General features: G+C 61.5%; 51 protein-coding genes (1 of these 51 running past the window's edge). 30 read left to right on the top strand and 21 right to left on the bottom strand.

Annotation, left to right across the window (positions count from 1 at the left end):
- The 7 genes from CHB96_RS22160 to CHB96_RS30310 form a co-directional block, all read left to right on the top strand.
- Positions 1-115, top strand: partial view of an aldehyde dehydrogenase family protein gene (locus CHB96_RS22160; protein WP_245866020.1) — the final stretch only. It extends 1,364 nt beyond the left edge of the window; 115 of the gene's 1,479 nt are visible here — the last part of the coding sequence; its start codon lies beyond the left edge, outside the window; the stop codon is at positions 113-115.
- A gap of 76 nt (positions 116-191) precedes the next feature.
- Positions 192-1,004, top strand: a complete 813-nt coding sequence (locus CHB96_RS22155) for a mycofactocin-coupled SDR family oxidoreductase (RefSeq protein WP_089250338.1) — start codon at positions 192-194, stop codon at positions 1,002-1,004.
- Between the two features lie 444 nt (positions 1,005-1,448).
- Complete coding sequence (locus CHB96_RS22150; RefSeq protein WP_089250336.1) at positions 1,449-2,597, top strand: ABC transporter substrate-binding protein; 1,149 nt, start codon at positions 1,449-1,451, stop codon at positions 2,595-2,597.
- Between the two features lie 94 nt (positions 2,598-2,691).
- A complete protein-coding gene (locus CHB96_RS22145; RefSeq protein WP_089250506.1) occupies positions 2,692-3,495 on the top strand; it encodes an ABC transporter permease in 804 nt (267 codons plus the stop codon).
- Positions 3,496-3,677: 182 nt separating this feature from the next.
- Entirely contained in the window at positions 3,678-4,460 is a 783-nt protein-coding gene (locus CHB96_RS29790; RefSeq protein WP_176444433.1) for an ABC transporter permease, read from the top strand.
- Positions 4,461-4,519: 59 nt separating this feature from the next.
- Positions 4,520-5,656 (top strand): ABC transporter ATP-binding protein, encoded by a 1,137-nt coding sequence (locus CHB96_RS22135; protein WP_089250332.1) that lies wholly within the window; start codon positions 4,520-4,522, stop codon positions 5,654-5,656.
- Positions 5,657-5,898: 242 nt separating this feature from the next.
- Positions 5,899-6,024: a hypothetical protein gene (locus CHB96_RS30310; RefSeq protein ID WP_281254445.1), complete on the top strand. Its 126-nt coding sequence runs from the start codon at positions 5,899-5,901 to the stop codon at positions 6,022-6,024.
- A 523-nt stretch (positions 6,025-6,547) separates the two neighbouring features.
- Here the strand turns inward: CHB96_RS30310 and CHB96_RS22125 are convergent.
- From CHB96_RS22125 to CHB96_RS22085, 9 genes are read right to left on the bottom strand one after another with little or no spacing between them, the layout of a single operon-like run.
- A complete protein-coding gene (locus CHB96_RS22125; RefSeq protein ID WP_089250328.1) occupies positions 6,548-7,588 on the bottom strand; it encodes a substrate-binding domain-containing protein in 1,041 nt (346 codons plus the stop codon).
- Positions 7,589-7,631: 43 nt separating this feature from the next.
- Positions 7,632-8,651 (bottom strand): ABC transporter permease, encoded by a 1,020-nt coding sequence (locus CHB96_RS22120; protein WP_089250326.1) that lies wholly within the window; start codon positions 8,649-8,651, stop codon positions 7,632-7,634.
- The gene (locus tag CHB96_RS22115) at positions 8,648-10,201 is read right to left on the bottom strand and encodes a sugar ABC transporter ATP-binding protein (protein WP_089250324.1); all 1,554 of its coding nucleotides are present in this window, start codon (positions 10,199-10,201) and stop codon (positions 8,648-8,650) included. Before CHB96_RS22115 ends, CHB96_RS22120 begins: the two co-directional genes overlap by 4 nt.
- Positions 10,198-11,253, bottom strand: a complete 1,056-nt coding sequence (locus CHB96_RS22110) for a zinc-dependent alcohol dehydrogenase (RefSeq protein WP_089250322.1) — start codon at positions 11,251-11,253, stop codon at positions 10,198-10,200. Before CHB96_RS22110 ends, CHB96_RS22115 begins: the two co-directional genes overlap by 4 nt.
- Positions 11,247-12,011, bottom strand: coding sequence for an SDR family NAD(P)-dependent oxidoreductase (locus CHB96_RS22105; protein ID WP_089250320.1), 765 nt, complete (start codon positions 12,009-12,011; stop codon positions 11,247-11,249). Before CHB96_RS22105 ends, CHB96_RS22110 begins: the two co-directional genes overlap by 7 nt.
- Positions 12,008-13,051: an NAD(P)-dependent alcohol dehydrogenase gene (locus CHB96_RS22100; RefSeq protein WP_089250318.1), complete on the bottom strand. Its 1,044-nt coding sequence runs from the start codon at positions 13,049-13,051 to the stop codon at positions 12,008-12,010. The genes CHB96_RS22105 and CHB96_RS22100 overlap by 4 nt, the downstream gene beginning before the upstream one ends.
- Complete coding sequence (locus CHB96_RS22095; RefSeq protein WP_089250316.1) at positions 13,048-13,683, bottom strand: beta/alpha barrel domain-containing protein; 636 nt, start codon at positions 13,681-13,683, stop codon at positions 13,048-13,050. The genes CHB96_RS22100 and CHB96_RS22095 overlap by 4 nt, the downstream gene beginning before the upstream one ends.
- Entirely contained in the window at positions 13,680-15,164 is a 1,485-nt protein-coding gene (locus CHB96_RS22090; RefSeq protein WP_089250314.1) for a xylulokinase, read from the bottom strand. The genes CHB96_RS22095 and CHB96_RS22090 overlap by 4 nt, the downstream gene beginning before the upstream one ends.
- Complete coding sequence (locus tag CHB96_RS22085; RefSeq protein WP_245866018.1) at positions 15,161-15,802, bottom strand: SIS domain-containing protein; 642 nt, start codon at positions 15,800-15,802, stop codon at positions 15,161-15,163. Before CHB96_RS22085 ends, CHB96_RS22090 begins: the two co-directional genes overlap by 4 nt.
- Positions 15,803-15,931: 129 nt before the next feature.
- On the opposite strand from CHB96_RS22085, the gene CHB96_RS22080 reads away from it, so the two are divergent.
- Positions 15,932-16,882: a sugar-binding transcriptional regulator gene (locus tag CHB96_RS22080; RefSeq protein WP_089250312.1), complete on the top strand. Its 951-nt coding sequence runs from the start codon at positions 15,932-15,934 to the stop codon at positions 16,880-16,882.
- Positions 16,883-18,409: 1,527 nt separating this feature from the next.
- Here the strand turns inward: CHB96_RS22080 and CHB96_RS22075 are convergent.
- Positions 18,410-19,147 (bottom strand): haloacid dehalogenase type II, encoded by a 738-nt coding sequence (locus tag CHB96_RS22075; protein WP_089250310.1) that lies wholly within the window; start codon positions 19,145-19,147, stop codon positions 18,410-18,412.
- Between the two features lie 301 nt (positions 19,148-19,448).
- Between CHB96_RS22075 and CHB96_RS22070 the strand changes: the two genes are divergently transcribed.
- The 3 genes from CHB96_RS22070 to CHB96_RS22060 all read left to right on the top strand — a co-directional run bounded on the left by CHB96_RS22070 (position 19,449) and on the right by CHB96_RS22060 (position 24,630).
- Positions 19,449-22,361, top strand: a complete 2,913-nt coding sequence (locus tag CHB96_RS22070; protein ID WP_089250308.1) for an FAD-binding and (Fe-S)-binding domain-containing protein — start codon at positions 19,449-19,451, stop codon at positions 22,359-22,361.
- Positions 22,358-23,845, top strand: coding sequence for an NAD-dependent succinate-semialdehyde dehydrogenase (locus CHB96_RS22065; protein ID WP_089250306.1), 1,488 nt, complete (start codon positions 22,358-22,360; stop codon positions 23,843-23,845). Before CHB96_RS22070 ends, CHB96_RS22065 begins: the two co-directional genes overlap by 4 nt.
- A gap of 143 nt (positions 23,846-23,988) precedes the next feature.
- Positions 23,989-24,630 carry a GntR family transcriptional regulator gene (locus tag CHB96_RS22060; protein WP_089250304.1) on the top strand — a complete coding sequence of 214 codons (642 nt, stop codon included), beginning with the start codon at positions 23,989-23,991 and terminating at the stop codon, positions 24,628-24,630.
- A gap of 89 nt (positions 24,631-24,719) precedes the next feature.
- On the opposite strand, the gene CHB96_RS22055 is transcribed toward CHB96_RS22060, so the two are convergent.
- The 3 genes from CHB96_RS22055 to CHB96_RS22045 all read right to left on the bottom strand — a co-directional run bounded on the left by CHB96_RS22055 (position 24,720) and on the right by CHB96_RS22045 (position 29,578).
- The gene (locus CHB96_RS22055) at positions 24,720-25,997 is read right to left on the bottom strand and encodes an aspartate aminotransferase family protein (protein WP_089250302.1); all 1,278 of its coding nucleotides are present in this window, start codon (positions 25,995-25,997) and stop codon (positions 24,720-24,722) included.
- Positions 25,998-26,048: 51 nt separating this feature from the next.
- Positions 26,049-27,326, bottom strand: coding sequence for a Glu/Leu/Phe/Val family dehydrogenase (locus tag CHB96_RS22050; protein WP_089250300.1), 1,278 nt, complete (start codon positions 27,324-27,326; stop codon positions 26,049-26,051).
- Positions 27,327-27,547: 221 nt separating this feature from the next.
- Positions 27,548-29,578 (bottom strand): oxidoreductase, encoded by a 2,031-nt coding sequence (locus CHB96_RS22045; protein ID WP_089250298.1) that lies wholly within the window; start codon positions 29,576-29,578, stop codon positions 27,548-27,550.
- 367 nt (positions 29,579-29,945) lie between these two features.
- Here CHB96_RS22045 and CHB96_RS22040 point away from each other — a divergent pair, with 367 nt between their 5' ends.
- The 5 genes from CHB96_RS22040 to CHB96_RS30355 all read left to right on the top strand — a co-directional run bounded on the left by CHB96_RS22040 (position 29,946) and on the right by CHB96_RS30355 (position 33,473).
- Complete coding sequence (locus tag CHB96_RS22040; protein ID WP_089250296.1) at positions 29,946-30,872, top strand: transporter substrate-binding domain-containing protein; 927 nt, start codon at positions 29,946-29,948, stop codon at positions 30,870-30,872.
- A 17-nt stretch (positions 30,873-30,889) separates the two neighbouring features.
- The gene (locus CHB96_RS22035; protein WP_245866016.1) at positions 30,890-31,879 is read left to right on the top strand and encodes an amino acid ABC transporter permease; all 990 of its coding nucleotides are present in this window, start codon (positions 30,890-30,892) and stop codon (positions 31,877-31,879) included.
- 14 nt (positions 31,880-31,893) lie between these two features.
- Complete coding sequence (locus CHB96_RS22030; RefSeq protein WP_371829043.1) at positions 31,894-32,676, top strand: amino acid ABC transporter ATP-binding protein; 783 nt, start codon at positions 31,894-31,896, stop codon at positions 32,674-32,676.
- Positions 32,677-32,893: 217 nt separating this feature from the next.
- The gene (locus tag CHB96_RS22025; RefSeq protein ID WP_245866014.1) at positions 32,894-33,070 is read left to right on the top strand and encodes a WhiB family transcriptional regulator; all 177 of its coding nucleotides are present in this window, start codon (positions 32,894-32,896) and stop codon (positions 33,068-33,070) included.
- 265 nt (positions 33,071-33,335) lie between these two features.
- A complete protein-coding gene (locus tag CHB96_RS30355) occupies positions 33,336-33,473 on the top strand; it encodes a hypothetical protein (protein WP_342746277.1) in 138 nt (45 codons plus the stop codon).
- Positions 33,474-34,084: 611 nt separating this feature from the next.
- Here the strand turns inward: CHB96_RS30355 and CHB96_RS22015 are convergent.
- Positions 34,085-35,497, bottom strand: a complete 1,413-nt coding sequence (locus CHB96_RS22015; RefSeq protein WP_089250290.1) for an SLC13 family permease — start codon at positions 35,495-35,497, stop codon at positions 34,085-34,087.
- A 312-nt stretch (positions 35,498-35,809) separates the two neighbouring features.
- Positions 35,810-36,283: an Lrp/AsnC family transcriptional regulator gene (locus CHB96_RS22010; RefSeq protein ID WP_089250288.1), complete on the bottom strand. Its 474-nt coding sequence runs from the start codon at positions 36,281-36,283 to the stop codon at positions 35,810-35,812.
- 229 nt (positions 36,284-36,512) lie between these two features.
- Between CHB96_RS22010 and leuC the strand changes: the two genes are divergently transcribed.
- From leuC to CHB96_RS21985, 5 genes are read left to right on the top strand one after another with little or no spacing between them, the layout of a single operon-like run.
- Positions 36,513-37,922: a 3-isopropylmalate dehydratase large subunit gene (leuC, locus tag CHB96_RS22005; RefSeq protein WP_089250502.1), complete on the top strand. Its 1,410-nt coding sequence runs from the start codon at positions 36,513-36,515 to the stop codon at positions 37,920-37,922.
- On the top strand, positions 37,922-38,539 hold the full coding sequence (gene leuD, locus CHB96_RS22000; protein WP_089250286.1) for a 3-isopropylmalate dehydratase small subunit: 618 nt from the start codon (positions 37,922-37,924) through the stop codon (positions 38,537-38,539). Before leuC ends, leuD begins: the two co-directional genes overlap by 1 nt.
- Positions 38,532-39,302, top strand: coding sequence for an RraA family protein (locus CHB96_RS21995; RefSeq protein WP_089250284.1), 771 nt, complete (start codon positions 38,532-38,534; stop codon positions 39,300-39,302). The genes leuD and CHB96_RS21995 overlap by 8 nt, the downstream gene beginning before the upstream one ends.
- A 31-nt stretch (positions 39,303-39,333) precedes the next feature.
- Positions 39,334-42,840: an indolepyruvate ferredoxin oxidoreductase family protein gene (locus CHB96_RS21990; RefSeq protein ID WP_245866013.1), complete on the top strand. Its 3,507-nt coding sequence runs from the start codon at positions 39,334-39,336 to the stop codon at positions 42,838-42,840.
- Positions 42,841-42,873: 33 nt separating this feature from the next.
- The gene (locus CHB96_RS21985; protein ID WP_089250282.1) at positions 42,874-44,019 is read left to right on the top strand and encodes an acyl-CoA dehydrogenase family protein; all 1,146 of its coding nucleotides are present in this window, start codon (positions 42,874-42,876) and stop codon (positions 44,017-44,019) included.
- Positions 44,020-44,785: 766 nt separating this feature from the next.
- Here the strand turns inward: CHB96_RS21985 and CHB96_RS21980 are convergent.
- On the bottom strand, positions 44,786-45,370 hold the full coding sequence (locus tag CHB96_RS21980) for a hypothetical protein (protein WP_141136532.1): 585 nt from the start codon (positions 45,368-45,370) through the stop codon (positions 44,786-44,788).
- 23 nt (positions 45,371-45,393) lie between these two features.
- Entirely contained in the window at positions 45,394-47,895 is a 2,502-nt protein-coding gene (locus CHB96_RS21975; RefSeq protein ID WP_141136531.1) for an immunoglobulin domain-containing protein, read from the bottom strand.
- 249 nt (positions 47,896-48,144) lie between these two features.
- Between CHB96_RS21975 and CHB96_RS29785 the strand changes: the two genes are divergently transcribed.
- The 3 genes from CHB96_RS29785 to CHB96_RS21960 are packed head-to-tail and all read left to right on the top strand — an operon-like array spanning position 48,145 to position 50,358.
- The gene (locus CHB96_RS29785) at positions 48,145-48,660 is read left to right on the top strand and encodes a hypothetical protein (protein WP_176444432.1); all 516 of its coding nucleotides are present in this window, start codon (positions 48,145-48,147) and stop codon (positions 48,658-48,660) included.
- Positions 48,653-50,110 (top strand): multicopper oxidase family protein, encoded by a 1,458-nt coding sequence (locus tag CHB96_RS21965; protein ID WP_176444431.1) that lies wholly within the window; start codon positions 48,653-48,655, stop codon positions 50,108-50,110. Before CHB96_RS29785 ends, CHB96_RS21965 begins: the two co-directional genes overlap by 8 nt.
- The gene (locus tag CHB96_RS21960; RefSeq protein ID WP_089250273.1) at positions 50,107-50,358 is read left to right on the top strand and encodes a hypothetical protein; all 252 of its coding nucleotides are present in this window, start codon (positions 50,107-50,109) and stop codon (positions 50,356-50,358) included. Before CHB96_RS21965 ends, CHB96_RS21960 begins: the two co-directional genes overlap by 4 nt.
- Positions 50,359-50,450: 92 nt before the next feature.
- Here CHB96_RS21960 and CHB96_RS21955 read toward each other — a convergent pair whose 3' ends face one another.
- The 3 genes from CHB96_RS21955 to CHB96_RS21945 form a co-directional block, all read right to left on the bottom strand.
- Complete coding sequence (locus CHB96_RS21955; protein ID WP_089250498.1) at positions 50,451-51,035, bottom strand: GNAT family N-acetyltransferase; 585 nt, start codon at positions 51,033-51,035, stop codon at positions 50,451-50,453.
- Positions 51,036-51,172: 137 nt separating this feature from the next.
- On the bottom strand, positions 51,173-51,451 hold the full coding sequence (locus CHB96_RS21950; RefSeq protein WP_089250271.1) for a winged helix-turn-helix transcriptional regulator: 279 nt from the start codon (positions 51,449-51,451) through the stop codon (positions 51,173-51,175).
- Complete coding sequence (locus CHB96_RS21945; RefSeq protein ID WP_089250269.1) at positions 51,448-51,852, bottom strand: VOC family protein; 405 nt, start codon at positions 51,850-51,852, stop codon at positions 51,448-51,450. Before CHB96_RS21945 ends, CHB96_RS21950 begins: the two co-directional genes overlap by 4 nt.
- Before the next feature lie 150 nt (positions 51,853-52,002).
- On the opposite strand from CHB96_RS21945, the gene CHB96_RS21940 reads away from it, so the two are divergent.
- Positions 52,003-52,890: a DUF5996 family protein gene (locus CHB96_RS21940; protein WP_089250496.1), complete on the top strand. Its 888-nt coding sequence runs from the start codon at positions 52,003-52,005 to the stop codon at positions 52,888-52,890.
- A gap of 277 nt (positions 52,891-53,167) precedes the next feature.
- Here the strand turns inward: CHB96_RS21940 and CHB96_RS21935 are convergent, their stop codons facing one another.
- On the bottom strand, positions 53,168-53,974 hold the full coding sequence (locus CHB96_RS21935) for an endo alpha-1,4 polygalactosaminidase (protein ID WP_089250267.1): 807 nt from the start codon (positions 53,972-53,974) through the stop codon (positions 53,168-53,170).
- 118 nt (positions 53,975-54,092) lie between these two features.
- Between CHB96_RS21935 and CHB96_RS21930 the strand changes: the two genes are divergently transcribed.
- From CHB96_RS21930 to CHB96_RS21910, 5 genes are all read left to right on the top strand, one after another.
- On the top strand, positions 54,093-54,524 hold the full coding sequence (locus CHB96_RS21930; protein ID WP_089250494.1) for a DUF6069 family protein: 432 nt from the start codon (positions 54,093-54,095) through the stop codon (positions 54,522-54,524).
- 202 nt (positions 54,525-54,726) lie between these two features.
- Positions 54,727-55,584: a glycoside hydrolase family protein gene (locus CHB96_RS21925; RefSeq protein WP_342746276.1), complete on the top strand. Its 858-nt coding sequence runs from the start codon at positions 54,727-54,729 to the stop codon at positions 55,582-55,584.
- Positions 55,585-55,814: 230 nt separating this feature from the next.
- Positions 55,815-56,801: a substrate-binding domain-containing protein gene (locus CHB96_RS21920; RefSeq protein ID WP_089250263.1), complete on the top strand. Its 987-nt coding sequence runs from the start codon at positions 55,815-55,817 to the stop codon at positions 56,799-56,801.
- Between the two features lie 41 nt (positions 56,802-56,842).
- Positions 56,843-57,148 (top strand): helix-turn-helix domain-containing protein, encoded by a 306-nt coding sequence (locus CHB96_RS21915; RefSeq protein WP_141136530.1) that lies wholly within the window; start codon positions 56,843-56,845, stop codon positions 57,146-57,148.
- Positions 57,145-57,671 (top strand): ABC transporter permease (locus CHB96_RS21910; RefSeq protein WP_141136529.1); only part of this gene is annotated, 527 nt, incomplete at its 3' end. The genes CHB96_RS21915 and CHB96_RS21910, both read left to right, overlap by 4 nt.

The raw sequence follows: 57,671 nt of genomic DNA, 5'->3' as shown, positions 1-57,671 counted from the left end.
CGGCGGCGTCAAGCAATCCGGATGGGGACGTGAATGCGGCCCCGAAGGGATCCTCGAGTTCACCGACCTCAAACAGATGCTCGTCGCCGGCGGCTCCAGCTTCCTCAGCCAATAACGAAATCCTTACTAATTGCACAGTGCGCCACGAGACCGCGCAGTATCCCCGTCATCGACAAGAAACGAGATCGAACATGGCAGATCGACTTGCAGGCAAGGTAGCGTTTATCACCGGCGCAGGACGCGGCCAGGGCCGCGCTCACGCAATCCGGTTGGCTGAAGAAGGCGCCGACATCATCGCCATCGATGCGTGCACCGACTTCGACACAGTCCGATACGCGATGGCATCGGAGGACGACCTCGCCCAGACAGTGAAGCTGGTCGAGGCTCTGGATCGAAGGATCATCGCGTCCAAAGTCGACGTTCGGGACGCGGCAGGTGTGAAGAAGGCTGTCGACGACGGTGTTGCCACACTCGGGCGCTTGGACGTGATCGTCGCCAACGCGGCGATCTGTTCGTGGCAGAAGTGGGACGACACCTCGCCGCAGGTGTGGCAGGACACGCTCGACGTCAACCTCACAGGAGTGTGGAACACGGTCACCGCCGGTGTCGATCATTTGATCGCTGCGGGCGGTGGGTCGATCATCTGCACCAGCTCCACGTCCGGACTCAAAGGCACTCCGTGGCTCGGACCGTATGTCGCCGCCAAGCACGGCGTCGTCGGCATCGTCAAGATGTTCGCCAACGAGCTTGCGCGACATAACATTCGTGCCAACACCGTGCACCCGACAGGCGTCGACACGCCCCTGGCCACGAACGGTTTCGAGATCCTCAACAAGTTCATCGAAGATGATCAGAAGATGGGACCCATCTTCGTCAACCCCATGCCGATCGAACTTCTCGAGCCGCGCGAAATCAGCAACGCTGTGTTGTTTCTAGCGTCGGACGAATCTCGGTACGTGACCGGAACGCAATTGAAGGTCGACGCAGGTAACTGCAACATTTGATTACTCGTGTCTCTGATGGATACGAGGACCAGTCCAGCCTCTCGCACGTCCGCGTCGACCTTCTCTCAGACGTGGTCGGCGAGAGGCCGGATGGAAGCCAGAGCCACGCGAATGCATTGCACGAGTTGATAAGTCACCCGTAGCGACGCATCCGCGCGTTCGATTTACCTCGTTCCTTCGGTCGGGCGACGGATCGCTTTTCCATCCCCTGCGCTATCGAAGCGGACTCTTCTTCAGCACATTTCCGCGCCGGAGATGCGCGCAGATCGTACGCTATGCTCCGCCGTCCCTGACGTTCCAGAGTAGCAATCATGGCAATCGGCTGAACCGAAAGAGTGCCCTTCTAAATGCCATGTCCAGTCTGCCAGGCCGGGCCTAGGCCTCCCAATTTCATCCACCCTCGTCAGTCGGGGTACCTCGACATGACACGAGCTAGGGAAAACGATGCTTCAATCGCTCCGCACTTCTTCGAGCTGCGTTGGTCGAAAAACCGTTGTCGGCCGGGTGCTGCGCTATGCCGTCGTCGCTTCTGTCACCACCACCCTGATCCTGACTGTCGGCTGTAGCTCGCCAGCGCAGCAACCCGCTCAGTCCGACGGTGTGTCGAACTCGGATGCGGGCGGAGACGCGGCCTGGCAGGAGACTGTCCAGGCCGCGAAGAGCGAGGGCCGCGTTGTTGTGTACCTGAGCATCACGGGAGTCGAAGACACGTTGAAACAAGCGTGGAGCGCGGCATACCCCGACATCACCTTGGAAGTGTTCAGAGCAGGCAGCGCCGAACTGCTTTCACGTCTCGACCAGGAGAAGGGAACTGCTACCAGTGGCGCCGACGCCGTCGTCATGGCCGACGCCGGCTGGTATCGAGACAATGCGGCTCGCCTGCTTCCGCCTACCGGGCCCGGTTACTACGAGCGTTGGGATGGAACTGAGTACTCCTATGAGGACGGCAAATACGTCCTTGTTGACGCCGCGCCACTCGGATTGGTCTCCAACACTGACGCCGTGGAAGAACTGGGGGCAGATCCCATCGAAGAATACGAGGATCTGCTGCAGCCCGAACTTGCAGGCAACCTTGCCTTCACACCGGCGCAGAACGCGTCGGCCGCCTTGCAGTGGTGGTACACCGTTTCCGATGCCGTGGGGGGCACCGATGCTCTTGAAAAAATTGCAGATCTTGCTCCGCACCCTTACCCCAGCCTGATGCCTCTGGTACAGGCCGTGGCGGCCGGTGAACAAGCAGTTGGCGCGTACTCGTCCCTGGCCGCTGCCTACGAGTTGCAGGATCAGGGCGCCCCGATCGAAGTGACGGTTCCCAGCCCGGCCGTGGGTGGGGGCCACTTCGTATCGGTCGTCGACTGGTCCGCCAACAAAAATGCCGCACAGGTGTTTCGCAATTGGATTCTTTCACCTGCGGGTCAAATAGCACTCAACGGTGCCGGTGACATGTACACCCCGCTTTCTATCGCCGATATCCCCGAGGCTCCGGCCGAAATGGTCTCGATTCCCGATGACATGGTCGTCACCGATGGAATCGTGACTGCCGAGCAGCAGAAGTGGTTCGACGACGCTTGGACTCCGATCTTCGAGGGCTGAACGGGCCAAGCGACGCCGCGAATGGTGCGATCACGGACGGCCACAAGCCTGGTTGTCCGTGCAGTGCCAGGCAACCAGAGAATGGAAGTTGACAATGTCGCAGACGAAATATGGCCGATCGGCCATCAGCGAAGGACTCCGACGAAATCGACCGTCGGACCAGGAAGCGCTTGAAGACGGTCAAGCTCATCGCCGGCGGAATTGGTTGCGATCGACGTCCCCGCAACTTCGCTGGGGTCTATTGGCGATATTGTTCGTCATCCTGATCGCATGGCCACTGGTACGGCTTCAGCTAGCAGGACTCTCGGATGGGGGGTCCGCTTTCCACCGTGTCTTCGCAACCCCGGGCATAGGTCAGGTCTTTGCAAATACCTTCATCATCGCCCTTGGATCGGTGGCAGTCGCCACTGTATGTGGTGTCGGGTTGGCTTGGTCGGTGTACAGATCACCGAGCCGCATCCGCGGCTGGATTTCCATGCTGCCGATCATCCCGCTGATGATTCCTGCGGTTGCCAGCATCAGTGGCTACGTGTATCTGTTCTCGCCCAAGGTCGGTTTGATCAATCAATGGCTCAGGGAGTTCGGAGTAGGGTCGGGTACCTCCGGCCCCCTCGACGTCTACTCGATGACCGGAATTGTGTTCGTCACTGGGTTCAGTCTCACGTCATTCGTCTATTTGTTCGTCAATGCAAGCCTGCAACAACGTGGTTCGGAATTCGAGATGGCCGCAGCGACCTGCGGCGCGAATCCGCTCAGGGTCTTCTTCACCGTTACCTTGCCACTGCTTCGGCCTGCGATCGTGTATTCGGCGGGCATCACGTTTCTGCTCGAATCGGGCAGTTCGCGGCACCTCTGCTGTTGGGGGCATCGAACAACATCGATGTTGTCACGACGCTGATTTACGAGACGACGCAGCGGTACCCGATCGACTATGGATTCGGCGCTGTACTCGGTGCACCACTCATTCTTGCCGGCATCACTGTGGTTATTTTTCAGAGGTGGAGTCTCCGGGACGAACGCAGGTACGTCGGTGTATCGGGTAAGGGTAAATACGCTTCTCAACAAACGTCGGGGTGGGCCGTGGTTCCGGTCGCTGTCTACATTGTCGTTGCTGTTCTGCTCCCGGTCGGATCGTTGATCGTCACCTCGCTGTCCCCGTTCTGGTCGGGTAAAGTCGACCCGTCGAACTTCACTCTGCGAGCATTCGAGAGGGCCTTTTCGGATCCGACCACGGTCAAGGCGGTGACGACGAGCTTCACGGCGGCCTTCATCACCCTGTTGATCGTACTTCCGCTCGGTTTTCTTGCTGCGGTGGCATTACTCCAGCGCACCAAGGTGCCGGGCCCGATTCGGTGGGTCATCGACATGCTGTCGAGTGTCTCTCTGGGGATCCCGGCAGCCTTGTTCGGCTTCGCGCTTCTGTTCACCTACAGCGGGCAGCCCTTCCAGCTGTACGGTACGACCGCGATCATCGTCGTGGCGTATGTGACTCTCATGATTCCTCAGGCTGTGAGACCTCAACTTTCTTCGCTGCTTTCCACGAGTAACGAGTATGTAGAGGCATCGACCGTCAGCGGTGCAGGTGCGGTCCGTACGGCAACGCTAATCACCGTTCCGATGGCTCGCACAGGAATTGCCGTCGCCAGCGCAATGGTGGTCGTACTCGTCTTTCACGAGTTCGCGGCGTCAGTCATGGTCCGCTCTCCTCAAACTCAAGTCATGGGTACGTTGCTGTTCGATGAGTGGACTTCGGGAACCGCGCCCGGTGTTGCTGTGGTTGCTCTCATCATGATTGCAGTAACCGCGGTCGGCGTTGGACTCGCGTTGGCAATCGGTGGCAGAAGAGCGTTGGAAAATATCTGAATCGAAACCGAAAAGCGCACATCACAACTAAAGCCGTATCCAGTGAAGGTTGAATAGACATGAGCCAAGTGCAGATAAAAGAACTCACGCGACGTTACATTCGCGGCGCAGCCGCAGCAGTCGATGACGTAAGTGTCGACGTCGAAGACGGCGAATTTCTAGTGCTGCTCGGGCCTAGTGGATGCGGAAAAACGACTTTGTTGCGGTGTTTGGCGGGACTGGAAAAGCCGAACGGCGGTGAGATCGTGATCGGCGGACAAGTAGCGTTCGACGCCGAACGTAGCGTTGCTACTCCGCCCTACAAGCGCGACATCGGCATGGTTTTCCAGAATTACTCGTTGTGGCCACATATGAGCATTGCACGTAATGTTGCCTATCCGCTGTCCGCTCGGAAGGTAAAAAGTAGCGAGCGAAAAAGTAGGGTGATGAAGGCGCTCGGAATGGTGGAATGCGAGGGACTTGCTGACAGGTTGCCTTCCTCTCTCAGCGGCGGACAACAACAACGAATCGCCCTGGCGCGAGCGGTCGTGGCGGAACCGCGTTTGATGCTGTTCGATGAGCCGCTCAGCAATCTCGACTACCGACTGCGTGCACAACTTCGGGAAGAGATTCGCGAGATCCATAGGCGCCTCAATTTCACGGCCCTCTACGTCACTCACGACCAAACAGAGGCGCTGCAACTAGGAACGCGAGTGGCAGTGATGAAGCTCGGGAGAATCGAGCAAATTGACACCCCAGAGGCTGTCTTTTCCTGGCCCAGTAGCGTTTATGTGGCTGACTTTTTGGGAATCACGAACAGGCTGAGTGCGCAGCTGCGTTCCGGCCGGTGGACCGCTGGCGCAACGGCCGTCGCGTTCAACCACGAACCTGGATTGATGCCGGACGACAAATACACTTTGTTCATGCGTAATTCTGATGTTTCTTTGCGGCATCCGAATAAGGGCTCCGCGAACCCTTCTGAACTGCGTCTACAGAGCGCAACGATCGTGGACATTCTGTACGGCGGCGAGCGAAGCGATTGGGTCGTCGACCTCGACGGAGTTCGATTGCAAGCGTCGGCGGCCGTCAACACGTGGTCACACCAGATCGGAGACACCGTGGACGTCGTCCTTCCATCCGCTGCGGTGTTGCACTACGGATCCGACGATCAACTCGTGCGTCCATCGTGTGAATCGGTAACGAATACCTCATGCTAGCCCTGGGACTTCTATCCAGTTTCGGACTACAGCTCGACAGAGTCGAGAAAGTGTCCAGCCTCGTCGCTGGCTCGAATAGTGTGGGGGTTGTCGCTCCGGCTCTTGATCCATGGTTCAGTGTCTTTATTGAGCTGCCACCGCCGATTGACGCAAGAAAGGCTTCGCGCGAAATTCTGAACAGACCCTAGCTGAATCACTCCAGGTTTGATGCCGCTTCCTTCTGGGTCAGGAAGGATGAGCACATGCCTAAGAAGATCGATCTGGAGGTCTGCGCGCGGGCTTTGCAGTTGTTGGAGACCCACGGCCCGGAGTATCGGTCGACGACTGGTGCGGAGACAATCGCCGAGCAGGTCGGTGTCGGTCAGTAGACGGTGCGGCGTTGGGCGGTGCAGGCGCAGATCGATGCCGGCGACCGGACCGGAATCACCTCGACCGAGGCCGACGAGATCGAGAGTCTGAAAGCCGAGAACAAGCAGCTTCGCGAGGACGTCGCGATCTTGAAAGCGGCAACGACTTTTCGCGAGGGAATGATGCTACACGTCTCCACTCGAGTATCGGGCACGTGCCCCCATCGCGTACGAAACTCGCTACGACACTGCCTTCGGAACCGAGGTTCAGCCCTAACTGGAGGCGGCACACAACCTTGGGTGATTCAAGCCGCCTTCATGCGGCAGCTACCGAACGGCGAAGTCGAGTTTCTTCCTGTCTTGAATCACGACGGTGGTCTTGTGAGATATCCAAGACTGGATTCGATATGTGTGGAAATGGTCGTGAGAATAGATGCGTCGCGGGTGGACGAGCGGGTGAAGGCGTCTCCGGTGGGTTGAGCTGTGGAATTCGAGGCGGGACGGGCCGTGAGCTCCGTCCCGCCTCGAAGCGGTGGTGGGACCCCTACTGGCCGGGTATTCCCTCGTTGGCGATATCTCCTGTTTCGAGGTTCTGGTTGGTCAGGTCCACGAGTTGGTCGAGGAAGGCTTGCCGTTCGGTGACAACATGTTCGATAGCGACGTCGACGTTGTCGGCTGTGATGGCCGGCATCGTGTAGACGGGTTCGGTGTCGGTGTCTTCGCCGTTGGCGATTTTGTTCGCCACCGCGAGTCCGGCGGAGAGTTCGACAGTTCCGTTCTGTAGGGAGGTACCGATGAACTCGCCGCTCTTGACGGCGTTCAGACCGTCTTCGATGCCGTCGATTCCGACGATGGGTACGTCGGTTCGGCCAGCTTCCTTGAGGGCCTGCAGGGCACCGAGACCCATGTCGTCATTCTGGGAGACGACTCCGTCGATCTGGTCACCGAAGCTGGAGAGCCAGTTCTTGGTCTTGTTGACCGCTTCGTCACGTTTCCAGTTCGCTGTGTCCTTGGCGAGGACCTTTATGTCAGGGTATTTGGCGAGGACCTGATCAATACCGGCACCGCGGTTGATCTCGCCGGAACCGCCGAGAGGACCTTGAAGAATCACGATGTTGCCGCGGCCTCCAAGCTTGTCGGCCATCATCTGCATCTCCTGCGCGCCCGCTGCCACGTCATCGGGCTGTACGTTGCCGGAGATCTGATCAGTTTCGAGTTCGGCGTTGACCGCAATGACAGGAATGTCCTTGTCCTTTGCGGCCTGAACCTGCGGGGCCAGGGAATCAGCCTGGACGGGAACGACGATGATCGCGTCGACACCCTGGTTGATGAGTGAATCGACCTGGCTGGCCTGGACCGAAACATCGTTTCCTGCTGAGTTCCACAACAGTTCGATGTTGTTGGCTGCAGCGTACGTTTCCATTCCCTCCTTGCCTGCCGTGATGAACGAGCTCATGTCGTACACAGTGACGCCTATACGCGTCATGCCGTCCTGTGCGCTGGTATCGCCTGCGCCGCAGGCGGTGACGCCGACGGCGAGCAGGCCTGTGGCCGCTACGGTCAGCACCTTGGAAGCAAACTTCATTGTCTTCTCCGGATCGATGGAAGGGGGATGAAAAGCGGGTGGATCAGATTCTTCGTTTGGACGACCAGACATCGACCGACACGGCTGCCACGATGAGAACGCCCTTGATGACGTCCTGCCAGTAGGCGGGGACGACCAACAGATCCAGACCGTTGTTGAGGGTCTGAATCATGAACAGGCCCAGAGCGGTTCCCCAGATCGTGCCGCGTCCGCCCATGAGACTCGCTCCACCGATGACTACCGCTGCGATGGCATCGAGCTCGTAGCCCTGTCCGAGGTTGGGAGGTCCCGAGATCACGCGGGAGGCCAGCATGACCCCTGACAGTCCCGCGAGAACTCCGGACAATGCATAAACGCTGAAGAGCACGTTCTTGGCATTGATGCCGGCGATCTCGGCTGCGGTGCGGTTACCGCCGACGGCGTAGACGCGCATACCGTAGGCGGTTCGCTTCATGACCACCGCTAGGACGATGATGCCGATGATCATCACGAGAACGGGGATCTGGAGGCCGAAGACCTTGGTGTTGGCGATCTGACCGAATTCGGCCGGGAGGCCGTTGATCGGTGCACCGCCGCCGATCACATACGCGAAACCTGAACCGGCAGTAAGCATACCCAGTGTTGCAATGAACGGAGGAACATTGATGCGAGAAACCAGGTATCCGTTGATCGAGCCTGCGACCAGTCCGACGGCCATCGCAACCAGAACGGTCATCCAGATCTGGCCCGGATTCGCTTTGGCCACAGCGGCCGACGCCATCGCAGAGACGGCAATGACGCTACCGACCGAAAGGTCGATGCCGCCGGTGAGGATCACGAGGGTCTGTCCGAGGGCGATCAGAGCGAACGGAGCGGCCGCGACGAGGATCGTCTGCAGGTTGTCCACGGTGCCGAATCGCGCACTGCGGTAGGAGAAGTACCCGATGACGAGCAACATGACGATGACCATGGAGTAGCGCAGTGCCAGCGCTCCGGCCCATGCACCGGAGAACCGGCGCACCGGCTCGCCGGTGGTGGCCGACACGGACGTCTTGTCGTCCGTGTCAGCGACGGGTGTTGTCACTGTTGTGCCTCCTCGAGTGACGGCCGCTGGTCGGCCGCAAGGGTTTCACTTCGTGTGTCCAAGGCAGTGGCCATGCGGAACACCGAGTCCTGAACTTTTGGGTGATCTAGCGCGTCCCGATCGAGTTCGCCGACGAAGGCTCCCTCGCGCATGACGAACGCACGGTGCGAGAGACCTACGATCTCCGGCATGTCCGACGAGGCCATGACGACAGCCATTCCGCGGCTGGCGAATTCGGTGATGATGCGATAGATCTCGGAGCGGGCTCCGACGTCGACGCCGCGCGTGGGCTCGTCGAGTAGCAGCACGTTGACGGTCCCGGTCAACCAACGAGCGAGGACGACTTTCTGCTGGTTTCCACCCGACAGCGTTCCGACACTCTGGCTCATCCCGCGACTCCGTAGTCGCACGGACTCCATCGCTCCGGACACGGCCGTGGAACGTGACTTGTTGCGCAGCCATCCGGCAATGCTGAACGACGAGAGTCTGGGAAGAGATCCGTTGTCCAGCACGTTCATCGACAGCACGACGCCGTTGACCTTGCGGTCCTCGGGCACCATGGCCATGCCTGCAGTGATCGCGGCGGCCGGCTTGCCTTTGGCTACCACCTTGCCGTCGACCTTGACGGTTCCCGACGTGACGCTGCGCATTCCGAACAGCGCTTCGAGCAGCTCGGTACGGCCTGCGCCGACCAGACCTGCAAGTCCGACGATCTCGCCGCGTCGGACCGTCAGGTTCACCGGTGTCGACGCGCCGGCGACATGGAGGTTCTCGACCTCGAGAACGACGTCGCCCGTGGCCTTACCGACTGTGGGGAAGAGGTTCTCGAGTTCCCGGCCGATCATCGCGGTGACGATCTCGTCGTCGGTGATGTCGGTCAGCTTCTCATCTGTAATCAGCTTGCCGTCCCGGAGCACGACGACTCTATCCGCGATCGCGCGGATCTCGGCCATCTTGTGTGTGGTGTAGACCATGGCGACACCGCGATCACGCAGTTGCTGCATCACCTTGTACAGGCCTCCGACCTCGCGCTCGGAGATGGCTGACGTCGGTTCGTCGAGCATGACGACCTGAGCGCCGGTCCTGGCCGCCTTGACGATCTCGATGATCTGACGGAGGCCGACCGGCAAACTGCCCATTCGAGCGGTCGGCGAGATCGAGACGTCGAACACTGCAAGCGATTCGGCGGCTTCCTTGATCATCGTGCGACGATCGAGAAAAATTCCCCGCTTCTTCTCGCGTCCGACGAACATGTTCTCGTACACCGTCATGTCGTCGATGGACGCGAGTTCTTGCGGCACGATCGCAACTCCGTGTCGGACGGCATCCCGAGGGTCTCCGGACGACAGCGTGTGCTCGCCGATCGTCACGATGCCGGTGTCGGCGCGAAGCTGGCCGGTCGCGATCTTCATGAGCGTCGACTTGCCTGCACCGTTCTCACCTGCCAGGGCGGTGACGGTGCCGGGCTGGAGTTCGAGCGAAATGCCCTTGAGGACAGGTATTCCGCCGAAACTCTTCGTCACCTCCTGGCATTCGAGCAGCCGTGTCACGGTCGGTCTCCGACGGTGATCAGGACTTTCACGTGCTCGGGGTCGGTAGATGCGGCGAATGCCTCGGCTGCTCGTTCGAGCGGGTATTCAGCGGTGACGAACTCGTCGATCGGCACGACACCCTCGGTGAGCATGTCGATGGCTTCCTGTACGTCGGAGCGGACGTACATCAGGCATCCGGCGAGGATGATCTCGCGATCTTGGATCAGGTCAAGGGGCACCGGCGTGGATCCCGCGGCGACTCCGACGATCAGGACAGCTCCGCCCTTGTCGACGATGTCGACGGCCTGTGCCACAGAGGATTCACGCGCGACGCAGTCGATGACGACGTCAGCGGGTCCCCCGAGCGCGTCCTTGGCTGCCGTGACGGCGTCGGAGGTGGTCGGGTCGAAACTACCGACTGCGCCGAGTCGTTCGGCGCGAGCACGCTTGGAATCGAGCAGATCGGCGACGACCACGATGGCACCGGCGCGACGTGCGGCCAGAAGGACGAACAGTCCGATCGGGCCGGCGCCGAACACGACGACGCGCTTGGCGTCCAGCCCACCGACCAGGCCTGCCGCGCGGCGAACGGCGTGGACGGGCGTCGCGAGCGGCTCGATGAGAGCTGCGTGGCGATCGTCGAGCTCGTCGGCGAGGGGAATCACGCGGTCCTCGGCGATGGTGAACGCATCGGTGAGGCCACCGGGGGTCTGGCAACCGAAGACGGCCAGTTCGGCGCAGATGTTGTAGCGGCCGGCCCGACACTGTGTGCATTGACCGCATGCGAGGTTCGGCTCGACGACCACGCGCTTGCCGAGCAGAGATGCGTCGGCACCGTCTCCGGTGGCGTCGACGACACCGACGACCTCGTGGCCGGGGCGGAACGGCAAGTCGATGAACGGATGTCGTCCATGGGCCGCGTGGATGTCGGAACCACAGATGCCGACGACGGTGCTGCGCACGCGGACTTCACCCGCTCCCGCATCAGGGGTGGAGACGCTTTCCACGCTGACCTCGTCGATGCCTTCGACGAGGATGCGACGAACCGTCGATACTTCGGTGCCTACCATGCTGTGTAGCCTCCATCTGCAACCAGAACAGATCCGGTGATGAAACTTGCTGCGTCACTGGCCAGGAAGACGACGCTCGGTGCGATCTCTTCGGGCATGGCGTAACGCTGCATCGGTGCGTCGTCGATCCAGTAACGCTTGAGATCGGGACGATCGACCGGAGCCATTTCGGTCTTGCAGTAGCCGGGAGCGACTGCGTTGACACGAATTCCAAGAGGACCCCATTCGGCGGCCAGGGACTTGGTCAGGTGATGTACGGCGGCCTTGGATGCGTTGTACGCAGGCTGCATCTGGGGACGATTGACGATGAGACCGGACATCGATCCGATGTTCACGACCGAGCCGGTGCCGCGCTCTCGCATATGAGCGCCGACGGAGATGCTGCACTCCCACAGTGCTTTGACGTTGAGGTCGAAAACGTTGTCCCATTCGCTCTCGGTGACGTCCCAGGATTCGTTGTGGTAGCAGGTACCCGCGTTGTTGACGAGGATGTCGATGTGGCCGAGCTTGTCGATGGCCTCGGCGGTCATGCGCTCGATGTCGGCGTGCTTGGTGATGTCTGCAGTGATCTCTGCGAACTCGAAGCCTTCGGCCGCCGCTTCGGTGACCACCTTGGCGTTGCGTTCAGCGCTTCGCCCGGCGATGGCGACCTTGGCGCCGGCCGCGGCGAGACCGAACGCGAACGCGCGCCCGAGGCCTTGGTTGCCGCCGGTGACGATTGCAGTACGTCCGGTCAGATCAAAAGGATTGTTACTCATGCAGGCACCACTATCGACTTGAGGCTGGCAGGGTCGGTGTCACTTTCGAGCGCGTCGGCGACGTGCTCGAGGTCGTAGCGTCCCGTGACGAGGCGATCGAGATCGACTAGCCCTGAGGACGCGAGATGTATTGCAGCGGGCCAGGTATCGGTGTATCGGAAGACCCCGGTGACGGTGATCTCCAGATTCTGGATATGACTGACCGGTAGGGCGTAGTTATCGGCACCCATGCCGACGAGCACGACGCGACCGGCGGGGCCGACGGCGCGGATGCCGCTCTGGATGGCGGGGACGGCGCCACTGGCGTCGACGAACGCGTCGACCGGCGGGTCGAGAGCTGCGACGTCCTGCGTCATCGGGTCGATGACCTCGGTGGCACCGAAGGTCAGTGCCCGCTCACGACGGGATTCGACCAAGTCGGACACCACGATGCGCGATGCGCCGAATGCACGGGCTGCCTGCGCGGTGATGATGCCGATCGGACCGGCGCCGGCAATGAGGATGGACGATCCGGGCACGATGCCTGCCTTGCGCATCGTCGTGACGGCGACCGAAAGCGGCTCGAGCAGCGCTGCGGCCTCGTCAGACAGCGAATCGGGGACCGGATGCGCGAAATCGGCGTCGATGGTGACGTAGCGGCAGAACGCTCCGTCGATCGGCGGCGTCGCGTAGAACTTCATGTGCGGGCAAAGGTTGTAGCGACCGGCCATACACTGCTCGCATCGCCGGCACGGGTGCTGCGGCTCCACTGCGACGCGCTGGCCGATGCGGCTCTCGTCGACACCCTCGCCGACGGCGGAGATGCGGCCGGACAGTTCGTGGCCTAGGACCATCGGATCGTTGACGACGAAGTCGCCGATGCGGCCTTCGCGGTAGTAATGCACGTCGGAGCCACACACACCGACAGCGGCTACCTCGATGAGGACTTCGTACGGGGCCGGGGTGGGAACGGGACGCTCTTCTATTGTCAGCGTCCGAACGCCGGTCATCACGCTCGCACGCATCGATGATGCGGGAGGTGTGGGCTGGGCGGTGGTCATGATTGTCCTTCCGACAGAGAGATTTCGGTCGATGAAGCTTCGGTGAGTAGGGCGCGTCCGACGACTACAGTGCTCACCCCTGCATCCAGGCATTGCGGGATCAGCTCAGGTGTGACGCCGCCGTCTACTGCGACCGCGATATGGGGCGCGAGGACGCGGGACAGGGCGAGCCGGGATGGGTCTGCTGCACCCGAAGTACCGGGTTCGAGGAGCATGATCAGCAGCCCGTCGTAGCCATCGAACTCGTCGGCGGCGGGGATGTTTGCGCCGAACTCGTCCCACAGTGCCGCCCAAATTCGGGTTGTAGGGCGGTCCACGTGAATTCCGTACGGCACATAGAGATCTGCGCAATCGGGAACCAGTGGCAGCAGAGGCTCGACTCCTTCAGCTGTACCGATCAGGTGGATGCCGAGAAGCTCGCGGGGGACGATTGCGGCCAGCTCGGCCAGCTCCTCGACAGTCACACCGGACGGTAGTCCTTCGTGCGGTGCCATGACGTCGGCGTGGACGGCGATGCCTGCGTCGACGAGAGTCCTAGCCGTCTCGGCGCGGAAGCCCGGGGCCGCGGTGTAGACGCTGCCCGCGAGGTAAGTTTCATGGCCGGCATACCACGGTGCAAGGGAGAGCTTCATCGGGTAGCCCGCCTGTCCAGGGCTTCGACGTCGGCTGCTCGAGCCCACTGAGCGCGCAGACCCGGGAGATCGCGGGTGCTGTCGCGAGGATGGATGGTCATGCGTGCTGGCGGAGCCCACCGTTGCGCGATCTCGATCATTCCGTCGACGTCGGCATCGGCAGCGACAGCAGCGGCTTGTACGCAAGCTCCGCGTGCGGTGGCTTCATCGGTGTCGGGAACGACGACGACTTCGTCTGCCAGGTCGGCCAATAGCTGAAGATTGGCGTGTGAGCGAGTTCCTCCACCGACAACCGTCAGCGGCCCTTCGCAACGCACCCCGAATGAACGCAGAGCGTCGCGCCCGCTCAGCAACGACAGCAACGGGCCTTCGAGGAACGCACGGGCGATCTCTTCACGGGTGGTCGCCGAGGTGATATTCGACAGCAATCCACGTGCATGTGGCCTGTTGGGTGTGCGTTCGCCGTCGAGGAAGGGGACAAGGATCGGCCCGATCGTCGGTCCTGCCGCCAGGGCCAGGTCGGCGACCCCCGCGTGGTCGGTGCCGAGGATCCGCGCCGCGGTATCCCCGACGCGCGCTGCGTTGAGCGTCGAGACAAGAGGAAGGTATCCACCGGTGGTGTCGGCAACACCGTCGACGGTTCCGCTTTCGTCGAAAACAGGCGTGCGGCTGGATGTCGCGACGACCCCGGAGGTGCCGAGGCCGATGTACTGATCACCGTCGCCGAGCCCGAGACCGAGATATGCAGCATGTTGGTCCCCTGCACCTGCAGCAACGAGCACCGTCCCGGTGATTCCGAGCTCGGCAGCTGCCGTCTCGGCCAGGTGCCCCGCAGGTTCTGCACCGGTGAGAACGGTGGGCAGCATTGGCAGCCAGTCACGCGCGCCGGCGGCTGCGTCGAGGTATTCCGGGAGCCAGGTGGAGGTGGTTGCGTCGAAATATCCTGTTCCCGAAGCGTCGGAGCGGTCTGTGACCGCGCGCCCGCTCAGGCGGTAAGTCAGGTAGTCATGGGGGAGCAGGATCCTGCGTGCGCTGTCCAACAGGGCGGGTTCGTGGTCGGCGACCCAGGCGAGTTTGGCGATGGTGAACGCGGCTGTAGGAAGCGTTCCGACGCGACGGACCCATTCGGAGCCTCCGATGGTGTCGATCAGCTTGCTCAGCTGATCGGCACCGGTGGTGTCGTTCCACAGTTTCGCCGGGCGGAGTGGTTCGTCGTCCTCGCCCAGCAATACCAATCCGTGGCACTGTGCGGCCACCGAAATAGCGGCGACCTGAACATCACCGGAGCGTCCGATTGCAGTGCGGACGGCACTGACCAGGGCGTCCCACCACGACCGCGGGTCCTGCTCGCTGCACGGGGGAAAGGCAGGAGTGTGCGGGGCGAATCCAGAACCCAGGAGTTCTCCGGTGAGCGCGTCGCGCACTTCGGCTTTGCAGGACTGGGTGGAGGAGTCGATTCCGATGACGACACAATGGCTCATGATCCGACCACCGGGGTGTTGTCACTGTCCAGTACGTCCTCGCGGGTACCGACACCGCCTGCGGGGTGAAGGTGCACCACGTCGTGCATAGTGTGTCCGGTCAAGGCCATGGTCACTACGCTGACGGCGTCGCCCCAAGCGCCCACAGCCAGTGTGCTCGCGAGCGCGATCATGTTTCCGGGGTCGGCGTCGGGTTCGGTGGCGGGCAGCACTGCGGCCTCGGTTGCTGCCGCACCAAAGGGCGAATCGGCCACTTCGGTGATCGCGACGACGTGGACGCCGCGGCCAACGAGCCGAGTGACTAGCTGCGTCAGTTCGGTCGAGCGACCGGACTTCGAGATGGCAAGGACGAGGTCATCGGTGCCGATCGCTCCCATCCCGCCGTGCAGTGCGTCCATGGCAGGCAGATACAGCGCAGGGGCGCCGCAGACCGAGAGCAGATGGGCCAACCGTTCTGCCATGATTCCTGAGGTGCCAGAACCAGTGGTGATTACCTTGCCGGTGGCCTCGACTACGGCATGAGCGACACGGACGACGCTCGGTTCGACGGAGTTCGCCAGATTGGCCAGGCCTGCCGCTTCTCGAACCAATACGGTGTGCGCGAGACGCTGCAGTGCAGCGTCGTCGAGCTTGCTCATATGATGTACCCCAATGCTCACTTGATGTGTGACTTGGATCATCGACTCTGTGGCGCTCATTTGTCAAGACGATCGCTCATGTGAGCGATTTGCTACAGTCCGAGCCATCCGTCCGAAGGGGAAGTCCGCGTGCGAAACGACAAAGAGGAACGGCCTGTAGCCGGGCCCGAGCAGCTCATCCAGCAGGGCATTATTGCTCGAAAGTATTACTTGGAGGGGCGTACTCGGGTGCAGATCGCCGAGGAATTCGGCCTGTCTCGGTTCAAGGTCGCGCGCATCCTCGAAGAAGCGGTGGCGTCCGGAATCGTCGAGATAAAAGTTCATGCACCTGAGACGATCGACGTCGAGCTCTCGCGCGCGGTCAAGGATGCGTTCGGGCTGCGTCGGGCATTGGCCGTGCGGACAGCCGGCGAGGACGAGGACGCGCTGCGCGATGGCGTCGGACGAGTGACGGCGGATCTGCTGAGCGAGATCGTAACCGCTTCCGATGTTCTCGGTGTCGACTGCGGTCGCACAATCGGTCGAATGACGCGCCACCTCGAGACGATCGAGGCATGCGACGTCGTGCAGCTCACCGGCATGGCCGGCGCAGTCGACGCCAACTCTGCCGAACTCGTGCGCCGTCTCACTGAGTTGGGCGGCGGCCGCGCATGGTCGATTTACGCTCCGCTCGTTGTTTCCGACACCCGAACGTGCGGCGCGCTACGAGGTAGCCGTGGCATCCAGGAAACCCTGAAACACCACGGATCGGTAACCAAAGCCGTTGTCTCCGTGGGAGCGTGGAAGCCCGGGTTGTCGCAGGTCTACGATCTGCTTCATCCGACTGAAGCTCAGAATTGGGGTGACAAAGGCGTAGTTGCAGAATCATGCGCACTGCTGATCGACGCGGACGGCACACGGATCGACGGCTTGGACGACCGCCGTATCGGTGTATCGGAGGAATCCCTACGCAATATCGACGATGTCATCGCAATCGCCGCTGGTGACGCGAAGGCCGATGCCGTGCAGGCTGTTTTGAAATCAGGATTGGTTTCTTCGGTCGTCGTCGACGCCCGAACGGCCGCGTCGCTAGTGCGTTGACGCCTGACATACGAGGCTGCGACCTGACGACTTGGGCACTGAGCAGTACAGCGCGCGCCGCGGACACATCGCAAGTCCGGGGGTCACGCCGTTGCCGACCGCATTCCAGCGTTGATAACACTCGGACTAAGTTCCTCGATTGAAACCGTTGCCGCGCAACCGAACATAGGGATCGACCGTCGTGTGTTTTAGGCGAAAACCAGGCTACTGGTGACGCAAAGAGGCGGCCTAGCCGTGCACGTTGTCACATCGACTCGCGATGAAGAACACCGCTTTGGCCATAATCACTCGTCCGCTGTCACCGACGCGATAAACGACCCATTCGTGGCGCTCCACCGCGTTCTCTCGCGCCGATCCGAAAATAGCATATCGAGTTCGCCGACACCGGAAATCACGGCCTCGGAGTCGAAAGCGTTCACGCACAACGTTCACCGCCGTCCGCCAGACGGTCGGATATCCAATACTGCAAGCAGCCGCTTCCCGACGAGGGACCGCCGATTTTTTTGGGGCGGATGGGTCCGTTCGAGGTGAGCCACGTGAATTGCATTCTCCGCACCGACTCGGTCACCGACGAGACCGCGAAGTGAAAACACGGTCTCGCCCTCCTACCCTGCGACCACCGAACTGGCGACGGGTCCGGTGACACCGTTGGGGTACTCGACTGCTAGGCCCATCTGTTCGTCGACTCGGTCGGCGCGATCGACCCCGGTCGTTTAGACCAGGCGTGGTTCTCCGCCTGTGAACCCGATTCCGATCTGCCGAAGAACGTGGATTCCGTAACACTCGGGCATGCGCATCACGACCTCCACTTTGCGGAGATCGCCGATGGCCCCGTCGCTCAGGATCTTGAACTAGCGGCCGACGATGGGGTGGAACAATCAGTCAAAGTTTTTCATGATCGAAGCGTTGGGCTCGAACGCTGCTCCGCGAACCGTATCGGCTTCGATCGCGTCGCGGGCGAACGGCTTCTCCGCCGCCAACACCGCCTTGCCGGCCTTGATTGAGGCGAAATTCCATCGAGCGTAAGTGAGTTGGACAGAGGGTTGTAGACGATGTCGACCTCAGGGCCAGCGATTACATCGTCGTACGAGTCCAGGACACGCTTGACCCCGAAGCGATAGCAAAAGATTCGGCGCGACCGTGGTCACGAGCGGCAACGGCGACTAATCGGTGGCCCAAGTCGCGAGCGGGCTTGACGATCGCACTTTCAGCGATCCGGGATGCACCGAGGATTCCGATACGTAACGGAGCCATGGACCGCCTCTCGTTCCACTCGGCGCATTCGTCGATCGCCGAATTTGTTTCAGGTGCGGTCCGTTCGACCGCACCTGAAACATTGCTGCCGACAGATGATTCGGGCAACCCCCTCATGTCCATCAAAGTCACCTCATCAGCACGGCGTGCTGTGCGTAGCGCGATTTGGGAAACGGTTGCCCGTAGCACCGAGATTCGCCACCGGTGCGTCGATCGCGTCGACAGGCTACGTTGTCGCGGAAATTTCCCGAATCAACGCGTCCGCCGATAGTTCTAGATCGACGCGTTAGCGGAGGCCTTGGCATCACATGCCGCGGCTGCGAAGGTTTTCATCGTCGGAAATTCGAGGTCGTAGGTGAATTCCTCGCTGGGCTCGGGCGTCGCGCCCCACCCCGGGCTGTCGAAACGGCGGTTGATCCACACCGACGGCAGCCCGTGCCGCTTGGCAGGCACATGGTCGTGGAAGAGACTCTGTGCCACGTGGAGCAACTTTTCTCGCGGAACGCCCAATTCGGCGAGTGTGTCGTCGAGTGCTTCGAAATGATTGGGAGCGGGCTTGTAGGCTTTGACGTCCTCTGCCGTGATGATTGCGTCGAAGTCGACGCCGAGTCGTGCATTGCTTCCCGCGAATCCCTCGCGATGAACGTTGGACAAGATGATCAGCTTGTAATCACGGGCGAGTGAGGCCAGGGCCTCGGCGGAATCGGGGAATGCAGGCCAGTTGGGGACCGACGATCCCAGCTTCGATGCCCAGGCGTCGCTGACTTGCTTGCCGAGCGCTTCGCCCGTCCGCCGGAACGAGTCGGCCAGAATGGTCGAGTACAGCGCAGCGGGTTGTTCCCGTTCTGCGCGTGCCTCGTTCTCGGCGTACGCCAACAGTAGCTCTTCGTCGGTCATATTCAGTCCGACCTCGGCGGCCCACGGGGCAAGCACAGCCGCGATCCCCGCTTCCCAGTCGATCAGGGTGCCGTAGCAATCGAAGCTCAAGGCGTCGTAATCGGCCAAATTCATGTTGTCTCCTCGGTGTTCGGATTGCTGAAGCAGGGCGGGGTCGCGCACAGATGTCGTGGAGTGGTTGGCGGCAACGCCTTTGGTGCCGCTACATCGAACCCCGTCCGCGTAAAACGGTAATACCGTTATACAGTAGTTCGCAAGTGTTCTCACTGTGGACAGCGGAAGATTCGGTCCGGCCCAGCGTGCCCACCTCGTCGAGCAGGGTGAGCGTGACTGTTATACAGTAATACTCAAATTGGATTGTCGACTCCATGGTGGAGATCGGCCCACAGCTCATCTATTGATCCCGAGGTGTCAGATGGCAGTGCGTTACACAGACCCCCGTCTGGTGATGCTGCTCGATTCGGCAACGGCCGAGGTGGACTTCAGTAAGAGGCGTAGGGCCGAATACAGCTACGACGCATCCAATTACCGACTCGGGCCAGCAGCTGTCGCCTGTCCGCGTTCGACGGCCGAGGTCGTCGAGCTGGTCAAGGTTTGCCATGACGCACAAGCATCGTTGACTGTGCGTGGCGGCGGCACGTCCATGGCGGGCAACGCAGTCGGCGAAGGCCTCGTCATCGATGTCTCACGCCACATGCACGCGATCAGATCGATCGACCCGTCGTCGAAGACAGCGGTCGTCGAACCTGGCGTAGCGCTCGGGGAGTTGGCGAAGGCCGTAGAAGCGGCCACGGGTGGAAACCTCACGTTCGCACCCGATCCGTCCAGCAAGTCGCGTGCAACAGTGGGCGGTTCGATCGCAAATGATGCGTGCGGAAATCATTCCGTTCGCTACGGTCGTATGTCGGACCATGTGGTCGCGCTCGACCTCGTTCTCGCCGACGGGACACAGGTCACCGCAACGAGAACCGGACTACAAGCCACGCACCCCGATGATGCGGCTGCGGCGACGCGCGCTGAACAGATCGCGTGCGAGCTGAGAGCTCTCGCGTCGGGAAACTTGGCGAACTTCCGGCTCGAACTAGGCAGGATACCTCGACAGGTGTCAGGCTATCACCTGTCGCATCTGTTGCCGGAGAATGGTTTCGATGTAGCACGCTCGTTGGCGGGTAGTGAAGGGACGTGCGCCGTCGTGGTTGCTGCGACGGTGCGTCTAGTCGATGTCCCCCCGTCTGCGCTCCTGTTGATCCTCGGTTACGAGAACATCGTCGACGCTGCGCGTGACGTCCCTGCCATTCTCGAGTTCGCGCCTGCCGCTGTGGAGGGCATCGACGAGCTGATAGTTGACACAATGCGGGCTCGACGCGGCGTGGATACGGTGTCCGAACTCCCGTCCGGGCATGCATGGTTATATGTCGACCTCGATGGCGGTGACATCGACTCCGTCGCCGAACAGGCCAGAAATTTGCTCGAGAGGCTCGGTCAGCAGGGCCGGGTTCTCGATGGTCGTGAGGTCCGGGATCCAGCCGCACGGGCAAGGCTGTGGCGGGTGCGTGAGGATGGCGCCGGACTGTCCTCGCGTCTCGAATTGCCCGACGGCGCAGGCAATGTCAGTTCCTGGCCGGGGTGGGAAGATTCTGCGGTCGCGCCTGAAAAATTGGCCGACTACCTGGTGGATTTTCGAGCGTTGCTGAGCCGATTCGACTTGATCGGTGTGATGTACGGACACTTCGGCGCCGGCTGTATGCACATTCGCATCACGTTCGATCAACGTTCACCCGAAGGCCGGTCGGTAATGGCCGAGTTCCTCGGTGCTGCAGCGAAACTCGTCGTCGAGCATGGCGGCACACTGTCGGGGGAACATGGTGACGGGCGTGCTCGGTCCGCCCTGCTCGGCACCATGTACTCACCGCAGATGATGGGGGCATTCGCGCGGTTCAAGCAGATCTTCGATCCCACCGGCGTCCTGAACCCCGGGATCATCGTCGAAGCGCCGGCGGTAACGCAGGACCTTGCGCTCGACGGAGTCCCCTCTCTGCAGTGGCGGACGAGCTTTGCGTTGCACGAGGTCGGAGAGTCCGCAGGAGCCAACGACTTTGCTGAAGCAGTCCAGCGGTGTATCGGCGTCGGTAGATGCAGATCGCGTTCGGGCGGCGTGATGTGCCCGAGTTACCGAGCTACCGGCGACGAGAAGGACTCCACTCGTGGCAGGGCGCGTGTGCTGCAGGAAATGGTTCGTGGCTCACGCACAACGCGCGAAGGCTGGCAATCGCAGGAGGTAAGGGAAGCCCTCGACCTGTGCCTGTCCTGTAAGGCATGCTCGACCGACAGTCCGACCGGCGTGGACATGGCAACCTACAAATCGGAGTTCTTCGACCACTACTACACGGGGCGGCGTCGGCCGATGGCCCACTACTCGCTGGGTTGGTTGCCTACCTGGCTGAAGATCACATCCAGAATTTCGCCGATCGTGAATGCCGCGCTCTCGACGCCTCTCAAGTCGGTCATGTTGCGCATGGGCGGGCTGACGACCGAACGCGAGCTACCGCCGTTCGCACCTCGCAAGAAATTGCGACGTGCCGTCGGCACCACGCACGGTCCAGCAGGTGACATCGTGCTGTTGGTCGACACTTTCACCAAGGGCTTCCGTCCTGAAGTGGCCGGAGCGGCGAAACGAGTAATCGAGGACGCAGGCCATCGTGCAGACGTGCGTACCGAACTGTGCTGTGGGCTTACCTGGATCTCCACTGGCCAGTTGCCGCATGCGCGCAAGCAACTCGCCGCGACGGCAGAAGTGCTCGACGACCGAAGCGACCGTCCCATCGTGGTGACCGAGCCAAGCTGCGCCGCCGCACTGAAGAAAGACTTACCCGAGCTCGTCGATTCCGACGCGGCCAGAAGGGTCTCGGCGCGAATCCGCAGCTTCGCGGAACAGGTCACAGCCCAAACAGAGAAGGGCTGGAGACCGCGGCACGCCGTACCCGCCGAGGTCACGGTCCAGACGCACTGCCACGAGTACGCCGTGTTCGGCGCTCAGACACAACAACGTGCTCTCCATGCAGCGGGTGTCGAAACCGTACGTGAGGCGACCGGATGCTGCGGAGTGGCAGGCAACTTCGGATTCGAACGAAACCACTTCGCGACCAGCATGCAGGTAGCCGAACAGGCCCTCGGACCGGCCCTGGACGCGTCGCAGGACGCCACCATCCTCGCGGACGGGTTCAGCTGCCATATGCAAGTTCGGCAACTCACCGAACCGACACCGAACGCGTCACAACACCTCGCTCAAATCCTCGACCCCCAACCGCAAGGAGAAGCTCACCGATGACCACCGTGGAACTATTCACGACTCTCGCCGACCCCAGCCGCGAAATTCCCACCGACTTGTTCATCAGCGGGACATGGACGAAGGCAGTGGAACGCGCGACCTTCGAGGTCGAGAACCCAGCTACAGGAAAGGTGTTGGCCACCGTTGCAGACGGCGGGGTCACCGATGCCGAGCTCGCCCTCGATGCAGCCGCCGCGGCACAGGTCGAGTGGGCTCGAACCGCACCACGGACGCGCAGCGAAATCCTGCGTCGCGCTTTCGATCTGGTACTCGCGCGCCGGGGCTGGCTGGCCGAGATCATGACTGCCGAGATGGGCAAACCTCTGGCCGAAGCGAAAGGCGAAGTTGCCTATGCTGCGGAATTCTTGAGGTGGTTCTCCGAGGAAGCCGTACGGATCTCCGGCGACCACACCACAACTGGTGACGGCGCAAATCGCATCATCGTCACGCGCGAGCCCGTCGGTCCGTGCGTTCTGGTCACGCCGTGGAACTTTCCGCTGGCCATGGGAACACGCAAGATCGCCCCCGCCGTGGCAGCCGGATGCACGATGGTTCTCAAACCGGCGGAACAAACACCCCTGACATCGTTGGCGCTCGCGTCGATCTTTGCCGAGGCGGGCTTGCCCGACGGCGTGCTCAACGTTGTGACCACTACCGACGCAGCGTCAGTAGTCTCCGCCTGGATGTCGAGCGGCAAGGCGCGCAAAATCAGCTTCACCGGATCCACCGAGGTAGGCAAGCTGCTGTTGCGCCAAGCTGCGGACACCGTGATGCGCACATCGATGGAACTCGGTGGCAACGCGCCGTTCATTGTGTGCGCCGACGCCGACCTCGACACCGCGATCGAGGGAGCAATGGTCGCCAAGATGCGCAACATGGGCGAAGCGTGCACCGCTGCCAACCGCATGTACGTCCACCGTGACGTTGCGGCCGAATTTTCCGAGCGGTTGGCCCAGCGCATGGGCGCACTAGTGGTCGGCGACGGATTCGACGACGGGGTCCAGGTGGGGCCGCTGATCGACGAAGACGGACGCGGAAAGGTTCAACGGTTGGTGGACGACGCGCTCGACCGCGGTGCGCGTACCGTTACGGGAGGAACACTCCCGGAAGGACCCGGCTACTTCTACCCGCCGACCGTCCTCGCTGACGTGCCCATCGATTCGGAGCTGATGCAGACGGAGATTTTTGGACCCGTCGCGCCGGTGATCCCGTTCGATAGCGAGGACGAAGTTATTCGGATCGCCAATGACACCGACTGGGGACTGGTCGGATATCTCTTCACCCAGGACGTGGACCGTGCATTCGATCTGAGCGAACGACTGGAGGTCGGAATGGTCGGCGTCAACACTGGTCTTGTGTCCAACCCTGCAGCACCGTTCGGAGGTGTCAAGCAATCGGGTCTGGGCCGAGAAGGTGGCAAGATCGGCATCGACGAATTCCTCGAATACAAGTATCTGGCAGTGCCGCGGCGCGCGGGAGCCTGACGGTCCGACCCGGGCGAGGCCCTGTTCAGGGGTCGAGACCCCTAGCTGGGGTCGGGCGCATTGGTTCGCACCTACGCGATGTGGCGCCCGACTCCCCGCTGTGAGTTACGGTATAACCGACTGTCGGTCAATCGAGGAGAGCTATGTCGGTATCGTTGCAGATCACGAGCACTCGGGATGCGCTGGTCGCTGAGATCCGTAATCAAATTCTCAGTGGTGAACTCCGGCCGGGAGAACCGCTTACGGAGACAGCGCTCGCGGCACGTTTCGGTGTTGCCAGGCCCACCGTCCGGTCAGCTCTTCAAGTTCTCGTCGGCCGCCATCTTGCCGAGCAGTCTCACGGACGATCGCTCATCGTGCCTCAATTCGACAACGGCGATGTCGAGGACCTCTACTTCGTCCGTATCCCTCTCGAGATGCAGGGGATCCGGGCCATCATTGAGAACTCCCGTCCGTTGAACGAGGCCGAGCACTGCCTGAAACTGATGGAAGCGATGCCCGACGACGCCAGTTGGGGTGTGCGGGTCGAAACCCATACCGCGTTTCATGTCGCACTCATCGACTCCGTCGGAAGCACGCGTCTGAGCCGGATCTACGCCTCGCTGCAGGACGAGATGCAACTGTGCCTGGCTCAGCTGCAGCGCTGGTATCCCAATCCACAGGACCTGGCTACCGAACACAGACTCTTGCTCGACGAGATTCTGTCCGGCGACATCGAACGTGCGCAAGCAGAGATGCAGCGACACCTCGCACGGGCGGTGTCGAACTTCGAATCCGACCAGTGATGCACACGGACCAGAACCGCCTCCGATTTAATCACAGAACGGCCCCGCCACGACATTCGTGGCGGGGCCGAGTTGCGATCGCGGGGAGATCAGGCCGGGACTCCGGCCGGAACGGCACCGGTGACTGTTGCGACCGCCGCTTCGAAACGCTCGACGCCGAGGGATATCTCGCCTTCGGTGACTACCAAAGCAGGGATCAGCCTCACGACATTGCCCTCTGGCCCGCAGGTCAGGGTAAGTAGCCGGTGCTCGGTGGTGGCCTTCTGCACGGCGGCGGCTGTCTCAGCGTCCGGTTGCCCATCGGAGGTGGTGAATTCGATCCCTTGCATCAGGCCGATTCCGCGCACATCACCGATGACAGGAAATCGCGATTGCACAGCTTTGAGGCCCGCTTGGAGTTGAATTCCACGCACGCGTGCGTTCTCGACTAGGCCTTCGCGTTCGATGACAGCGAGCGTGGCGACGCCGGCGGCTGCGGCTACCGCGTTACCGCCATAGGTTCCGCCCTGCGAACCTGGCCACGCCTTCGACATGGTCTCGGTGGATGCGGCGATCGCTGAGATCGGGAATCCGGAGGCAATACCCTTGGCTGTGACGATGATATCGGGTGTGGCGGCCGAATGCTGGTGGCCCCAGAATCTGCCGGTACGGCCGACCCCTGCCTGCACCTCGTCGATGATCAACTTGATGTCGTAACGGTCGGCCCGTTCACGCAGTGCGTCGAGAAAGGCTGGAGGAGTGGGAAGATAGCCGCCGTCGCCGAGTGCTGGCTCGATGAGGAAGGCAGCGGTGTCGTTGGGCGCGGTGCGCGTCTTGAACAAGTAATCGAGTTCACGAACCGCGAATTCCACCGCGGCGCGCTCGTCGAGCCCGTAACGATACGCGTAGGGGAACGGTGCCATGTGAACGCCGGCCATCAACGGGGAGAACCCGGCCGAGAACTTGGTGCCCGCGGTGGTCAACGACGCCGCGGCGACTGTACGACCATGGAACCCGCCTTGAAAGACGATGATGTTCGGTCGACCGGTCGCCATGCGCGCCAGCCGAATTGCGGCTTCGACAGCTTCCGACCCGGAGTTGGCATAGAACACCGAATCGAGCCCGTCCGGGAGCACCGTGCCGAGCTTGTCCGTCAGTTCGAGCAGCGGCGTGTGCATGACGGTGGTGTACTGCGCGTGAATGATCTTGCCGACTTGGTCCCGCGCCGCGTCGACGACGTCCGGGTGGCAGTGGCCAGTGCTGGTCACACCGATTCCTGTCGTGAAATCCAGATACTCGGCACCGTCGGTGCCGTAGATCCAGCTGCCTTTGGCATGGTCGACGATTACCGGTGTTGCCTGCTTGAGTGCAGGACTGAGGCTGGTCATGAGTACACCTTTCGAGGTCTTATTGGTCGATTCGACACTGGTAGTGGGCGGTCAGGGATAAAGGCCGCGGGTGAGGTGGGCATCGGCGACGCGACTGACGGCGGTGACGGTGGCCGCTTCCCGCAACGTCAGATCACGACGAATTGCCATGTCGAGGACGGACGTCCATCCTTGTTTCATTCGACTCGCCAGTCGTTGGTCCACTTCGTCTGCAGTCCACCAATACGCTTGATTACCCTGCACCCATTCGAAGTAGGACACGATCACACCGCCGGCGTTTGCAAGGATGTCCGGGACCACGAGAATCCCACGTTCGCGCAAGATTTCGTCAGCGTCGGCCGTGGTCGGACCATTCGCACCCTCGACGACGATGGTTGCTTGAATCCGATGTGCATTGGTCGCATCGATCACACTCTCCACGGCGGCCGGCACTAGTAGATCGACGTCGAGTGTGAGGAGTTCGTTCGGATCGATGGGGTCCGCACCGGCGAACCCGCTAACTGTGCCCGTATTCGAGACGTAGGCATGCAGCGAAGGCATGTCGAGTCCGAATTCGTTGTGGACAGCGCCGTATTGATCCGACACGGCAACCACCCGAACCCCGGCCTCGGCCAGAAATTGAGCGCTCCCAGCGCCGACTTTGCCGAACCCTTGTACGGCCGCCGTCGCATCCGAGGCTGCAATACCCCGATAGGACAGCGCGGCCAACGCGACGTGTACCACCCCCCGGGACGTCGCGGACGGCCTACCCAGCGAGCCCCCGAGGCTGACAGGTTTTCCGGTGACCACTGCAGGAACGGTGTATCCGACGTTGGCGGAATAGGCGTCCATGATCCAGGCCATCGTCTGCTCGTCCGTACCGATGTCCGGTGCGGGAATATCGACGTCGGGACCGATGATCGGCAGGATCTCATTGGTGTATCTCCGCGTGACCCGCGAGAGTTCGTTGGATGAGTATCGCGCCGGGTCGATGGTCACTCCGCCTTTGGCTCCGCCGTATGGAACGTCGAGGAGCGCACATTTCCAGGTCATCCACATGGCGAGCGCGCGCACCTCGTCGAGCGAGACGTCGGGACTGAAGCGAAGTCCTCCCTTGGCAGGCCCGCGTGAGAAGTTGTGTTGCACACGGTATCCCGAAAGGACTTCGATGGTGCCGTTGTCGCGCCGGAGTGGAATCGATACGGCCATCTCTCGTCGCGGCTTGGCCAACAAGTGATGCAGCCCTTCGTCGTAATTCAACAGACCGACGGCATCGGCGAGTTGCTTCAGCGCGTCGTCGAGTGGACCGTTCGTCCGTGCGATGACGGGTGCGGCGGGTGCAGTAGTCAAGGCGTGGGCCTTTCAGAAGGAAGAACGCTCGTTGCGTGGCCTTACGGGAACAGTTATACCGTATTACAGCATTTCAGAGTAGCGGCGAACGGTTCTCCGATGACGAAGAAATGGCCTTCTTTGCCACCCCCTCGGTTATGCGCCGTGCGCTTGCCCGCAAGTGCAACAGCGACGACCCCGGCGGAGGTGCGGCCGGGGTCGTCGCGAGAGGGTCGCACAGCTCAGAGGTTCATGCACAAGCGGCGGGCATCGAAAATGGCCGCGTGAATTCCTCTGTGTGACAGCGCATCTCCCACCCGGTACAAGCGGAAGGAGTCCGTTGGTGCATCCGGATCGCCGGGTTGCGCAGCCCCTGTGACGAACGCCTCGAGGTCGATTTCTCCGCGGTTGCTCGACTGGTCCCTGAGTTCGTCGTACACGTCGACGAACGGCGAATTTCCTTGCTCGACAACGACTCTGTCGACCACTCGGGTGGTGATCTCGTCGGTCATCGTGTTCCGTAGGGTCACGGTCAGTTTACCGCCGGCCCTCTTCGCGCCGCGGAGTTCCTGATCGGGCGTGACGTTAACTCCGCCCTTGTACAGAATCTTTCGATATTCGGCGATCACCGTGTGTCCGACATCGTGACCGGCTGCCTCGTCGTAGGTGGCGAACTCGATCTGGTTGCCCTCACCGCTGGCCAGGTGCTCGGCTACGACCAAGGCCTGCTCACCCCCATGATCGTCGTAGATCAGGATCGACTTTCCGGTAGGAGGGGCCATGTTCAGCACGTCCGATGCCGTCTCGACAAGATCGTCACCGCCCTCAGGCAGTGCAGTGTTGGGCATTCCGCCGGACGCGACGATGACGACCTGTGGGTTTTCGGCAAGTACATCGGCGCCGTCCACGAATGCGCCGAGCTTGATGCGCGCCCCCGCTAGTTTCGCCTCTTCTGCCAGCCATTCGGTAATCGACCGCTTCTCCGAATTACGGTGTGTGCGTGACAACGTCAGAACCTGTCCGCCTACTTGGCTGCCGGCCTCGAACAGAGATACGTCATGGCCACGCTCGGCGGCGACCCGGGCGGCTTCGAGCCCTGCGGCCCCACCCCCGACGACGACAACACGTAGCTGTTGGGTCCCGCGTGTGATCAGCTGGGGGATGAACGATTCCCGACCAGTGGCGGGATTGTGGATGCACTGCATCTCTCGGCCGTTCAGGCAGAAACTAGCCCCCACACATGGGCGAATACGATGTTCTTCACCGACTTCGAGTTTGCGGACGATGTGCGGATCGGCAATATGTGCACGCGTCATCCCGACCATGTCGATGAGTCCTTCGCGCAGGGCGTATCGCGCGGTGGCAATATCGGCGATCCGGCCGGCATGAAAGACTGGTTCGGCCACCGCGGCGCGAATGCGCTCCGCGACAGGTAGATATGCACCCAGAGGGGTTCCCGCGGAGGGTATCTGGCGTCCGAGTTCGCGATGTGTGAAGCCGCTTCCGTACATGACGTTGAAGAAATCGAGTTGTTTCGTCTCCGACAGTCGTCGGGCGATGGCGACGCATTCATCACCTGACAATCCCTCCGTCGACGCTTCCCGGCCGGGAATGCGAATGGCGACGAGGAAGTCGGGTCCCACTGCTGTTCGCACTGTGTCGACTACCTGCAAGAGGAAGCGCATTCGGTTCTCGAAGCTTCCGCCGTATTCGTCGTCACGATGGTTCGCGCGTGGCGCGATGAACGTGTCGGGCAGATGGCCGCTCATTGCGGCGATTTCGACACCGTCGAGCCCGCCGTCTCGAGCACGGCGAGCCGCGGCGGCGTAGGCGCGCAAGACGCGCGTGAAGTCGTGATCTTCCATCGGCTTCGGGAAGCTACGGTGCGCGCGCTCGCGAATCGGGGACGGTGCGATGGTCGGTAGAAAATCGACACGATCGTCGGCCCGCCTCCCGAGGTGGCTGATCTGCACCATCGCCTTGGCGCCGTGGGCATGGAGGCGATCTGCAACGGTCTGATACCAGGGAACGATCTCGTCGACGCCTGCGTCGAACGCGCCGAAGTGACTGTGCGAGTCGGCCGAGACGAAGCTCGACCCGCCGAACATGATGAGCCCTTGGCCACCGATCGCCTTTTCTTCGAGGTAGCGAACATAGCGCTCGTCTGGAATGCCGGACTCCGGGACGAAGCCCATGGGTGCGTGAGCCGTGGTGAAAATTCGATTCTTCAGGGTCACGCCGTTGATCGTGAGAGGTTCCAGAAGCGGATCCATAGCTGAGCCTTTCGGGTCGGCGTTCAAAGATTGGGGCTGCCGTCCGATCCCGTCCGGAATACTCCCGTCGAGAATCGGAGGTCATGTTGAGGCCGGCGGGGGCTGGCCGACGGTGACACCGGCGAGACTAACACCTTCGGTATAACAGTGCGACAGTAATACTGTTAACCCATTAGTTACATCGGGGACACGATTTAGGTCGTTTAACCCTTCACGATTGAGCCGTTCGCGTATAACTGCAAAACAGTATGCCGGAGTGACACAGCTCACCCAGCGGTCCGGCATACCTCTCCAGTGCAGCGCGCCACCCATCGGCGAACACGACTGCCGCTGTGCCGGTCACTTACCGCAGGATTAGGAGAACTCTATGAAGAACACCCTCGTCAGAACTGTCGCCGCCTGTATCGGCGTAGTCGCCATCAGCGCGACAACCGCGTGCGGAGCAGCGAACTCGGATTCGGCGCCAGCTACTTCGGTCGAGTCTGCCCGTGTCGCCGAGATAGCAGATTCGGTGCCCGCCTCAATCTCTTCCAAAGGCTCGCTGGCAGTCGGAGCGGCGGCCTACGCGCCCGCGGTCATCGCTCCAGGGTCCGGTGGGCAACCAAGCGGCTGGGAGGTCGCCTTGATGAACGAGGCCGCAGCCGTAATGGGCTTGACCGCCGATTACACGATGATTCCCTTCGACGGCATCCTCACCGGACTCGAGGCCGGCCGATACGATGCCGGGGTCGGCGAGGTAGCCGTACGCGCCGAGCGTGTCGAACGAGTGAACTTCGCCGTCAATCACACGACCTCCAACGTTTTCTTGGCTCCAGCAGACAACACACGCGATGAGTACTCGTCCATTCAGGATGTATGTGGTTCGAACATCGGAGTGATGATCGGAACCAACGAAGCGGCGGCGGCGAACGACATCGTGACCGAGTGCGAAAATGCCGGCCAGCAGGGAACCAAGGTCACCACGTTCCAGGATCAGAGCACAGTCAACCTCGCTCTGAGCGAGAGCCGTATCGATGTGGACCTGACATCAGATGGTCAAGCAGCCTACGTTCTCCAGCAAACCGGCGACAAGTTCAAGATCGTTCCGCTGGGATTCGGGCCCACAATCGAAACCGGCGTCGCATTCCAGAAGACGCCCGACGGTGCCGCCCTCGCGAACGCATACGCCAGCGCCATCGACCACTTAATCGCGACCGGTCGTTACCAAGACATCATCGACGAATTCGTCGAGGGGCTCGGCCCCGTCGAGGTCAGCAAAACATACACCGAGACCGGCCAGCTTGCCGGTCAGTGAGTACCCGAGGACCAGACATGAGCAATGCATTGGCTGCTTCCACGACCGACGCCACTCGCCTCGATGCGAAATCGCTTCCTCCCACCGAGATTGTTTCTCTCCGCCATCCATTCCGCACGTTGTCCGCAGTGATTCTGCTATTCCTGATTCTCTGCTTCGCCTATTCGGTCGTGACCAACGAGAACTACGAATGGGACATCGTCGCCAGCTATCTGTTCGATGATCGAATTCTCACCGGCCTCTGGCGAACGTTGATTCTGACGGCCTTCGCAATGTCGGCAGGCATCTTGCTTGGCATCGTCATCGCCACGTGTCGGCTGTCTGAGAACAAGGTCCTGTCCACCTGCGCCAATGCCTATCTGTGGTTCTTCCGTGGCACCCCGTTGTTGATCCAGTTGATTTTCTGGTTCAACCTAGCCGCTCTCTACCCACGCATCGGTCTCGTCCTACCGTTCGGAGGGCCAGAAATCCTCGGATTCGATTCGAATACCGTATTGACCGTGTGGGTCGTAGCGCTCCTCGGGTTGAGTCTGAACGAAGCGGCATACATGGCCGAGATCATTCGAGGTGGGCTGCTGGCTGTCTCCAAGCACCAAACCGAAGCAGCGCGGGCTCTGGGCATGAGCCAGTCCTTGTCGTTCCGCAGAATCATTCTTCCGCAGGCCCTACGGGTCATCGTCCCACCGACAGGGAACCAAGTCATCGGGATGCTGAAGTACAGCACCCTGGTCAGCATCATCGCTCTGCCGGATTTGTTGTACTCGGCCCAGCTGATCTACTCGCAGAATTTCCAAACGATTCCGCTGCTAATAGTCGTCTCTATCTGGTACCTGCTGTGCACCACGGTTCTCACCGTCATCCAGCGGTATATCGAGAAGTACTACGGCCGTGGAATGCAACCCTCGAGCCCGACTGCACCGAAATCGCGTAAGCAGGCGCGGATTCGAGGTCGCGGATCGGTAGCACCCCAGCAATCACCGTACAGCGCGACGAAGGTGGAGCCATGACCATCAACAGCGGGATGACGAAACGAACCACGATTGAAGATCCGATCGTACGGATTTGCGGTCTACACAAGAGTTTCGGCGATCTCAAAGTACTCGACGGAGTCGATCTAGAGGTTCAGCGCGGCACCGTCGTCGCGATACTCGGCCGGTCCGGATCCGGCAAGAGCACGATGCTTCGATGTGTCAACCATCTCGAACGGCCGACAGCCGGAGCTGTTGTCGTCGACGGCCAGGTAGTCGGATACAGGATGAAAGCGGGAAAACTGCACGAGCTGACTCCGCTCAAAGTCGCGGCACAACGCGCAAACATAGGAATGGTTTTCCAATCGTTCAATCTCTTCCCGCACATGACGGTGCTCGAAAACCTGTTGGAAGCCCCTATTCGAGTCTCCGGACGGCACAAGCAGTCCTGCATCGAGGACGCCCACCGCTACCTCCACCAGGTCGGACTCGACAGCAAGGCGGATGCTTACCCGGGCACTCTGTCCGGCGGCCAGCAGCAACGGGTTGCCATCGCCCGCGCTCTCATGATGAACCCAAGCGTCATGCTCTTCGACGAACCCACCTCTGCCCTCGACCCAGAGCTGGTCGGAGAAGTCCTGGACGTGATGAAGGGACTCGCGCGAAGCGGAATGACCATGCTCGTCGTGACTCACGAAATCGGCTTCGCCAGGGGAGTCGCTGACGAAGTGGTGTTCATGTCGAACGGGCAGATTGTCGAACAAGGTCCACCGTCCCAAGTGATAGACAACCCTCAGCACGACGACACCAAAGCCTTCCTACGAAATCTGTTGTGAGACATACCGTAAGGGCGTGAGCGTTTACATGTGGTCAGCAGGGGCCGACGTCGACGACGCTGGTCGAGACATGGAGCGCTGTCTCGACCAGCGGACGGGCTGCGGACCCGGGCCAACTATCTCTCATTTCACAAGGAACTGTCAGACATGAACAATCGTCGATCGCATTCGATTCGACCGACGTGCGAAGTCTCGCGACAGCGGACCAGCCCGGTCGTTGAAACCGGAATGGGAGTGGCAGCGGAACGCCGCATGCCGAACTCGAGATTCGGACATCTTCTACGCCGACGACGAGCGACCCGCAAAACGCATCTGCTCCGGATGCCCAGTGGTACAGCGGTGCCTACAAGTCGCGCTCGACGCGGCGAAGAAGAGGGCATTTGGGGAGGCTTGACCCCTGTAGAACGCCACCGCTATCGCGTTCGAGGGCACTAGATACTGCCGACCGGGCCCCGAAGGCCTTCGTCGAGGAAGCCGGGTCTAGATCGACCGGGTGAAGAGGTCTCCGTCGGGGTCTCGAAACAATCCGAAGCGATTGCCCCGAGGCATGGTCGTCGGTGACCAGACGATGTCCTCTAGTTGTGGTTCCAGTCGTACGAACCTGGCATCGACATCGATGACCTCGAATTCGATGACGATCGAACGGTTGCGCTTAGGAGCTGGAGGCGTTCGTCCGGTCCATCCGCGCTGGGGACGCCCCGTCTCCGAGTTTCGATGACGGCGTAGCGGCTCTCGTGCTCGCCAACGCTGCAGTGGAGTCCGCGCAATTCGGCAGGCCCGTCAGCGTCGACATCTGACGTTCCCACTTGCCATCGGCGTCCAGCGGTGTGAGTGCACAAGCACTCGCAGGGGGATCGTCACCAGATCGACGGTCTTGGACATCAATGCGTGCCAGGCCACGATCTTGCGGGAGAACACGTCGATGATGAACACTACGTACACCCGTCCAGCCCACAATCTGACATAGACATCTCACGCCTGCCAGATATCAAGCGGCAGCGATGTTCACATCCGCATCCAGCAACGAACCGGTCGGCCAGGCGCGGTCGTCGTCCCAGGGTTCGCCCAAGTTTGAGGCACCACCACAATCTGCCGAGGAGTTTGTTCGCGAGGTTGCGCAGGCCGCGTTGTGATGCTCGCCGAGCGCGCGTCGTTTGTCGTAGTGCGCGCGACCCCCTGCTGATTTGGTCAGCATGGAGAAGGCCCACCAGTGGCAGGCGTCGCCGAGTCTGTTGTGGCGGACTTTGCGGGCTTTCACGTAGTGCGATCGCCCCGATGTGCGGGTGATCGGGCGCGGTGCCGGCGAAAGCCCGCAGTCCCGCGGGAGTTTCGAAACGTTGTGGTTCGTCGCCGATTTCGGCGAGGATGCGTCCGAAAAGAAGGTCCTCGGTGCGAACGAAATCGGGTCTTACACAGATGTCGGGAGTACGACGGTCACCCATGCCAGGAGTGGGGCTACCGCGACGACATAGCCGGTGTACTTGAACAAGCTGCGCTGGAACTTGTCTCGATTGTCGACCTGGGCGTTGGCCAGCACCATGACGCCGTTGCTGGACAGTGGGCTGACGTCGACGACGACGGCAGCGAAGGAGATGGCTGCGACGAAGCCGACAAGACCTAGTTCGCCCATCATCAGCAGCGGTGACGCCAGTGGCAGGACGATTCCGAGTGTGCCGATCGATGATCCGACGGCGGAGACTGCTGCGACGGCGTAGCACAGGATGAGTGCGGTCAGCAGCGGTGAGCTGAGTGATGCGGCTGCGTCACCGAGGAATTGCAGCGTGCCGTTCGCCTTCATGACGCTCATGTAGGTGAGCATTCCGCACACCAGAAGCACGGCCGACCAGGTGACGTTGTTGACGGCGGGCTTGTGCTTGTTCGGTGCCAGCATCAGGAGCACGGCGGCGATGACCATCGAGCAGACACCGACGTCGATCTGGAACACTGCGGAACCGATCAACAGTGCGATCATGCCGATCAGAGTGAGTACTCGGATCGGGGTGAATCCCGTGGCCTCGATCTCGTCGAGTCGAGAGGGATCGGTCTGCGGGGCGGGTGAGCCGGTCGTGACGACCATGGGTCCTGCGTCGGGGCGCGCTGCAACGCCTTTCTGTCCGGCGCTCGCTGCTGCGGTGACCAGGCCTCCGCCACGGGGCTGCGGCGCGGGTGCGGATGCGACCGTTGATCCACCGTCGAGGTCGTCGATGTCGATTGTCTGGCTGTCCGAGCGCAGAAGATCGCGGCCTCGGACGAGGAAGACTCCCAGAGCGAGGATGAAGCTCAGTCCGAGCGGAATCAGGTATAGCGCAAGTGGATTGGTCGGCAGGCCGGCCGATTGCAGCCATCCGTTGGTGAAGGCGCCGTAGACGGTGATGGGGGAGAACGCTGCACCGAGAACGCCGTGACTGATCATCATGCCCATGAGCAACGGGTCGATTTTGTAGCGCTTGGCGATGGGCATGGCGATGGGGGCGAGCATGCCGACTGCCAGAACAGATCCCATGGTCATCAGACCCGCGCCGAGAACGAACATCAGCCAGACGATCGCCCACCGCTTTCCGCGGACCAGTTTGAGCGCGCCGGACACGATCAGGTCGACGGTTCCGTTCACGCGGGCTATGCCGAACAGCAGGGTGATGCCGACGATGATGGTGAAGATGCTGCCGGGGAAGAAACCGAAGATGTCGTCCATCGAGAGGCCGGAGAGCCATCCGCCGACGACGAAGGCGGCGGCGAAGGCCAGTACGCCCATGTTGATGGGTGTCATCGTGCCGATCGCGAATAGCGCTATCAGCGCCGCGATCGAGATGAAGTAGATCATCGAGGTAACCCTTTCGGTGATCGCTCGGGGCTGTCCGAGCGCGTCCGGTGGTGATGAACCGCCGACGTGAGCCGATGAATGTAGGGCAGTGCCACACCTCGTAGGGGACTGTGTGTGACGTTACTGCACGCCGCAATCTAAGGGTGATCGCAGTCACAGAATCAACCTCGGAGATCAGAAAGCTTCCAGGTGCTCAAACGCGTTCGAGTTCGCACCCGCGGAGACAGCCACGTGCTCAATATTCGTGATGTCAGGCTCCAGATGCTGCAGCAAATCGTGCTGGCAACGACCAATTGTCCCTTCTGGGCCTTGTCACGACTCGGAGCGCATCTTTTCGATGATCGGAATGGTGCGGGGCCAGATATGCCTGTTGAGGACGATCTCGGACCTGGTGCGTAGGACTCCTTCCGTCTTCATGACGGCACGAAGGACGGTCTCGAAGTGAGCGTTGTCGCGAGAGACGAATCGGCAGAGCAAGTCGCCGTCACCCGAGACGGTGTTGGCTTCGATCAACTCGGGGATTGCTGTGAGGCGGGTCAGCGTTTCGTCGACCTGGTTCTGCGCGATGTGGACGTGCACGAATGCCATGACGCCGTACCCGAGGGGTGCGAGGTTGATCTGCGGCCGCCATGTGACCACGACGCCGGCGTTTTCGAGTTTGTTGATACGGGCCTGTGCGGTGTTGCGTGCGATGTTCAGTCTGCGCGAGTATTCGCGCACGCCGGCGCGAGGTTCCTCGACGATCAATCTCAACAGGTCCAGATCAAGCTTGTCGAAGCCGTTCATGTGTCCTCCATCTGAAGTGTGTCGAAATGCTCCGAATGCGCATTCGGTTCTGTTCCTGCGGCAGCCAATTGAGCATCTGGTAGCTAAATCGATTGGTTGTTTCAGCTCACGGTACATGTGTGGCTATGTTGTGGGTCACGTCGAGGTGCCGGAGATCGTGTCTGCAACAGCCCCGCGGACGCGCAGCGTCACCGCCCCGATACGTCTAGTGGAAGGACTGTGTGCGCTCATGGGAAGTACGTTGGCGGACAAGATCTGGAGCAGTCACATCGTGCGTTCGGCCGAGGGTGAAGCCGATCTGATCTACATCGATCTGCATTTGCTGCACGAGGTGAACACTCCCGCAGCGTTCGCGGGTCTACGTCAATCGGGGCGGACGGTCCGCCGACCGGACTTGACGCTGGGTACCGAGGATCACAACACCCCGACCGACGATGTGTTGCGAACGATCGACGATCCGGCAGCGGTGGAGCAGCTCGATCACATTCGTAGGAACTGCGCGGATTTCGGGATCGAGTTGTACTCGCTCGGTGACTCCTCGCGGGGGATCGTGCACGTCATCGGACCTGAACTCGGACTGACGCAACCGGGAATGACATTGGTCTGCTGCGACTCCCACACCAGTACGCACGGAGCGTTCGGGGTGCTGGCATTCGGCATCGGAACGAGCCAAGTCGAACATGTACTCGCGACCCAGACGCTGCCGATGAACCCGATGAAGAACATGCGGGTTGTCGTCGACGGCGCCTTGCCCCTCGGCGTCAGCGCGAAGGATTTGATCCTTGCGATCATCGAACGGATCGGGACGAGCGGCGGCCAAGGACACGTCATCGAGTACCAGGGTGAGGCCATCGAAGCGTTGTCGATGGAAGCTCGAATGACTGTGTGCAACATGTCGATCGAAGCCGGTGCCCGTGCAGGACTCATTGCGCCCGACGACGTCACCATCGACTATCTGCGTGGACTGCCGCACGTCCCGGCGGGGGCTGCATTCGACGAAGAAGCGCGATACTGGCGCACGTTCTTCTCCGACGACGACGCTGTCTTCGACAAGGAGGTTCATCTCGACGCCTCCACGTTGTCTCCACGTGTTTCGTGGGGAACCAACCCTGCGCAGTCCGTATCCATCGATGCTGTGGTTCCCGATCCCGCCGCAATGATCGACCCTGTCGAGCGCGCTGCAGCCGAGCGAGCACTGGACTACATGGACCTCACTGCCGGTCAGCGGATGCGCGACATCGCCGTCGATGCGGTGTTCATCGGATCGTGCACGAATGGGCGTATCGAGGATCTGCGGGAGGTCGCCCAAGTATGGAAGGGCCGTCGCGTATCCCCGGACGTCCAGGTGCTCCTTGTGCCCGGCTCCGAAGCTGTTCGGGTGCAGGCGATCGACGAGGGGCTCGACGCGGTGTTCTCCGACGCCGGTGTAAAGCTCAGGTACTCAGGATGCTCGATGTGTGTAGCGCTCAACGACGATCGGCTGAAGCCTGGGCAACGAGCCGCGTCCACCAACAATCGCAATTTCGAAGGCCGTCAAGGACGTAGCGTTCGTACTCACCTCGTGTCCCCGGCTGTCGCGGCTGCCACGGCAATCGCAGGTCACCTCGCAACTCCTGCGGACCTGGAAGGAGCACGCTGATGGAGATCTTCACCTCTCACACCGGAATTGCTGCACCACTGCGCGTTTCGGACGTCGACACCGACCAGATCATTCCGGCGCGGTTCTGCGTCGGAGTCACGAAGCAGGGCTACGAGAACGCACTACTGCACGACTGGCGCGCCAAGCCTGACTTCGTACTGAACCAGCCCGAGTATCGGGCAGCAACGGTGTTGATCGCCGGAGACAACTTCGGTGTCGGATCCTCACGCGAGATGGCCGTGTGGGCATTGCAGAACTACGGATTCAGAGCAGTCCTGGCGCCACGGTTCGGCGACATCTTCCGTGGCAACTCTTTGAAGAACGGTCTGCTCACCGTCACTCTGGAACAGTCCGTGATCGACGAATTGTGGGACCGCGTCGAGGAGACGCCGACCGATGAAGTCACCGTCGATCTGGCCGAGTCCGAGGTGCGCTGCGGTGACAGCATCTTCGGCTTCGACCTGGATCCCGATGCACGCTGGCGTCTGCTCAACGGCTTCGACGACATCAGCATCACCCTTCGCAATTCCAGTGATATCGACACCTACGAATGCGTAAGGCGCCGGACACTTCCCACCACCACCCGCATCGCTTCGGAGGCTTCGCAGCATGTCTGAAACGCTCGTCGACTGGAGAAGGACCACGGGAACTGTTCCCCAGTCCAAGATCGCGACCGACCGGGTGCCGCGGCACGACACCGATCTGGCGAGCCGGCTGCTGGAGGTCCCCGACACGTCGTCCGCGGTCGCGGACGCGCTCGACGAACTGGGTATCGGATCGGTTCTCGGATCGACCGGTCTCGCACCGTTGTCGGACGACTCCCGTGTCTGCGGCCAGGCGGTCACGCTCAGATACATTCCGCTCGACGCAGATGTGACTGCAAACCGAAACGCAGGTCGCGGCAAAGTGTTCGGCGACCGAGATCTCTACGGAATAGGCAGCCCGGGGGATGTCGCGGTCATGGACTGTTCGGGTCTGCAGTCCGGTGCTGTGATGGGTGCGCTGTCTGCCAAGTGGGCAGTCAAGGCCGGGATCGCGGGATGCATCGTGGACGGATCGGTGCGCGACAGTGGGTCGATCCTGGCGAGCGACCTTCCGGTGTGGAGTGCGGGGCGCATGCCCGCAGCGGCACGGTATCGATACGAGATCGCCGAGGTCAATGGACCGGTCGTGCTGCGCGGCAATACAGTTCGGCCAGGCGACTACATCGTCGCCGACATCGACGGTGTGTGCATCGTGCCCTTCGAGGACATGCCCCGCGTCGTCGAGTACTGCGAGGAAGCGCAACGTGCCGAAGCCACCTTCGTCGAACGGATCGACGCCGCAAGCTCTTTGGAAAAGCTGATCGAAGGGATGACGCCAGGCACAGCCCCGGCCTGATGCGCATTCGAATCACTATTAAGGACTTTCAATGACCACCACGCTGTCCCAGCGGAATTCGTCGTTCTCGCTCGACGACCGGTACGTACTCGACGACGGATCCATCTACCTGACCGGAATCCAAGCACTGGTGCGGATCATTCGTGATCGTGCCATTCTCGATCGACGACGTGGGCTCCAGACTTCGTCGTTCGTGTCCGGATACGAGGGATCGCCACTGGCGGGATACGACCTCGAAATCGGCCGCAAACGCAAGATCCTTGCAGAGTACGACGTCGTTCATCGACCCGGTGTCAACGAAGAGCTCGCTGCCACATCGGTTCTGGGCACGCAGATGGCACCGCAGATAGGCCACCTGCGCACTGCAGGGGTAACAGGCTATTGGTACGGCAAATCTCCCGGCCTGGACCGGGCGTCGGATGCGATTCGGCATGCCAACCTCGTCGGCGCCGACCCGAACGGCGGCGCGGTCGCACTCGTGGGGGACGATCCCGGCGGAAAGTCCTCGAGTCTGGCGTGCGCGTCGGAAGTCGCGATGGCGGACCTGCTGATTCCGACGCTGTATCCGGCGGATTCACAGGAAGTGCTGGACTACGGCGTCCACGCTCCCTTCCTCTCACGTTTCACCGGACTGTGGTCGGGCCTGAAGATCGTCACTGCCGTCGCAGACGGTGCCAGCACAGCGCAGGTGCATCCGGATCGGATCGATCCTAGCTACGGCGATCTCGGACCCAGTACATACACCCCGAACGCCAACCTCGTCGGACCCAATCTGTTGACGCTCGAACGCAGCCAACAGCTCGATCGGCTTCCGCGCGCACTGGAATACGCACGAATCAACAAGATCAATCGAATCATCGGGGCCAGTCCCGACGACCGAATCGGCATCGTCACCTCGGGCAAGACATACCTGGACCTGCAGGAAGCTCTGTCCATCGTCGGCCTCACACCTGCCGATCTGAAGCGCTACGGTATTCGAATTCTCAAGCTGGGCATGATTTTCCCGGTCGATCCGGAAATCGTGACGACCTTCGCTCGTGGATTGTCCGAGATCGTCGTCGTCGAAGAGAAGCGCGCGTTCATCGAGACGGCAATTCGCGACATCCTCTACCGCTTCCCCAACGCGCCCATCGTCGTCGGCAAGCATGACCCGGGGGGCAAGCCACTCGTCAACGCGTTCGGCGAACTGGACTCCGATCTCGTCGCAGGAACGCTGGCGAAGCGACTGGGCGAGTACGACATCGAGCCGGTACTGCGATACCGAGAGCGCCCCAAGCCTTCTCGGATCTCGCTTCCACTGCTCACCCGCACGCCCTACTTCTGTTCGGGATGCCCCCACAACTCGTCGACCAAGGTTGCCCCCGATTCGCTCATCGGTGGCGGAATCGGTTGCCACGCAATGGTCATGATGATGGACGACAAACAGGTCGGTGACGTCATCGGTCTCACGCAGATGGGAGGTGAAGGCGCTCAGTGGATCGGGATGGCCCCCTTCCTCACCGAGGGCCACTTCGTCCAGAACATCGGCGACGGCACCTTCATGCACTCGGGAAGCCTCGCACTACGCGCTGCCGTGGCATCGGGAGAAAACGTCACCTACAAGCTCTTGTACAACGCGACAGTCGCCATGACCGGCGGCCAGGACCCGATCGGCGGCATGCCCCTCGATCGCCTCACGAATCTTCTTCTCGCCGAGGGCGTCAAGAAGATCGTCGTCACCACCGAGGACCGCGACCGCATCAAGGCACTGAAACTTCCCAAAGGCGTGGATGTCCGCGACCGCGACGACCTCGTCACCGTCCAGCAGGAGCTCGCCACGGTGCCCGGTGTCACCGTACTGGTACACGATCAAGAATGTGCAGCCGAGAAGCGCCGAAAGCGTAAGCGCGGCAAGATGGAAACACCGACCACGCGCGTGATGATCAACGAGCGGATCTGCGAAGGCTGCGGCGATTGCGGCGAAAAGTCCAACTGCCTGTCGGTGCACCCGACCGATACGGAGTTCGGGCGCAAGACCACCATTCACCAATCTTCGTGCAATCTCGACTACTCGTGCCTGAAGGGTGATTGCCCGTCCTTCGTGACGGTGACTCCGGGCCCGGCCGAGCAGCGCACACCGGTACCGGCGGTGGCATCGGACATCGTGGTCGAGCCCGACGTACCGAGCATCGACGACGAGTTCGGGATGCGCATCATGGGTGTCGGCGGCACCGGTGTGATCACCGTGGCGCAAATCCTCGCCACTGCAGCCGTGATCGACGGGAAATTCGTACGAAGCCTCGATCAGACCGGACTCGCGCAGAAGGGCGGCGCGGTCGTGTCGGACGTGAAGATGACCGCCTCGCAGCGTGAGACGGCGTCGAAAATCGGGCAGGGCCGCTGCGGGTTGTACCTCGGCTGCGACTCTCTGGTGGCCACCGACCCGAACAACCTCAAGGTGGCCAGTGCCGAGAGTACGATCGCGGTGATCTCGACGACCGAAATCCCCACCGGCCAGATGATCGTCGATACCTCGGTCCACTTCCCCGAGATCGGCAAGGTGCGATCCGCGATCGACGGCACTACGGCGCGCGCGATCTACCTCGACCCCGCCCAGCTGTCCTTGGAGTTGTTCGACGACGAGCAGTTCACGAACATGTTGCTCGTCGGTGCGGCATTCCAGACCGGCGTACTGCCGATCGGCTTCGAGGCGATCGAACAAGCGATCACCCTCAACGGAGTGTCGGTCGAGGCCAACCTGCAGGCATTTCGACGCGGCCGCCAGGCCGTCGGAGATCCGGAAGCGCTGAACGCAGCCATCGAGGCGAATCGTCGAGCGGCATTCGAACCAACTCCTCCGTCCCCATCGACTGTGTCTATCGCCCGCGAGGTCGATGCGCCGCATGGATCGGAACTCGAGCGAATCGTGGAATTGCGCACCAGCGAACTCGTCTCGTACCAGAACGCCGACTATGCACGCCGATTCACCGCATTCGTCGAGCATGTTCGACGCACGGAAGCACGAGCGGTCGGCGACTCGACTGCTCTGACCGAAGCTGTGGCCCGAAACCTGCACAAACTGATGGCATACAAGGACGAGTACGAAGTAGCTCGGTTGATCCTGGACCCGGAATTCGATGCAGCGGTGACGGAATCGTTCGGCAAGGGTGCCAAGAGGTCGGTTCGCCTGCACCCACCGATGCTGCGCGCACTGGGAATGAAGAACAAGATCTCTTTGGGTAACTGGGCGATGCCAGCCTTCAGGACGCTGCGCGGCATGCGGAAGGTTCGTGGCACCAAGCTCGACGTCTTCGGCTACCACCACATCCGCAAGATGGAACGGGCATTGATCGAGGAATACCGCGATGCCATCGAACAGGTTCTGCTGCTGCTCAATTCGAGTAACCATGCTGCCGCTGTGCGCATCGCGGAGCTACCGGACATGGTTCGTGGTTACGAGCAGATCAAGGTCGCCAACGTCGACGGCTACCACCGTCAGTTGAACCAAATGCTCGGGGAGTACCCCGAGACCGCAGGCAGCGCGAAACTTGCTGTCTGACAGCGTTCGTACCGATCAGGCTAAGGAACACAGGTGAAGAAATACATACCGTCCTGGCACGACGACGAGGTCGCGGCGCTGTCGGAACTCGCGGCCGGCTTCTTTCAGCGAGAAGTCATGGCCCACAACGAGAAATGGGATGCGCAACACCACATCGACCGTGACGTGTGGCTCGAGGCCGGCAAGCTCGGACTTCTGTGCTGCTCGATCCCCGAGGAATACGGCGGCGGCGGAGGGACGTTCGCGCACGACCTCGCAGTGTTCTGCGCACAGGGCTACGCCGGTGATCTCTCGTTCGGTATCTCCGTGCACTCGGGAATCGTCGCCCACTACATCCTCGCCTACGGAACCGAGGAGCAGAAGACGACTTGGCTGCCCGGGATGGCCAGCGGAGAAGTGCTGGGCGCCATCGGAATGACAGAGCCGGGGGCAGGCTCGGACCTCAAAGCCATCAAGACCTCGGCGATACGCGACGGCGACGAGTACATCGTCAACGGATCGAAGACGTTCATCACCAACGGATCCTCGGCGGACGTGATAGTGCTCGCGGTGAAGACAGATCCCAAAGCGGGCGCCAAGGGAGTCTCGCTCCTGATCGTGGACCTGCGTGAATGCGTCGGATTCGAAGTGGGACGCGTATTGGACAAGGTGGGTCAGACCGGTGCCGACACATCGGAGCTGTCCTTCACCGACGTCAGAGTCCCCGTGTCGAACCTCCTCGGTGCGGAAGGGCGAGGCTTTGCCCAGATGATGACGCAGTTGGGCCAGGAACGGCTGATCATCGGCGCTCAAGCGTCGGGTGCGATGAACAGGGCCGTGCACGACACCGTCGAGTACACGAAGTCGCGACAAGCATTCGGGCACAGTCTGTTCGACTTCCAGAACACCGCGTTCGAACTCGCCGAGTGCCAGACGATCGCGCGAACGTGCGAAGTCTTCCTCGACTCGTGCATACAGTCTCATCTCGCCGGTCAGCTGGATCCGGCGGAGGCTGCGATGGTCAAGTACTGGCTCACCGATCAACAATGCACCGTCATCGATCGCTGCGTTCAATTGCACGGAGGGTACGGCTACATGCGCGAGTACCTCATCGCGCGGATGTATCAGGATGCCCGTGTGCAGCGCATCTACGCCGGCGCCAACGAGGTGATGAAAGCAATGATCGCCAAAGCACTGTAGACGCCGTCCCCCACACGACCGTCACGAACCGGAGGACCACACTCCTGTCCACCATCAGTTCGCTAGTGGTTCTACCCATGGTCGTGGCACTCGCTCGCGACCCTGACATGAAACTCGCCCACATTCCGCGCCACACCAGGGCAGTTGCTGGAGTGATATTAACGATCCATGTCGTTGTGGGTCGCAAGACCGTGCGAGGCGCTCCCGATGACGTCCTTGGGGTCAAACATCGCAGTGCTTCTCCGTACTCGCATCGGAGCGGCTATCTAAAGTCTTCGTGGGATGGGTATACGAAAGAAGGAGGCGATAATGACGGATGTCCGTGTCACTGGATCCGCTGCCGCCCTCCTGGATAGTGCCATCGCCTGTCCGTCAAATCCCACCGCGGTCCGTGGTCGTTCAGAGCGGTTGGAATCAGCCGCCGTGTGGCGAGTTCGGTATCACGAGGGTGTCACAAGTCGGTGCGTCCGGGCATGGACTCTTTTGGACTGTGTTGCACGAAAACCGTTGTCAAGTAATGATTTCTGAGTCCAGCGAGGTTCGCGTTTATCCACTTCTAGGGGCTTGAAATCCGCACAGTGTCGGTTCGAGTCCGACTGGGGGCGCGCAGGTCCATATGGATCAGATCGAACGCGCAGGCACCCTCCTCGCAGACGAGGGCTACAGGAATTTGCTCGACGCCACCGCTCACCGTTGCGGGATGGTGAACGCAGCCTGATCCGATAATGATCGAAGTGCATTTCCCTCGACCAGCAGCGTGCCGATGTCACCTCGGGCGCACATCGACCGACAGGCCGTTGTCAATTTTCCCGATGAAGAATTGTGGAGGTGTCCCGCTGACTTCGGGTGCTTGCCTCCACGTCAATTCGTTGGAGTCGGTACTTTTCACCGCGAGGGTCGTGTACATGACTTCGGTACCGCGAGGGGTGAGCACACGCGTCTCCCAACTCTGGCGCGCATCGATCGACGCGCACTGGAAGCTCAAGACATCGATGCGAGTACGTGCAGGTCCGCCTGCCGGTACATCGATCCTGAAGAAGAATTCCTTCGTCGGTGCCTGAACGCACGGTGAGCCGGTCGTCGGATACGTCTGCACCACATAGGTCATCGTTCTGTCCGGAGCAGATGGGAAGTTCCAGACGATCGCGAATGCCCTACGCCCGTCCCCCATGCTCTCGATCAGATGCTGGCCGGGTTCCGGGGCCGCCGACGATCCCGAAGACCCGGAGGATCCGGTATCGGGAAGTCCGAAGGGCGCGGCGTGTGCAGTGTGGACAGCGACGGTGGTTGCGCACACCATCACCACTGGGACGATCAGGGCGGCCGACATCGATCGAATAGCGGAACTCATGCGAAGCAACGTTCTTGGCGATCTCATTTCCGCCCCACTCCGCATCCGCGTAGATCCTCTCGTGCATCGTGTGCGGTACCGAAATAGCGCGGCCCGTACAGTTCGTAGAGATTGATGTCGTACCCGCCGGGACTTTCCGCAATCAAACGTTCCGCTTGACTATCGGACGGCGTGTTCGTTCGGAAAGTAGATGGGACGCCGTTCAATTGGCTGGTGTTCTGTGGGTTCGCTTTCGACGGAAAGAATATCCGACGAATCGGCGCGCCGTTGGCGTCGTAGGATTGGGTGGCCTCGATCACCGAGCGCGTGTTCACACCCGCGAACATCGGAAAGCACACTTGTCCAGGGCCGTCGCCGCCTGTCGGAGTTCTTCCGCGGATGAGCCAGGGGTAAGCGACCGGAAGCAATTTCTTGGCAAACCATTGCTTGATGGCAACGCCGAACTTGCTGCGTTCCTCGGTGGCACTCGACGGCAACGCCCACACTTTCGTCGTGATGGCATGTGCTGCGGCAGAGAGCTTTCCGTAGTCGGTCACGACAATGCGCCCTTCGGTGTCGAAGTGGAGCGAGGTGGTGACCAGGGTTTCGCTCATTACTCGCCCGAGGTTCCCGGCGGCAGTTTTCACGGGATCTACCAGTTTTGTTTCCGCCGGAAGGATCGAGTTCTTCGCCGTCGATGCATAAGAGGCGTACGTGAAGGCGCTGAGGACACTGCTGGTGATCGGTTGCGCAGCCGGAACTGCACTTCCCAACTTTTCGGCCAGTGTCTTGATCAGGCTGAAAGTCTCTGCAACGGTCGGTAATTCGGAGTCGCGAGGTGCGAGGTCGTCGCGAACCGCATTCGCGATGTCTGCGACGCGGATTGCCTGCTCCGCCTCGACTCCGGAGAAGACGTGCTTCAAGAACGTGTAGAACCGGTGTACCTCCGCAACGGCGAGCAATTCGGTGACGATCTGTGTACGTGTCCTCCTGAACTCGTCATCGGAGAAGCCCAGCCCCGCCTCGTAGTTCAGCAGTCCGGCGTTGGTCGCGAAGACATACCAGTCCGATCCGTGGGTTTCGTAGTCGGCGTCGTACGCGGTTCGAAAGCTGCAGTTCGAATCCGCAGCACCCTGACACAGGCCCAGTTTGCCCAGCATCCATAGTTCTGCCGGACGGTTGAGCTGAGGGAACGCCGTCGGCGCCTGCGAGAGGATGTCGACCTGCGACGTGTTGACACCGCCAAGGGGTCCGGACGCGAGCGGGAGATAGGAGAAATCGCGCTGAGGGCCGAGCACACCGAGAAGTGGCGTCGGCGACTCCATGACGGTAGCCGCCTCGGACGATCGGGATCCGGCGTCGAGGCTCCCGATCAACGCATAGTCGCCCCGAGCAGAGGAGTCGGCCTTCACCGGCTCGTGCATGGCCAAGAATGCCGTCGAATTACCGCCCAGGGCGTCGATGACACGAATTGCGGGATTCCACGAAGCAACCGGCACTGGCTTGCCGATGCTCTGCACGATCACCAGCGGAGCCGGCTCGCCTTCGTCGGGTGTAGCAGCCAAGGTCAGTTCATTGCCCAGAAGTTCAGGTCGTGCGGACGTGTCGATCGTCGTATTCGTGCGTAGCGCCAGAGTCTGCGTATGCAACGACACGATGTGGAAGCCGGCTGAACCGTTGGGGATGGTTTCGGAGCGGTACTGGGTACTCGGACCCACCCGAATGGTGTTCGACGTATTCGACGGCGAATCCAGTGCAGTGGCAATGGATGTGTGTCGGCCAGGTACGAAGTCGTACCGCAGGCCCATCGGGCTGTAGCGCAGAAAGCCGGTGATGTTGCCCCCGAGGCTCTTGTCCGACAACGGAGCGACCTTGGTCCACGCGGTACCCGAGTCGCCACCGATTCTTCCGACTGCGGAGAACGACGCACCCGCGTCCAGTCGAGCGATCTCGTCCTCGGTGAACGGATTTGCGCCGATCGCACGAAGCAAAGTGGTGACGACGCCTTGGTCCACACGTTTGACCCCGGGAACCGAGCTGATGATCACGAGTGAACCCGGCTTGTTCGTCGTGGTGTCTGCGAGTCTGTTTCGGATCGTCTCGAATCCGTAGCCCTGGAATGGGACTGTTCCCGACTCGGTACGTAGGCGGTCCGCGGCACGAAAGACGGCGAACACAGGATTGTTTCGATCGCTCGTGTGCGGCTGAGCTTCGCCGCCTATCGAGATGGTGCCTGCGCCTGAGTTCGTCGAAATCGTTTCGACGGCAGAGCCTATGGGAAGCTCACCGGCGACTCTTCCTGGTGCCGGTGAGGCTCCGGGGTTTTCACTCTCGGGCAATCCCGGGATCCCGCCGGACGAACCGCTACTGTCTGTAGACCCCGTCGAGCCGTCCGCTGACCCGGTCCCGAATGGGATGGGGAACGGAAGCGGTTGCGCATGGCCCGATCCCGATGCTGCGATGCCGGATCCGATGACGAGCATCGCAGTCAACACTGCAGCCCCGGCTCGATGCGCAACGTGTCCACGGCGTCTGGTCGATACCACTGAAACTCTCCTTCGAGCCGTACTCGGTTCCCCACGGGACTATGCGAACCGAGTGCACGGCAGCCCGCCCTCGACGCAATCGAGGTTCGATCGGACCTTAAGAAGCAAGTGCAATTGCTTTGCAAAGATGGATCTCGTCCTGGCAGGTCATTCGCCGGGGCCTGACATTTGCAAAATATGTGCACTTCCGCCGTAGCGTCCAGCGCGCACGTGGTAGACGGTCATGTGCGCTACCGGAAGGCAGTGGCGATGAGGTTGTCCACCGGACACCGAGGAGTGCGCGGCAGAGGGGTTCGCGCAATCCTCGCGACCGCGTTGGCGGCGTGTGTCGTCGCGGGGTGTGGGGGAGAATCACCTGCACGCGACGGACTGAACCCGGTACCGACGAGAACGTCGGATGCCTCGACGACCGAGCAGTCGCCGCCTCCAGACCCGGCCGAGCCGATTGCGGTCTCCGACTTCACGGTCCTACCGACGTTTCGCTGTCTGGATGAGACGCCGGCTCGCACCGTCGTGACCGTCGGATGGGCCGCCCCTGATGCGGCCGAGGTGTCGTTGTCGCTCGACGGCCAGGTGTTGGCAGTGGGCCTGCAGGACACCGTCCCGTATCAGGTCCCCGCGGGCGGCGCCGCCGGGATCGGTGCTGCTGTCGTATTCGATTGCAACGCTGCCGATTCACGCACTATCGACGTCGCTTGGGCAGCACCTGGCTACATCACGACAACTCGGACCGTCACGGTCACGAAGGAGCCCACCGATGATTGAGCCCGGTTCCGGCAACGATTCCGCCGTCAGTCGACGACGCTTTCTGACCGGCGCAGCAGTCCTCGTCGGACTCCCTCTTCTCGGAACACCGATGCTGACCGCATGCGCAAAGGACGACACGGCGACCGCGTCGACATGGTTCGAGCCGACTGTGCGATCGAGTGAGAACGGCGTCCTGCGGACACAACTGCGCGTTGCGGATGGAGAGGTGGCCATGGGCAGTGGCCGTGTGCGCGGGGTCACCTACGAGGGAACGTATCCAGGCCCGACTCTGGACGTGCGCCCCGGTGACCGCGTCGAGGTAGCGCTGATCAACGACCTCGGGGAGCCGACCAATCTGCACACACATGGCTGGCATGTGTCGCCGAAACAGCCGAGCGACGACGTGTTGATGGCGGTCGAGCCGGGTGAGACATACGACTACGCCTACGACCTGCCGGCGAACCACTCGTCCGGGACCTTCTGGTATCACTCGCACCAGCACAGCCTCAGTGACACACAGGTTTTCGCGGGACTGTTCGGAGCCTTGATCGTCCGCGGTGAACTCGACGACCTGCCCGGTGTCCGAGACCGGACCGAGCGACTGTTGGTTCTCAGCCAGACGGAGATCGCCGACGGCGAGATCGTCCCAGGCGACAAGAGTTCGAACAACCTTCAGCAAACCTTGGTCAACGGAACGTTTCAGCCGACGACCGAGATCGCGCCAGGGGAGGTGCAGCGGTGGCGCATCCTCAACGCCAGCTCACTGTTCCTGCGGCTGCAGCTCGACGGTCATTCGATGCATGTGATCGCCGTCGACGGTGACGCATTGACGTCGGTGTCCACGCGCGACGTCGTCGAAATCGTACCCGGAGGTCGGCTCGATGTCCTTGTCCAAGGCGCGAACATCGGTACCTACCAACTGCGTTCGCTGAGTTGGGAGGAGTTCGGCCCGTTCTACTCCTCGATGGTCCCCGCGCCGATGCCGCTGCTGAACCTGGTCTCGAGCGGGCAGGCACAGCCGGCGGAACCATTGCCGACCACGTTGCTGCCGTTCGACGACCTCCGGGACGCAGTCGTCGATCGTCGTCGGGAATTCGTGTTCGAAGAGCTCGAACCCCGTGGTACCGGCCACAGCGAGCACTTCATGTATTTCATCAACGGCACGACGTTCGACCACCACGTAGTGAACGAAACCATGAAGCTCGGCGACACCGAGGAGTGGCACTTCGTCAATCGCACCTACGAGCCCCACCCAGTTCATATCCACGTCAACGACTTTCAAGTCGTAGCAATCAACGACGAGCCTGTCGACGAACAGCACTACCGCGACACCGCGATGCTTCCACCCTTCGGGTCACTGACCATCCGGCATCGATTCGAGGACTTCACCGGACGCTTCGTCATGCACTGTCACATCCTGTTCCACGAAGACCACGGCATGATGCACCTGCTCGAGGTGGTGGAATGACCAGGGTGGGAGTGCGCATCGTCGGGCGCATCGCGCAATGCATCGGCGGACTCGTCCTCGGAGTGATCACCGTGTGGGTTCTGTGGCGCGTGCTCCCGTTCGGGTCGGCGATCGGCGTGCTCGTGGGCTCAATGATCGTGACTCTGACGGTGGCTGCAGGAATTGCGACGCGGTTCAGGTCCGGTGGGATTGCGTTTGCAATCTCGGCGACGCTGTTGAACGTGATGGTGGCAATCATGGTGGTCTGACGCCACACTCGGGCGGCCTGTTCCTTACTGCAGTCAGTTGGCTTGGAACGGAGCATGATTCGCGGAGAAGATCGCTGTGGCATCCAGCGTCACTACGAGTGTGGCTCGTGTAGTTGCTTACGCATGATGACACGCGGAAACCCGCCCGACACTGCAGTCGTATCGCTGGCGAACACGAAGTCCGCCGATTCGAACAGGCTGCGGGTTCCGACGTAGGCCATCGTCGGATCGACCTTGTCGCCCCTGTTGTCGACCGGGTAGCCCTCTACCGCGGGCGCCCCGTTGTCACCGGCGAATTCGACGGCACCATCGAGTAGGACGTGAGCGATTCCCTTCTTGCGGTGTCCCGGGCGGACGCGGATGCACCACACCGACCAGACCGGTGAATCGTCGACGTGCGGTATCTTCCGTGACCGCGCGAACGGCAGTTCCGATCGCGGTGCGACCGCAGCCCACCCGACGACTTCCTCGCCGCTGTAAGCGAGCACTCCCGGCGCAACGTCCCGGCGGGTCAATGCTTCGACGTAGGCGCCGCGTTGGGGGCCGACGAGCGACGTGTTCGTCTTCGAATCGAGCCGGTGACTGAGGCACCAGCACACCGAAGACGACGGGTTCTTCGGCCCGAGCATCGTCCGTAGGTCGGCGAAAGACCTAGCAGGCTGCACCGCGTAAGTCACGCAGACAGCGTATCGCGATCCGAGCGGAGGTGGAGTTACGTAGCCGACGGCGTCCATCGTGGATCCGCCTCGTAGATCTGCTGGGACGCTGCGGAACACAGTGGCAGGGAAGGGCGTCTCCGTGGAGTCCGGGGTTCCTATGCTTCTGTGGCCCAGCGTCCGAGTTCGACGATCGCACCGCGCAGGGCACGTCCACGGTCCGTGAGTGCGTAGGCTCGCGTGTTGTGCCGCAAAGGAAGACGGGACAGTACTCCGGCCGCTTCGAGCTCGCGCAGGCGCGTCGCGAGCATGTTCGTCGGCACCCCGAGATCGCGCTGCAAATCGCCGTAGCGCTGTGGCTCGTCGAGCAATCGCTCCACGATCAGCAGCGCCCACCGTGCTCCCACGACATCGAGGGCCGCGGCGAGGTCGCTCACGCAGTCGTTTCTACATCCGGCTTCATCCAGAACGGTGAGTAGTGGTAGCCGTCGGGGTCGTCGAACTGGCGCTGATACATGAACGGGTAGTCGTCTGTGTCACCGATCCGCCCTCCGGCGGCGCCGGCGCGGTCGACGAGCTCGTCGACCGCTTCGCGGCTGCCGAGATCGAATGACACCGTGACCTTCGAGGGGGTACCAGGCCCGCCGACGAGGTCCTCGACGCCGCCGACGCTCGCGTACATCTCGTGGCTGCCGAGCATGACGTACTGCTCGGGCGCGATTGCGAAGCACGAGACGTTGTGATCGGACATCTCGGTGTTGAGAGTCCAGCCGAGGGCGTTGTAGAAGGTGGTCGAGCGCTCGACGTCGTCGACCGGGCAGGTGATGAACAGGCTCATGCACCTCACACTTGCAAAATGCAAGTGCGCTGTCAAGACTCATGTCGTATCGAGACGAACCGGTCCGTATCGCCACGGCCGAAATGCAGCTAAGGTCTCGTGCATGCCCGTGAACTCGAGTGATCCAAGTCGGCGTAGCGAGAGTTGATGATGAACGCACAGAACGACTCCTGGCCCGAGTTGCCGGTGGATTCGTGGATCGACACCAGAGACACGGTTCAGCTGTGGACTCAAATCGTCGGCAAGACGCGCATGGCCATCGGACCGGAAGTCAACCACTGGTGGGGAGTTCCGCTGTACGTGGATGCACGAGGACTCACCACATCTCTGATGTCAGCCGATAACCGGGGGTTGGAAATTCGTTTCGACTTCGTTGACCACGAGTTGCTGTTCCTCGTGACCGACGGGAGTACCCGTCGGATGAAGCTCGAACCGCGCAGCGTCGCGGATTTCTATGCCGAATACACCGGCCATCTCCGAGAATTGGGATTCGATATCGCGATCGTCGGAACCCCCGTCGAGCTGCCCGACGCGACCCCGTTCGCCGAAGACACCGCGCATGCCTCGTACGACGCCGATGCAGTCTCTCGCTTCTGGCGGTCACTCGTCAGTGCACATGGAGTCTTCTCGAAGTTCCGTGGTGAGTTTCGTGGAAAGTCGTCTCCTGTTCACTTCTTCTGGGGCGCATTCGATCTCGCTGTCACACGGTTCTCGGGCCGGTCTGCACCCCAGCATCCCGGCGGCGTGCCGAACTGTCCTGACTGGGTCATGCACGAGGCCTACAGCGACGAAGTGTCGAGCGCCGGCTACTGGCCTGGTGGCGCAGAAGAAGGCGTTTTCTATGCCTACGCATATCCGCACCCCGACGGGTACGACACACATCCGGCGGTTCAGGCTCCCGCGCACTGGGATTCGACGTTGGGGGAGTACGTACTGCCCTATCACCTCGTGCGACAAGCGCAGGATCCCGAGGCCATGGTTCTCGACTTCCTCGCTCAGACCCATCGCGCGGCAGTCGAAACTGCGGGGTGGGTGTGAATCTCGCGCCGACTTGGTCGTCTGTGCAGTCAACACTCAGCCCGAGGCGGCAGCCGAGGGAATCAACGCAGGTGAGCTGATCGGTAGCCCTGTCGCGAGGTCCGCGTCTTTCGGTGACCCGGGACTTCGGCGAGTTCGGCGTCGCCAGATGGGAAACAACCGTGGCGCGATGGCCGTCACCGGAGAATGAGTCGTTCCATTGCTTGCTTTGTCGAAACAGCATGGAATTTGCGTGCCGCGTGAAGCACATTCATGGTTGTGTATCAGACGCAGCAGTTCAGCACTGCTGGTACACATGGTCCGGATTCGACGGGTCGGTCAGGTCGCGGTCTCGCAGGATCGTCACCTCCGGCCGGTCCGGGTCATCGCACAGCACCTCGAAAGGTCCTGTGTATTCGATGTCGAAAACGTGCGAACCGTATGCCTCTGTGTAGGAGTCGCATTCGTCGAACGCGACGCACTCCTCCGCGACGGCGAAGTCGAAACCGACGGTCTCGCTGGCCAGTCGTGCGACGTCGGGTGCGTTCTTCTGTGCGATCGCCAGCCCTGCGTCGTGGGCACGGGTCGCATACCCGGTCGCCAACTCGAGCGTCGCATTTTCGTTCACTTCGGGAAAACGCGTCCACACGTCGAGGTTGTCCATCTCGACGGCGTCGAATCCCGCTGCTGCGCAACGGTCGATCGAACCGCCCACGATGTCGAGAATCCGCTCCCGATTGTCCGACGACCGTGTGTCGAGGATGTTCTCGTCGGGCCAGGCCGGGTCTACGACGACCTCACCGCCGGAATCGCGCAGGAGAAGATCCTCCGGCCACGCCACACCGGGTTGAGTCTGAAACCCGTTGACATAACAGATCGAATAGGCGCCGGCGAGTGGTTCGGACGTGGAATCGCGTGCGACGATGTCGAATCCACTGTCCGTGTCGTATGCACCTCCGAGCTGATAGTCGAATGTTCCCGCGCTCGGTGGTGTCCGATACTCGTCGGGACTACTGGAGCAGGCGGCCGACAGCGCGATTACGGCAAGTGCAAGGGTCGAACGACGACTGTACGTGCGCGGTGGCCACAAAGTCGGCGATGTCATTCGACTATCCAATCCCACCCGGTCTCCAGCGACACGAATGGCCGCCGATGAGTTCCGTGAGTCGGGCGAGTCCACCCGTCGACATCGAAGCGCAGTCCTCATTCGACGGGAGCTCATCATGATCGGTTCGATTTCGTCTACGCGTTCTTTGCCCCGGTGGCAGGCGGTTCTGTTGTCGGTAATCGTGGCGTTGGTGCTCAATCTCGTGCTCTGGCTCGTCGGACTCGCGGCTGGAGGATCGTTCGAGCTGACCGACGGCGGACAGTCGATGTCCGTCGCGCCCGGTGGCGTCGTGATCCTGACGCTCGTTCCGATGGTGGTGGGCATGGGCGTCGCCGCACTCATTTCCCTGCGGTGGCTGGGCGTGGTGAGAGTCGCCCAGGTCGTGGGTGTGATTGCGCCGTTGGGCACGATCGCCATGACAGTCTCGGCAGACTTCGATACGGTCAGCACCGTCACCCTCGCGCTCATGCACGTCGTCATCGCCGCCGTTGTCTTCGTCGGTCTGGAAGCGCTGCTTCGAGGCGCACGCGCGAAGTCGATGCGTTGACTTCGGCGAGGTCGGTGGTCGATCGGAAGAGACCACGCGGTCGAAATTGCTCCGCGACCACCCCGGCTTCCTTCATACTGCATCAGTGACGCCGACGAGACGGTCCCGTTTCTCCCCCTCGGTGGTGTTGCTTGTCGTCGTCGGTCTGTTGTTCGCGGCTCCGGCAAACAGCGGCGCCGCGCCCACTGGATTTCGTTACACGATGGTGGCGTTCAGCAATACCAACGACCGCGACATGGACGTGTACGAGTCGGCCGACGCCACCCAGTTCATACCAGTCCGAATCGCTGCATTTTCGCCGTCGTCCGGGCTGATACGTGATCCCAGCATCTTTCGGAACGCCGACGGTACCTACTACCTGACGTACACCACCGGTGACGGTGCGACCATCGGCTTCGCGCGTAGTAACGACCGATCGACCTGGACGTCGATGGGCAGATATTCGATCCCGTTCTGTTGCGCTTTCATGCCGGGCACGGGCAACGGTTCGGGTTCTGCCAGCCCTCCGGGGTTCACCGGGTCGGCCGGTTTCTCGGATGGGCCGTCGTTGTCGCCGTTCGTCACCAAGGCGTGGGCGCCCGAATGGTTCGTCGACGGCGGCCGCGTCAGTGTGATCGTGTCCCTGTCGACCGGCGGTGGATTCGTGCCCTACTCGATCACCGCGCTGAATCCGTCGCTCACGTCGTGGAGTGCTCCGGTACCGCTTGCCGGCCTCGGCGCCGATCACATCGACACCACTGTCGTGCGGTTGGGCTCGACTTATCACGCATTCGTCAAGAACGAGACGACGAAGGTCGTCGAACACGCAGTTGCGCCGTCGCCGACGGGACCGTATTCATTTGTCCCGCCGGGGAATTGGGGTGCATTCGTCGAGGGGCCGGCGGTAGTGCAGCTACCGAGCGGCGACTGGCGAATTTATCTCGACGCGTACACCGAGGGGAAGTATCTGTACTCGGACAGTTCCGACGGGTTGCGCACGTGGTCACCCGTTCAAGAGCTCCCGGGAGTGTCCGGGACGGTTCGTCACGTCGGTGTGATTGCAGAGCCGACGTTCGACTGACGCCTGACAACCGGTGTGACCCGGGGCAGGCTTGACGCGCGCAACAAACGCATTGCGGTGTCGACGACCGTCCCCTGCGATTCGTCGCGACCACGAACGACGCCGTCCGCGGACCTGACATGCGCTCCTCAACGGTGATCCGAAGTGACTATTGACAGGACATGTGACTCAGTTCATAGTTAACGCCTAGCGCGGTCAATTAGACCGGTAAAACCAGGAAAGAGGACATCGTGATCTCGACTCGTCGCGTCATCGTTGCGCTGGTGGCTACGGCTGCCACTCTCACCGCGTGCAGTAGCACCGGTGGCGCACCGGAATCGTCCGGTGGTGGTTCCAATGCAGGTACCGCAGACACTCCGCGGGCGACGATCGCCATGATCACGCACGCACCACCCGGGGATACGTTCTGGGATCTGATTCGTCGCGGCGCCGAGGCGGCTGCGGCGAAGGACAACATCGAACTTCGTTACAACGGCGAGGTCGAGGCTCCCAACCAGGCCAATCTTGTCCAGAACGCAGTGGATTCGGGCGTCGACGCGCTGGCTGTGACCCTGGCGAAGCCCGACGCGATGAGGCCCAACGTGGAGGCCGCGATTGCCGGCGGCGTTCCTGTCGTAGCGTTCAATTCGGGCTACGACAACTGGAAGGACATGGGTCTGCAGGGCTACTTCGGGCAGGACGAGCGCATCGCCGGCATTGCCGCAGGTGAGAGACTGAAGGCCGATGGTGCCACGAATGCGGTCTGCGTCATTCAGGAGCAGGGCGCCGTGTCGCTCGAGGCCCGTTGTGCCGGTGTCGCGGAGGGCTTCGGCGGGAAGATCGAGAATCTGAACGTCAACGGTCAGGACCTCCCGTCCGTGCAGGCGACCATTCAGGCCAAGCTTCAGCAGGACCCGAGTATCGACGCAGTACTGACCCTGGGCGCACCTATCGCATTGACCGCTGTCGAGTCGGCGTCAGCAGCAGGAAGCACCGCCGAGATCGCCACATTCGACACCAACGGTGCGCTCGTCGATGCCATCAAGTCAGGTTCGGTCAAGTGGGCGATCGACCAGCAGCCCTACCTGCAGGGTTACCTCGCCATCGATTCGCTGTGGCTGTACCTGAACAACAAGAACACCCTCGGTGGGGGACAGGCAGTTCTGACCGGTCCGTCGTTCATCGACAACACCAACATCGACGCCATCGCCGACCTCGCTGCCGCCGGCACACGGTAAAGCAACCGCCAACCACAGGCACCGCACGTGAAAGGTTGATCATGGCCGACACAATTGGTCTTCCAGAGATGCAGCTGCATCCTTCGCGTGCGGTGCCCCTGTACTACAGCCTCGCGCTCGGAATCGAAGCCGCGATCGACGACGGGCGAATCTCGTTGCACGACAACTTCGAATCCGTCTCCGTGCTGCACCACCGTGTCAGGCTGTCCGCGGGGACAGTGCGTCGAGCGTTTCGGCATCTCGAAGAACGAGGTGTCGTTCGGCGAACCTCGCGTTCGACCTTCACCGTTGTCGCTCTACCCAATTCAGGCTCTACCCGAGCCGCCTCCTGCAAGGAATTGTCATGAGTACACAGGCCGATTTGGATCTGTCGAAGCACACCGTCATCACCGATGAGCGGGTGAAGAAGCAGAAACCGTTGCAACGCTTGCTCGTTCGCCCCGAGATCGGCGCCCTGTTCGGCGCGATCGTCATCTTCATCTTCTTCTGCATCGTCGCCCCACCCTTCCGCAGCCCCGAAGCACTCGCCACGGTCCTGTACGCGTCGTCGACGATCGGCATCATGGCCATCGGAGTCTCGCTGCTGATGATCGGCGGCGAATTCGACCTCTCCACCGGCGTCGCGGTCACCTTCTCTTCCATCATGGCCTCGATGATCGCCTACAACCTGCACTTGAACGTCTGGCTCGGCTCCGCCCTGGCGCTGGTACTGGCGTTGGCGGTCGGGTTCTTCAACGGCTACCTGGTGATGAAGACGAAGATCCCGTCCTTCCTGATCACCCTGTCGAGCTTCCTGATGCTCACCGGCATCAACCTCGCCGTCACCAAACTCGTCACCGGGCAGGTCGCGACCCCGTCGATCTCCGACAT

Origin of the sequence: Rhodococcoides kyotonense (assembly GCF_900188125.1) — a bacterium.
In the GTDB taxonomy this organism is placed as follows: Bacteria; Actinomycetota; Actinomycetes; order Mycobacteriales; family Mycobacteriaceae; genus Rhodococcoides; species Rhodococcoides kyotonense.
Note: the sequence above shows the minus strand (reverse complement) of the source record. Positions and strands in the feature narration are given on the sequence as shown.

Coding starts and splice junctions, on each gene's coding strand:
- CHB96_RS22155 (WP_089250338.1), top strand. CDS start 192: ATGGCAGATCGACTTGCAGGCAAGGTAGCGTTTATCACCGGCGCAGGA.
- CHB96_RS22150 (WP_089250336.1), top strand. CDS start 1,449: ATGCTTCAATCGCTCCGCACTTCTTCGAGCTGCGTTGGTCGAAAAACC.
- CHB96_RS22145 (WP_089250506.1), top strand. CDS start 2,692: ATGTCGCAGACGAAATATGGCCGATCGGCCATCAGCGAAGGACTCCGA.
- CHB96_RS22135 (WP_089250332.1), top strand. CDS start 4,520: ATGAGCCAAGTGCAGATAAAAGAACTCACGCGACGTTACATTCGCGGC.
- CHB96_RS30310 (WP_281254445.1), top strand. CDS start 5,899: ATGCCTAAGAAGATCGATCTGGAGGTCTGCGCGCGGGCTTTGCAGTTG.
- CHB96_RS22125 (WP_089250328.1), bottom strand. CDS start 7,588: ATGAAGTTTGCTTCCAAGGTGCTGACCGTAGCGGCCACAGGCCTGCTC.
- CHB96_RS22110 (WP_089250322.1), bottom strand. CDS start 11,253: ATGGTAGGCACCGAAGTATCGACGGTTCGTCGCATCCTCGTCGAAGGC.
- CHB96_RS22105 (WP_089250320.1), bottom strand. CDS start 12,011: ATGAGTAACAATCCTTTTGATCTGACCGGACGTACTGCAATCGTCACC.
- CHB96_RS22100 (WP_089250318.1), bottom strand. CDS start 13,051: ATGACCACCGCCCAGCCCACACCTCCCGCATCATCGATGCGTGCGAGC.
- CHB96_RS22095 (WP_089250316.1), bottom strand. CDS start 13,683: ATGAAGCTCTCCCTTGCACCGTGGTATGCCGGCCATGAAACTTACCTC.
- CHB96_RS22090 (WP_089250314.1), bottom strand. CDS start 15,164: ATGAGCCATTGTGTCGTCATCGGAATCGACTCCTCCACCCAGTCCTGC.
- CHB96_RS22085 (WP_245866018.1), bottom strand. CDS start 15,802: ATGAGCAAGCTCGACGACGCTGCACTGCAGCGTCTCGCGCACACCGTA.
- CHB96_RS22075 (WP_089250310.1), bottom strand. CDS start 19,147: ATGAATTTGGCCGATTACGACGCCTTGAGCTTCGATTGCTACGGCACC.
- CHB96_RS22070 (WP_089250308.1), top strand. CDS start 19,449: ATGGCAGTGCGTTACACAGACCCCCGTCTGGTGATGCTGCTCGATTCG.
- CHB96_RS22065 (WP_089250306.1), top strand. CDS start 22,358: ATGACCACCGTGGAACTATTCACGACTCTCGCCGACCCCAGCCGCGAA.
- CHB96_RS22060 (WP_089250304.1), top strand. CDS start 23,989: ATGTCGGTATCGTTGCAGATCACGAGCACTCGGGATGCGCTGGTCGCT.
- CHB96_RS22055 (WP_089250302.1), bottom strand. CDS start 25,997: ATGACCAGCCTCAGTCCTGCACTCAAGCAGGCAACACCGGTAATCGTC.
- CHB96_RS22045 (WP_089250298.1), bottom strand. CDS start 29,578: ATGGATCCGCTTCTGGAACCTCTCACGATCAACGGCGTGACCCTGAAG.
- CHB96_RS22040 (WP_089250296.1), top strand. CDS start 29,946: ATGAAGAACACCCTCGTCAGAACTGTCGCCGCCTGTATCGGCGTAGTC.
- CHB96_RS22035 (WP_245866016.1), top strand. CDS start 30,890: ATGAGCAATGCATTGGCTGCTTCCACGACCGACGCCACTCGCCTCGAT.
- CHB96_RS22030 (WP_371829043.1), top strand. CDS start 31,894: ATGACGAAACGAACCACGATTGAAGATCCGATCGTACGGATTTGCGGT.
- CHB96_RS22015 (WP_089250290.1), bottom strand. CDS start 35,497: ATGATCTACTTCATCTCGATCGCGGCGCTGATAGCGCTATTCGCGATC.
- CHB96_RS22010 (WP_089250288.1), bottom strand. CDS start 36,283: ATGAACGGCTTCGACAAGCTTGATCTGGACCTGTTGAGATTGATCGTC.
- leuC (WP_089250502.1), top strand. CDS start 36,513: ATGGGAAGTACGTTGGCGGACAAGATCTGGAGCAGTCACATCGTGCGT.
- leuD (WP_089250286.1), top strand. CDS start 37,922: ATGGAGATCTTCACCTCTCACACCGGAATTGCTGCACCACTGCGCGTT.
- CHB96_RS21995 (WP_089250284.1), top strand. CDS start 38,532: ATGTCTGAAACGCTCGTCGACTGGAGAAGGACCACGGGAACTGTTCCC.
- CHB96_RS21990 (WP_245866013.1), top strand. CDS start 39,334: ATGACCACCACGCTGTCCCAGCGGAATTCGTCGTTCTCGCTCGACGAC.
- CHB96_RS21980 (WP_141136532.1), bottom strand. CDS start 45,370: ATGAGTTCCGCTATTCGATCGATGTCGGCCGCCCTGATCGTCCCAGTG.
- CHB96_RS29785 (WP_176444432.1), top strand. CDS start 48,145: ATGAGGTTGTCCACCGGACACCGAGGAGTGCGCGGCAGAGGGGTTCGC.
- CHB96_RS21965 (WP_176444431.1), top strand. CDS start 48,653: ATGATTGAGCCCGGTTCCGGCAACGATTCCGCCGTCAGTCGACGACGC.
- CHB96_RS21960 (WP_089250273.1), top strand. CDS start 50,107: ATGACCAGGGTGGGAGTGCGCATCGTCGGGCGCATCGCGCAATGCATC.
- CHB96_RS21945 (WP_089250269.1), bottom strand. CDS start 51,852: ATGAGCCTGTTCATCACCTGCCCGGTCGACGACGTCGAGCGCTCGACC.
- CHB96_RS21940 (WP_089250496.1), top strand. CDS start 52,003: ATGAACGCACAGAACGACTCCTGGCCCGAGTTGCCGGTGGATTCGTGG.
- CHB96_RS21935 (WP_089250267.1), bottom strand. CDS start 53,974: ATGACATCGCCGACTTTGTGGCCACCGCGCACGTACAGTCGTCGTTCG.
- CHB96_RS21930 (WP_089250494.1), top strand. CDS start 54,093: ATGATCGGTTCGATTTCGTCTACGCGTTCTTTGCCCCGGTGGCAGGCG.
- CHB96_RS21925 (WP_342746276.1), top strand. CDS start 54,727: ATGGTGGCGTTCAGCAATACCAACGACCGCGACATGGACGTGTACGAG.
- CHB96_RS21915 (WP_141136530.1), top strand. CDS start 56,843: ATGGCCGACACAATTGGTCTTCCAGAGATGCAGCTGCATCCTTCGCGT.